The sequence below is a fragment of the Moraxella sp. CTOTU46934 genome, assembly GCF_031979465.1.
GTDB classification, from domain to species: domain Bacteria; phylum Pseudomonadota; class Gammaproteobacteria; order Pseudomonadales; family Moraxellaceae; genus Faucicola; species Faucicola tetraodonis.
Map to the genome: position 1 here is coordinate 1 of NZ_DALZEG010000003.1, position 57,671 is coordinate 57,671.

A 57,671-nucleotide genomic window follows, 5' to 3' on the forward strand; every position below is an offset into this window, starting at 1 on the left:
TGTCCAGTAGTCCGAAAGGTAGAGCAGGTTTGCGAATAAGAGAATGGACTTGTGCAAAGTGTGGCACACGGCATGATAGAGATATTAATGCCAGTCGGAACATTCTTGCGGTCGGGCTTGACCGTCTGGGAGCAGGAATCCCCGAACGATAGGGAGGGGAGGAAGTCAATCAAAATAGTGTAGCCATTTTAGCGCAACCTCATCAACGTTATCGATATTGTCAGACTTTGGCAACCATTCACGGCTAGCGGTAACCCGAATCGCATTGGTTTGATTGATATCATATTGACTACCAATACTGAGTTTGGGCTGCCAATAGCTTTCATTATCGCTATCGCCACTTATCCAAAATGGCAGTGTTAATTCTGATATCGCACGCCAATTTTGACGCAATTCTGCATTGCACCCAATATTGACGCCAAGCCCAGCACGATAACCATGATATAAGCCCTTACCAAACTGCGCTGCAATAGTACCCAAGCCATAGCAAATATTGGCGGGCATATCGCCTGTGTTTGGGGCGGCGCTACCGATCGCCACGCTTTTACCAAATTCACCGCTGATATTTGCGACCAAATGATTGTCTGTAGTGCTGTGGTCATCTCTGTTAATAGCCTTGATACCGTCAAAGACTCGCTGTAAGCCAATATTACCACCCCATGAAATACCTTTTTTTGCGCTATTAATCGGATGCAATGAGCGCACATCAAATAATCCGAGCTGCTCAAGTTGCACGCTATCTTGCTGGTCGACGTTATCATGGATGCTAAGACCCATACTCAATGCCGTCAATTGTGAGCCTATGGGATAGCCATCAATTTTATCCAACGCATCACGATACACCATGCGGTAATTTAAAGTGATAGCCTGGTTGCTGTCTAATTTAGGTCGTCCACTGACCCTGTCAAACGACTGCTGGCTGACCCCGATATCAAATCGACTTAAAGGATTAGCCAGTACAGGATTGTCGCGGCTAGGCAATATTTGAGGACTTGACGCTATGTCTTGATGGGAATTGTTAAAAGCCTTGGGATGATTTGCGGCGTTGCGGGCGTTTAATTGCGCTTGCACAATAGTCGGTGTTGAAGGACTAAAATTGGTAGCGCGAATCAAATTTTCTTTGTTTAACATGCGTACCACTTGGGCGGGGGAAACCATCGGGGAGTTATTCACTAAAAAATTTTTATCGGGAAAAATAGAGTTTAGTAACACCAAAATTTCAGAGGCGCAGTTATCAGATAACAGATAATAGGGCAAATTTTGGTCTTTGATTTCCCAAGTTCGATAGGCAAGTTGTTTAACTTGTTTATCGGTGAGATTGAGCTGATATTGCCATACGTTGCGCCCATTATCTTGCAAATATTCTTTAATACCTTGCTGATAATTGGTCATGGTAAATTCGCCCGCATTGCCACCGATACTGGATTTGTAAGCAAATTTTAAAAAATGCTCACCGTCGGTGACTTTTGGGGTGAAGTTCAAATAGTATTGATTACTAAGGTCGGCATTATCAAATCGCAAAAAACTATGGGCAAACGCAGACGGTGGGCTATCTAAATACTCACTGGCAAAAATTAATGAGACGGATTGGGGATTGATTTTTTGTAGCCATGAATCGAGCGCATCGCAATGTTGCTTGGGTATGCTTGAGGTGTCGATGGCTAAGTTTTCAATGAGCCACTGTGTACGAGCGGGAAAGCGACATTGGACAGAGGCATTATTTTTTTCGCTTGGGTGAAATAACTGTGTGAGCATTTCATCAAGTTCTGCTTGGGGATTTTTGGCGCCTTGTGCGCTGGCAAAAAATTGTCGTTGGCTTGCTTTTGGATTAAAACGATTGTTGACCCGACTTTCAAAGGGCTGTTTTGTGGTGACTGTTTCAGGATAATACAACAACCGCAGCCATGCTTTTTGCGAAGCTAAATTTTGCTCATGGGCTGATGTTAATGCCGTTTGCAGCGTTTGGGTAGCGGTAATAGGCGTCGGCGTAGATAGGGCTGTATCTGACGAAAATTGCTGAGCGGGCGCAGGTGATACATGTGACACAGGCGCTGCGAACGCATAATGTTGAGCGGATATTAGGCTCAATACAAAGACTGCTTTAGCCAACTGCTTTTGATTAAAAGCTGTTTTCTTTTGATTAAAAACACGGGTTACAGCGTGTTGATGATAGCTGTATTTGAGAGAGTTCATAGGGGTACTCTTTTTTTATAAGGTAAATTTTTATAAGGTAAGTTTTCACAACTTTTGATAAGCAAAGCATATAATATCTGTGTGCAAATTAATATTGCCCAATTTGTAATCATATCATTGTAGGCAGCTAGCCGGCTATAAGACGACTTGCCAAATAGATTTTATCCGCTTAATTTGCTATAATTTTTTAATTATTTAGCAAAATTTTTTTAAACTATTCTGATTTATTGAAGGGTATAAGGGCAATTCAGTCATGGATAAACAAGCGATATTATCAGCGTTAACGCCTGAAATTGTTGAAAAATTTCGTCAAGCGATTTCGCTTGGCAAATGGGAAGATGGTCGAAAGTTGACGGAAGAACAGCGTCAAACTTGTATGCAAGCGGTGATGGTGTGGGAGCATGAATTTTTGGGCGTAGAAGAGCGCACTGGCTATATTCATCGTCCAAAAAAAGCGGCAGAAGACTGTGATATCGGTCATGATCATCACTACCCAAATAAACCGCAGGACGAAGACGGTGAAAAACCGATTAAATTTAGTTAGGCGATAAAAAAGGCGAGTTCATTATCTCGCCTTTTTTACACTATTTTTTTAAGTACTTATTTATCAGTTACTTGAATAATAAGTACTTAAGTATAAGTACTTGGTATTAGCTACTTGATTATTTTTCTAAAATGGCGACCACACCTTGTCCGCCCGCAGCACAGATAGAAATCAGCGCACGACCCGATCCTTTTTGATCGAGTAGTTTGGCGGTGCTAGCAAGAATTCGACCACCGGTTGCGGCAAACGGATGGCCTGCAGCAAGTGATGAGCCATTTACGTTGAGTTTACTGCGGTCAATCGCGCCAAGTGGTTTATCAAGACCTAAGCGTTCTTTACAAAAACTTTCGTCTTCCCATGCAGCAAGTGTAGACAATACCTGTGAGGCAAATGCTTCATGAATTTCATAATAATCAAAGTCTTGCAGCGTCAATCCTGCACGTTCCAACATACGTGGGACAGCATAGGCAGGTGCCATCAATAAGCCTTCTTTAACGCCTTTTTTACCTGTAAAATCAACCGCAGCGGTTTCTTGGTAGGTGAGATAAGCAAGCGGTTTTAATCCATTCGCTGCAGCCCACTCATCTGTCCCTAATAACACACAAGATGCGCCATCGGTCAACGGTGTTGAGTTGCCCGCCGTCATGGTTGGGTTGGCATTTTTCTTACCAAATACAGGTTTTAATGACGCCAATTTTTCTAACGAAATATCAGGACGTAGATTATTGTCGCGTGTTAAACCCTTAAATGGCGTGATTAAATCATCAAAAAAACCCTCATCGTACGCACGCGCCAAGTTTTTATGACTATTAAAGGTAAACTCATCTTGCGCTTCACGGGTGATCGCCCATTCAAGTGCGGTGATGGCTTGGTGGTCACCCATCGATAATTTAGTACGCGGTTCACCATTTTGCGGTGCATCAATCAAGTCTTTTGGATTAATGCTTAATAACGCTTGTAAGCGATCTTTATTGGTTTTGGCATTATTAAGTTTTAACAGCGCTTTACGCAGCCCATCACCAATGCCTAAAGGGGCATCAGAAGTGGTGTCAACACCGCCTGCAATCCCTGAATCAATCAGCCCCAAGGCGATTTTATTGCTCACTGCGAAAGCCGCTTGTAGTCCAGTGCCACACGCTTGTGACACATCGTAAGCAGGCGTTTGCGGACTTAACGCCGTACTTAACACGCATTCACGGGTGAGATTGATATCACGGCTTAATTTAATGACCGCGCCCGCCACAACTTCACCCAAGCGTTTATCTTGTAAGTTATAGCGTTCCACCAAGCCGTTAAGCGCAGCTGTCAACATTTCAGAGTTGCTGACATTGGCATATTGACCATTTGAACGGGCAAACGGAATACGGTTGCCACCTAAAATAGCGACCTTTTTGCCAGTAGGCTGGTGAGTGGGATGTTGAAAATTGTCCATAGAAAAGTCCTTTTGAGCAATCAATTAAAAAAATTGGCTAAGCTTAAACCAAATAACTTTTTAAAAATAACTAAATTTTTTAAAAATAACTAAACTTTTTAAGTTGCAGTGATGTTACCATAAAACTTAGACAAAAATATCGCCTAAAGGTATATATATAACGATAATTTATATAAATCAATAAAACCAATAAAATTTTATTTGATATGACTATTCAAGGCTGCTTGATTGGTATAAAATTTACACAGTAAATAGGTTTAGCAGCTGTATTTAATTGAGTGTTTAACTTACTTTTTAATTGAGCCTTATCTAATAGCCTAAGCAAAACTAATTCTTCAAAGGAGTCCTTATGTCAGACCATTATTCAGAATTTGTCCAAAATCCATTGGGACGTAAGATTGCCCAAAATTTGGGGCTACCGATGCCAATCAGCCTTGAGCGTTACAAAGACGGTCAAGCACCTGTGACAGGTAGTGTCATTTTTGGGGTCAGTGAAAACGCTGTCATAGCAAATGACATCGCCAAAGTATTAGCGAATGTGCAAGCCGATGTCTATCTAGACCCCAATGAGTCAGCGCGTTATGCTTTACAAAATGCACAGATTGACGCTGAGCAGTTTGGCGCGAATCAGTATTTTAAAGTGGCTATTTTCGATGCTTCAGGTATCAACACAACCCATGAGCTGAAACAAGTTTATAACTTCTTTCATCCGATTGCGCGTTCGATTGACCGCTCAGGTCGCGTTATCGTCATTGGTTTGCCACCTGAAAAATGTACCAGTATAGCACAGGCAGCAGCCCAGCGTGCTTTAGAAGGATTTGTCAAATCCGTCGGTAAAGAGTTTAAGCGCGGTATCACAAGCCAGCTTATCTATGTAGACCCAAATGCGGCGCAAAACCTTGAATCTACGCTTCGCTTCTTTGCCTCACCGCGGTCTGCTTATGTCTCAGGGCAAGTGGTGAGAGTGGGTGAAGGCAACCCAGTCACGGTTGATTGGCAAAAGCCCTTAAAAGGTAAAACACTGGTAGTGACTGGCGCGAGCCGAGGTATTGGCGAAGCCATCGCGAAAGTATTATCGCGTGATGGTGCACACGTTATCTGTGTGGATGTGGCTGCGCAGCAATCGGACTTGCAAAAAGTAGCAGGTGAGATAGGTGGCTCTACTTTAACATTAGATATCACAGCTGACGATGCCGGTGAAAAAATAGCGGCAGCGGCAGCCAAACGTGGCGGCTTAGATGGTATTGTCCACAATGCAGGCATAACCCGTGACAAGACCTTGGCAAAAATGGATGATAGCATGTGGGATGCCGTCATGAACGTCAATCTCAATGCGGAAGAAAAAATTGATGATTATTTACTCAGTCATGACAGTTTCAATGAAAACGCCAGAATCGTCTGTGTATCATCGATTAGTGGTATTGCCGGCAATTTGGGACAGACCAATTATGCCATGAGCAAAGCTGGCGTGATTGGCGCGGTACAAGCGACTGCACCTACGTTAAAGAACGGTATTACCATCAACGCGGTAGCGCCAGGATTTATCGAAACCCAAATGACCGCTGCGATACCTTTTGCGATTCGAGAAGCAGGTCGCAGGATGAACTCAATGAGCCAAGGCGGTTTGCCGATTGATGTGGCTGAGACCATTGCTTGGCTAGCCTGCCCTGCATCGGGCGGTGTCAATGGCAACATTGTCCGCGTCTGTGGTCAAAGTGTGTTGGGTGCGTAATTATTGACGGGCTGAAAAAATCAGTATCGAGCATGTCGCTACTGATTTTTTTAATCATTTTTTCTAAGTCAAACTTAAACTAAGCTTTATGCAAAAAATCAACAATTAAATTGTGACATTCGATTATAATAAGTTAAGTTCTCAGATTTTGAGATCTGACGGTAATGAAAAGTAATGGAATATACCCGAACACTATCTAATCAAACAGCCCTTTGTTGGCTCAAGCTTAAAAAGTAAAAAAGTAAGGACAGTCTGTATGTCAGACCAAAATTTTAGTCGTTTGCCAAAGCCGCACACCACCTATGCCAATATTATCAAAAGTTTTTTACCCATCGGCGACCAAGACAAATCAGCCAATGCGGTGCTGCCCAATGCTACTTATAGCGTCAATATGCTTGAAATCGACCATGATAACTTAGCCGATTACCGCAGAATTTGTGGTTTTGAAAACAATAGCTACGTGCCGCCGACGTATTTTGCGGTGCTGTCGCAGTCGTTACAGATGAACATGATGGTCAAAGAGCCATTTCCCTTTGCCATGCTCGGCTTGATTCATGTGCAAAACAGTGTTACCCAATATCGGCGCATTAAAGATAGCGCAATTTTTAAAATGGCGGTGAGCTTTGCTAACCTGCGCGACCATGATCGTGGTAAGCAGTTTGATTTTGTGACTAAAGTTTTTGAAAAAGATGAGCTGGTGTGGGAAGGGACTTCGACGTATTTATCACGCCAAAAAAGCAAAAAAACGACTCACAAAGCATCGACGACGCAAGTAGAAGCCAAGCCCACACTTGATAGTAATGATATGCATGAATTTTGGGAAATTCCTGAAGATATCGGGCGTCGCTATGCGTTTATCTCTGGGGATTTTAATCTGATTCACTTGCATCCTTTATCCGCCAAGGCATTTGGTTTTCCAAAAGCCATTGCCCATGGTATGTGGACAAAAGCTAAATGCTTGGGTGCGTTGGGTGATTTGCCAGAGAGCTTTACCTGTGATGTGACGTTTAAATTGCCGATTTTTTTGCCCTCTGAAGTGGAGTTTATCGCAAAATTTGATAATCGTGACGAGCAGGTGGATTTTGGTGTGTATGATCCCGCCACACCAAAAGCCAATTTGATAGGGAAAATCACCCAAGCGCAGGCTAAATAATAGCCATAAAAAAGCGGCAAAAAAATTTAAAAGGTTCAATGTTAAGCGGCTATTTTTTAGCAGGATGTTTTTGTATGGTGTTTTTTAGGATGCTATTGAAGCAATGAAGGATTTAATGGATTATCAAGCGTTCAATCAACACCTAGCCCAACTATTATCACGATTTGATCTTAATCAAAAGGTAGGTGGATGCAGTCTGGTCATTTTTCATCAAGGTAAAGTGGTCACTCAATTGGCTCATGGTATTGCAAATATTGATAAAACTAACCAGCAAATTACCCCTTGGCAGCCCTCCACCCTGTCGCTGAATTTTTCGACAGGCAAGGGCATACTGGTTACGTTGATTCATCTTTTAGTGAGTCAAAATCTTTTAGCGTATGACAAAACCTTGGCGAGTTATTGGCCAGCATTTGCCCAAAATGGCAAAGATAGCGTCACTTTGCGCGATATACTAACGCACGAGTCAGGATTATTTAATATTGTCAGTATTACCGAACATGCCAAAGATATGCTAGATTGGCAACTGATGCTCAGTAATGTTGAGCAAATGGCATTAAATGATCCAACTAATACGCATAGTTCAGCTAATAGTTCAGCTAATAAGAAGCAGCCTGTTAATCAATCAACCGAATTCAGCGCGGCTTCCAATGCGGATTCTAGTGCGGCTTATAGTGCTTTGGTATCAGGCTGGGTATTGGGTGGGCTGATTGAAAAAGTAACCCAATTGCCCCTGCAGCAAGCGCTAGAATATTATTTATTGCAACCGCTTAATTTGGTCGGTCAAGCCTACTTTGGGGTACCCAAAGACAAAGTCGAGCAGGTGGCAGGTCAAATACGTGCCAAAGAGACTCAAATTAAGCCTTTACTCACTCAAGATACTGACTCAACGCTACAATTTTATCAATCCCTGCCTTTTTACCCAGCTTGGTTAACATTGTCTCAATCAGACAGTCCTTTGACGACGCAGGCCATTAACGCGCTGTATTTTCAACCTGCTAATATCAATATTGAAGACTATAAGTCGGCACTGGTACCCATCGGTAGCAGACAATTTAATTATTATCACCCTGTCACGCTACAGGCAAAAATTCCTGCCGCAAATGGTGTGGCTAGTGCGCTAGCGTTGGCTACAGTCTACGCCATGCTTGCAAATCGCGGTGTTTGGCAAGGTAAAACGTTAATCAGTTCTGCTGTTTTTAAGGCGCTTTCAACCATTCATAATCAGCAATTTGACAAAATCATGCCAGCGGTAATGGCGTGGCGACTCGGTTACCATCGTGTGTTTAGTCTGTTCCATGATGTGTCTGATGCATTTGGACATATGGGATATAATGGGTCAATGGCTTGGTGTGATCCCAGTCGCGCATTAGCAGTGAGCTTTGTACATAATTATGATGTCACTATGCTGGGTGATGATCGCCAATTTATCTTGAATGAAACCATATTAGATTTTTTTGCTTAGCCTAATTGCTAAGGCTTTTTTCTTAGTCTCGTTTTTTAGCCTTATTTAAACAGTAAAAGGAATGTAATCAATGCCGTATGACACTCAAAATATTTTTGCCAAAATTCTTCGTGGTGAGATTCCTAGCCATAAAGTTTATGAAGATGACAAAACGCTTGCCTTCATGGATATCATGCCAATGGCAGAAGGGCATGTTTTAGTCATTCCAAAATGTGAAGCCGTTGAATTGTCGGATATGCCAGTAGAGTATATTGTGTCAGTTTTCAGCACCGCGCAAAAAGTCATGGCAGCGCAGCGCAAGATATTTAACCGCCAAGGTATTGTGCAGATGCAGTTAAATAATGCAGAGGCAGGACAATCGGTATTTCATTACCACGTTCATTTGATTCCAAGCAGTATCTATCATCTTGGATTGCATGAAGATCGACAAGGCGATCATGAGCGTCTAGCAGCGCTGGCTAGTCAATTAAAATCAGCAATCACCAATTAATTTGCCACTTGCAAGTAGCGGATGGTTAAAATCTAATCACTTATTTGCAAGCAGGTAAGATGGTTGTCGAAGTGCAAATCGGCAAAAACCCCGCATCGGTTAACACATCTTGTGCTTTTGCTGATTTAAGATAATCCACAAAAATTTGACTGGTTTCAGGGTGATTCAAAATTATCCCATCTTGCAGAATTGGCGGATAACTATTTTTAGGTAGTATTAAATAGTTATTGGTTAGCGTATTCACATTTTGCAGGGCAATGTTATTGGGTTTATTCAATACTTGTGACAGACTCACAAATCCAAAATCTGCTTTCCCACTATCGGTTAATGCAAAAGTTTCATCTAAATTCTTGGTATAAACAATCTTAGGCTTGATATTATTATAAAGATTCTGATTGACCAACCAAGCTTCTGCTGCCACCCCATAAGCTAAATTCTCTGGATTGGCTATCGCTAAACTAAAGGGTTGATTGTCGAGCATCAACTGATCAAGCGTGGTTGTAGGGCTAATGTCCATGGGGTATTTATGACTATAAAGCACTAGCTGACCCCGGGTATAAGTAAAAGGCGATGATTTAACACCCTTAACACTGGCAAGCATTTGCTTTGGATAACTCTGATTACCCGCTAAATAAATATCAAAACTTTGAGGATTGGCATTGACCTTATCATACAGCGCAGCATTGGGCTCAAAGGTAATTTGAATCTTTATATTCGGATAATTGTGGTTAAAATCTGATACCAAGATAGGCAATACCATGCGAAGATTGGAAAAAGCGGCTATATGTAGATTTTCAATCGCTTTAGGTGAAGAGGCAATAGGTGCATTGTTTGAAATAGCTTTGGTAGTTTCTTTGGTAGATTGGTTATTGGCCGCCGTAGAATTCTGATTGTTATTTGAAGAATTACAACCCGCCATTAATGCTGTGATAATACATAGCATCCTATTAAAAAAGATCGAAGCAGGTTGATTAAAAGTCATAAATTAACAAATTTTACCCTAGTTTTAGCGATATTATGATTAAGTGGCGGGCAAGAATACTATATAAAGTAGTAAGTGAGTGTGTAAAAAACGTATCGATTTTATTGAAAAATTATTTTTTACGTGTTTTTTGTTTTGAAACAGAAATAATTAAAATAGTTGTTGCAAAAAAAAATAAAGTTGCTAAAATACCACCCCACATAGCCGATTACAGATAAACTGAAAAGCTATAGCCATCTATGCCAGTGTGGTGAAATTGGTAGACACGACGGATTCAAAATCCGTTGCCTTTAAAAGCGTGTCGGTTCGAGTCCGACCACTGGTACCAAATTAAAGCTCCTAATTACGGGAGCTTTTTTTTTGAGTTAAAATTGCCGTATAAAAGAATGATTAAGGTATTATTTTTAATTGTTTATCAAGCAAATCTATAATGCTATAATGGATTAAACATTATTGAAAATAAGAGTTAACGCTTTTCTCAATAGTTAATATTATAAATTGATAGGTCATAATGGCTATATCACTTACTTAAATTTACAAAATTTACAAGCGGGTAGCATTAAACTTTTATTACAATTACGCACAATATTGATTAGAACTGTTAGATTTTGCCTTTTATTCTACGAGCCTTTTATCTCACGAGATTGTCACATGTTAGCAAAGCTTATAAAATTATCTCCTATCATCTTTGCACTTTCACTTACTGGATGCAGCTCTAAAACAGCAATTATTAGCGGTATGAATGTTGGTAAATTGCCTGAATCGACAGTATCCGACCAACCCGTGTCATTTGTAGCAGATAATGGCATTCGTTTTAATGTGACCGAATTAACCGCAAATAACATTCCAGTACCTAATCTATTAGGGCCGAGAACGATCTCTTTTCCGCCTGTCTCAAAATCCGCTGCAACCTATACTACAATTGCAAAAGGCGATGTGGTTGAAATATTCTTACCAGGATATCCTGAAATCACACCTGTCGTGCAATCCACAGGGAATAATATTTATGCCAATGGCTACCTGGTCGACCAGAGTGGTTTTTTGCAGTTTCCCATGATAGGGCGAGTGAAAGCTGAAGGGTTAACAGTTTCACAACTCACCAACCAAATAGCTAGCCGTTTATCTCGTTATCTTAAACATCCAGATCCACAAGTTCGTGTACTTTCCTACCGCGGTAATAAATTTTATATTGATGGGCAAGTAAAATCGCCTGGGCAATATGACATTGCAGATCAGCCCGTCAATCTTTATACCGCCATCAGTATGGCAGGCGGTACCATTAATACCTCAGATACCAATAATATTCAACTCATACGCGACGGCAGAGTCTATAACTTTGGTTTTAAATCCCTACAAAATGCTGGATACTCTCCAAATTCTCTATATTTGAGAAATGGCGATACTATTAAAGTTGGCGATATAACCAATCATAAAGTCACGGTAATGGGTGAGTTTACTAAACCCAGTACTATCCAAATTCCTGATAATGGGTTAAGTTTGATTAGCGCGATTGGGGAAGCCAACGGTATGGTGCCTACCTCTGCAAATGCCAAAAAGGTATACATATTAAGAGAAAATAATTATCAAAACGAGTCGAATATCTATCATATTGATTTAACCTCCATTACAAATTTTTCGGTCGCAAATCGGTTCAAATTGCAGCCTGGGGATGTCGTGTATGTAGACCCGACAGGGCTAGTACGTTGGAATCGTATAATCAGTCAAATATTACCATCCTATTCAATTACAAATATTGCTAGAAGCTTTTAGCCGGATGGAAATTAACGATGTCATTTAAAAAAATTTTAGTCATATGCGTCGGTAATATCTGCCGCAGCCCCATCGGTGAAGCGCTATTACAGCAACAGCACCCTAATCTAACCGTGAAATCAGCGGGATTAAGTGCATTAGTGGGCGAAGGGGCCGATGAAAAAGCCATTCAAGCCATGGATGAATGGGATGTTGACATTCGTAGTCATCGCGCGCAGCAGCTTACCCAAGAATTGATGCAAACCTTTGATTTAGTACTGTGTATGTCCAAAGATCAAGAGAGTTGGATAAAACAAAATTACTCAAGCCAACGTGGGAAAGTATATCGGATTGGTCACTGGATAAATGAAAATGTAGCCGATCCTTATAAACTACCCATTGAAAAATTTTATGAAAGTCGAGCAGTGCTCAGTAAAGCCGTAGAAAGTTGGAAGGATAAATTAGCTTAACTTCTAAAGCTAGCAAATTTTGCGAAATTATCAGCAAGATTTATTTATTCTGTAACAATTAAAATGTATTTATCGTAGTTTAGCATCAAGTGAGTAAGCATGGATCAGAAAGTAAATGATGATGAAATTGATTTAAGAGCATTAATCGCAACTTTGTTAAATCATTGGAAATTAATTTTATCAATGCTGTTACTTGGTTTATTAGGCGGTCTCTATTATGCGCAATCGGCAACGCCTATCTATAAAACAAACTCATTGATTCAAGTTGACAAAAAATCCTCAGGCGTCTCTGCATTAGGCGCGGATGTTGCCGGTCTTCTAAACGCTCAAGATGGTTCTGCACAAACGGAAGTAGAAATCATCAATTCTCGCATGATTCTGTGGCCTGTCATTAACCAATTGCATTTGGATTTAGCGGTCAATCAACTTAAAGACAGTTTTTTAGACAAATTACTTACCAAGAAAAGTGTTCTAGTTAGTCATACAGACAATGGTGTGGGTAACTTAAAGGTGGGGCTTTGGATAGCTGAATTTAATGTACCATTAGCTTATCAAAACAAGAATTTCGTGTTGACAGCAATTGACAGCCAAAATTTTAAACTGATTTCGCCTGATGGCGCTGAGTTTACCGGTAAAGTTGCAACCGCATCGCGTTTCAAAACGAGTGCGGGTAATATTGATATTCAAGTCACCTCATTAGCCCCGGGTTATTCTTATAACTTGAGTAAACTTACACCGGCTAGGGCGATAGATAATCTGAGAGCAAATCTTGCGGTGGCTGAAAAAGGTAAACAAACAGGCATTTTAGACGCTTCACTTACAGGTGCTAATCAAGATGAAATCACCCATACATTAACGCGCATCGTTAAAATGTATGAAACGCAAAATCTTGATAAAAGTAGCGCGGAAACGACCAAAACCCTGGCATTTATGCAAGAGCAACTGCCTAAACTCAAATCAAAACTTGCCGAAGCGGAAGCACAATTTAATAAATTTCGTGAGCAAAATGCGACAGTTGATATTGATAAAGAAGCGGAATTGGCTGTCACACAAAGAGCGACCATTGAAACCAACCTGCGTGAGCTTGAGCTAAAACGAGCCGAATTATCCGAACGCTATACGGATGAATATCCGGTATTAAAGCAATTAAATATGCAAATACAAGAGCTAAAAGACAAAGAAGAGGCTCTAAAACAAAATATTACACGTATTCCAGAGGTTCAACGTCAGTTTTTAGAGTTATCAAGTGACGTTAAGATTAGCAATGAAATTTATTTAAATATGCTCAAAAATTATGAGCAGCTTCAAATTGTAAAATCAGGTCAATTAGGTAATGTAAGAATTATTGATTTACCCATTAACACTTATGTGCCAATTGCCCCTAAGAAAGCGCAAGTAGTTTTACTGACTACATTCTTAGGTTTGATGTTAGGTATTGGATTAGCATTGTTAAAATCATTGCTATTCGCAGGCGTGAAAAATTTAGAAGAATTAGAGAACAATACGGATATTCCGGTTATTGGTGTCATTCCTCATTCATCGCGTTTAACACGACAATTAAAGAACAAGGCTAGAAAGTTTCCATTAGTTGAGAAAATCGAACCTGAGGGAGTGGTGAGTGAAGGTTTTAAATCACTCAGAACTCATCTGATATTCAATGCTAAAAAAACTGATTGTGATATTTTATTAATTACGGGCGCGGGACCTGATATTGGTAAATCATTTATTTCTGCCAATCTTGCGGTCGCTATGGCTATGGCAAATAAGAAAGTCTTGTTAATAGACGCGGATACTAGGTTAGGCCATCTACAAGATCGATTTAATTTGCCAAATATTAATGGATTGGTCGATTATTTGGTTGATGATACGATTGATGCGGCTAATAGCAGCTATATGATTCAAACCACGCTATATGAAAATCTGCATTTTATACCCAGAGGCAAAGGGCATAGCCACGCTTCAGAATTGTTCTTAAATGGAAAAATGGAAGCATTACTCAATTTTTATCGACAATTCTATGATTATATTATTATTGATACTTCTCCAGTATTGGGCACTTCAGATACGTTATCCATAGGACAGTTAGTTGATTCAGTCTTATTCGTCACTCGTTATGACGTTTCCAGTGTTCGACAAGTTAATTATGCGATTGAAAGATTAAACAAGTCCAACGTGAATGTTGAAGGTATTATCTTTAATGATGCTAAGCAGTCTCTAATCGGGGCGTACAATTATCATTATGGTTATGATTATAAATCAAAAAACTAGACATGAAAAATCTTCCAATTGAATTTAATATACATGACCCTTTGAGATATCAAAATGAAGAATAGAGTAAGTAACTCTAATCAGTCAATAATTTTTAAAATTTTGTCTAATGCGATAGAGCAACCTAGATGGATTAAAATAATTGGCTTAATCTTATTAGATTTAGTTGCATCTATATTTACTTTACTCATAGCAATTGCCCTACGGTATGGAGATTTTGAACCGCATGTCAACCCAATAACTGTCGTATTGTTTGCATCGTTACCTATTGTAATATTAGCTTTAACGCATTTTTACAGTAACGTACTACGTGTTTTCCAAGACCAAAGTATGCGTGTCGTGCTGACTGTTTTGTTGGTTTGTATGTTAGTAGGGCAAATCCTGATATATTCTGATGAATTGCCTGACATACCTAGAGCAGCCCCTGCAATTCATGTATTTTTGCTATATATGTGGCTATGGATTAGTCGAATTATTATACAATTTTTAGTTAATAACATACTCTACGAGACTAAACATCCTAAGGAATCTCAAAATGTTCTAGTCTATGGCGTGGGTAATATCACCAAAGATTTACTTCATGTCCTACAACAATCAAGGAAATATCAGATTGTAGCTATTATTGATGAGCGAAAAACATTAGCGGGTTCCCGAATACTTGGAGTAAAGGTTTATCCCAAAGAGAAACTACGCGAACTCATAAAAAATCTTGAGATTAAGCATTTGTTTTTGGCATTGCCTAATGAGTTAAAACCTCTTAAAGATAATATCATCCATAGTCTTGAGGATGTACCAGTTCAGATTAGCCAAATTCCAAGTCTAGATGACATTACTAGCGGTAAGTTACAATTATCAGATATAAAGCCAGTAGATGTTCTGGATGTATTGCAGCGTGAGACAGTTGCCCCTAATCAACAATTATTACAAAAAGATATTATGGGTAAAGTAGTAATGGTGACGGGTGCAGGTGGGTCGATAGGCAGTGAACTATGTCGTCAAATTATTAAACAGCAGCCCAAAGAGCTGATATTATTTGAATTATCTGAATTTGCCTTGTACTCTATTCAACAAGAATTGGTAAATGTGATTGAAAGTCAATCAGGATTAAACATTGCTTTGCATGCACATTTAGGTAGTGTTACAAACCAAAGGTTACTTGAAAATCTCTGTAAAAAGTATCAAGTGGAGACCATCTATCATGCGGCGGCCTATAAACATGTGCCAATTGTAGAATCAAACCAGTACGAGGGTGCAATTAATAACTTTATCGGTACATATCGAGCACTGCAAGCCGCTATTAATACTCAAGTCCGCACCTTTGTAGCGATTTCCACAGACAAAGCGGTTCGACCTACCAATGTCATGGGCGCTACCAAACGCATGGCAGAATTGGCTTGTCAAGCGTTAGCAGCTAGTCAAACGATTACGACTATCAGTATGGTACGATTTGGCAATGTATTAGGCTCTTCTGGATCGGTCGTGCCTTTATTTAACCGACAGCTAGCGGCAGGCGGTCCTCTTACTGTGACTCACCCTGATGTAACTCGCTATTTTATGACTATTCCTGAAGCTGCTCAGCTTGTAATTCAGGCAGGCGCAATGGCTGAAGGAGGCGAAGTATTTGTCCTGGACATGGGTGAGTCAGTTAAAATCGTAGATTTAGCAAAGCGTATGATACGCCTGAGTGGTCATGTGGTTAAAGGAGAGGATACTGACCCTAATGAAGGCATTGCTATTGAATTTGTTGGGTTACGCCCTGGTGAAAAACTGTATGAAGAACTTATTATCGGTGGGGATAACATAGAGCAAACAGGGCATAGCCGTATTATGAAAGCGCATGAGCGTAGCTTTAATTTAGCTGAACTTGAAATGTTTATCCAGCAATTGCTTGAACAAAATAAACATGAGCGTGATAGTTACTGGTTGCTTGAGAGGTTTGCGTATTTTGTGGAAGGTTATCCTAAACTTACTCCAAAAATTAATGATAGTATAAAAGATGAACTACATTAACATCTAAAATATTAAGGGATCTTATGAAGCTTGAGAATTTAAAAATTGCCATTATTGGTTTAGGTTATGTGGGGTTACCTTTGGCAGTTGAATTTGGAAAAAAAATACCGGTAATAGGTTTTGATATTCATCAAAAGCGCATACAAGAATTACAAAATGGGCAAGATCACACCTTAGAAGTGTCGCCAGAAGAACTCAAACAAGCGACACATTTAAGCTATTCAGCTAATTTAGATGACTTAAGCAACTGCAATTTTTTTATTGTAACGGTGCCAACCCCAATTGATGAGTTTAAACAACCAGATTTGACCCCGCTCATTAAAGCGTCTACCAGTATTGGGAAAGTCTTAAAAAAAGGCGATGTTGTGGTATATGAGTCTACCGTTTACCCAGGTGCGACTGAAGAAAGTTGTATTCCAGTTTTGGAACAAGAGTCAGGCTTAAAGTTTAATCAGGACTTTTTTGCAGGCTATAGCCCCGAACGGATTAACCCAGGCGATAAGCTACACCGTGTAACCAATATTCTAAAAATTACTTCAGGCTCTACCCCGGAAGTGGCAGATTTTGTAGACCAAGTTTATAACTTGGTGATTGAAGCAGGCACACATAAAGCCGCGAGCATAAAAGTGGCTGAAGCTGCCAAGGTCATTGAAAATACCCAGCGTGATGTGAATATTGCTTTAATTAATGAACTGGCTGTTATTTTTAATAAGTTGGGTATTGATACTGAAGCCGTGTTACAGGCTGCGGGAACCAAGTGGAATTTTCTACCTTTCCGCCCTGGCTTGGTCGGGGGACACTGTATTGGGGTAGATCCATATTATTTGACCCATAAAGCACAGTCTATTGGTTATCATCCTGAAATTATTTTAGCGGGTCGTCGTTTAAATGATGGTATGGGGGCTTACGTGGTGACTCAGCTAGTTAAAGGCATGATTAAACAGAAAATTCAGGTGGAAGGCGCTAAAGTTCTAGTTTTGGGCTTAAGTTTTAAAGAAAATTGCCCAGATATTCGTAATACTAAAATTATTGATATTGTGACTGAACTCAAAGAATATCAAATTGATGTTGATGTATATGACCCTTGGGTAGATGTGCAGGAAGCCGAGCAAGAATATGGAATTCGTCCTGTAGAGTCTGTAAGTGAAAATAGCTATGATGCGATTATTTTAGCGGTGGCACATGAGCAGTTTAAACAGATGGGTGCAGCGCAAATTCGTGCTTTGGGTAAACCCACGCATGTACTCTATGATTTAAAATATGTGCTAGATGCTAAAGAAGCCGATATTCGACTTTAAGTAAAGCGTGGTTAAATAAAAAATAAGGAATGACAAGTTTATGAGTCAATATCAAACAGTATGTGAGCAATTACAACACGCACCTAAAACTTGGCTAGTAACAGGCGTGGCGGGTTTTATTGGCTCAAACTTATTAGAAACTTTACTGAAGCTGAATCAGAAGGTTGTGGGTTTAGATAACTTTGCTACAGGTCACCAGCATAATTTGGACGAAGTACAAAATTTAGTGAGTACAGACCAATGGGCAAATTTTAAGTTCTATGAAGGCGACATTCGTAATTTTGAGGATTGTCAAAAAGCATGTGCGGGTGTAGACTACGTCTTGCATCAAGCTGCTTTAGGGTCTGTACCACGCTCTATTGCAGATCCTATTATGACAAATAGTACAAATATTACAGGTTTTTTGAATATGTTGGTGGCAGCCCGTGATGCTGAAGTATCTAATTTTACGTATGCTGCCAGTAGTTCTACCTATGGCGATCACCCTGCATTACCTAAAGTAGAGGAAAACGTTGGCAAACCATTGTCGCCGTATGCGGTCACGAAATATGTAAATGAGCTGTATGCTGAAGTCTTTGCCCGAACTTATGGTTTTAAAACCATAGGTTTGCGTTACTTCAATGTCTTCGGCAAGCGTCAGGACCCGAATGGGGCCTATGCTGCAGTCATTCCAAAATGGACAGCAGCGATGATTGCCGGTGATGATGTATTCATTAATGGTGATGGTGGAACCAGTCGTGATTTCTGTTTTATTGAAAACACGGTTCAGGCCAATATTCTGGCAGCCACTACGCAAAATGATGAAGCTAAAAATCAAGTTTATAATGTGGCAGTGGGGGATCGTACTACTCTTAATGATTTGTTTAATACCATTAAAGCTGCGTTAAATGAAAATGATGTGACTTATACGAAAGAACCTGTATATCGTGATTTTCGTGTAGGGGATGTTCGACATTCTCAGGCTAGTATTGAGAAAATTAAATTGAATCTAGATTATCAACCAAGTCACACAATAAGTATAGGGATAAAGAAAGCAGTAAATTGGTATGTAGCTAAAATAAATGGTAGTGGTTTGAAAAGTATGCTGAAGTGTAAATAAAAAAGACAGCTTGAGAAAAAGATCTTAATTTGAGGTTATGAAGACACAAATTACAATCAGCTTTCCAAGCTGTCTTGTTTTTAGTATAAAGAAAAACGGCTGGAAAATCTATGACAAGCAGAACTACCAAGGCAAAGACTCTCATCGACAATTCATCCATGGAACAGATTTAAGCTACCGAGGCTGTAAAAGCGATATTGCTGACAAGATACGTTTGATGCTAGTACGGGGGATAGTATTGTTGTCGTTAAGAAAGTTAGCAAATACAAGGTATTAAGCGTCTTAGTTAACGCCAATCATGAGATAAAACCTAAACGACGCTATTACCGAAAACTGCAAGTCGATGAGTTTTGGACGTATGTAGGGGATAAGAAGAACAAGGTATGGTTCGTCTATGCCTATGATCCCGATACCAGTGAGATTTTCGCTTTTGTATGGGGCAAACGTAATCTAAAGACAGCTAGAGAATTACGAGAAAATCTTGAAGAAATGGGCGTTGATGTTGGCTATATCTGCTGTGATAACTGCGATAGCTTTTTAACCGCCTTTGATTTTAAGAAGGTGGGTAAACGCCATAAGGTTGATACTGAAGGTAATAACAATCGCTTTAGGCAAACACTTAGGCGAGTATTTTGAAAGACTTGCTGTTTTTCGAAAAAGCTAACAAACCATTTTAAAGCCTTTGATTTACTGTTTCACTATGTCAATTATGGCTGAGCCTAGTGAGCATACTTTTCAAACCACAGCCGAATAAATTAATATGTCAAAGAACACTGTAATTTTAAAAAATACTTCATATCTAATCTTTCGTACACTAATATTAAGTGTAATTGGCTTATTCACAGTCCGAGAAGTGCTTAGATTACTAGGTATTGAAGATTATGGTTTATTTAATTTAGTATTTGGAGTAGCTACTTTATTCACATTTATCAATGGTGCGATGATTTCATCAAGTCAAAGGTATTTAGCTTACTATATTGGCAATAAAGATCAAAAAAAATCAAATGAAGTATGGTCAAACATTTTGGTTTTACATTTATTAATAGGGATAATAGTATGTTTAAGTCTATTTTTTTCTAGAGATTTTATTTTGAATAGATTGCTATCTATTAATCTAGAATATAAAGAAGCCTCCTATTTTGTTTTTAATTTAGCTATAGTTTCTGTATTTATTACTATTTTTCAATCACCATTTAGTGCATTGATATTAGCTAGAGAAAAAATGTCTTTTTATGCTCAAATATCTTTATTAAATGGGATAATTAAACTTTTAATTGTTTATATTTTATATTTGCTATCAGATCCTTTATTGGTTAAATATGCACTATTATATGTTTTTTCTAGTTTGTTAACTTGTATTGTGTATATATTGTATTGTTGGAAGAAACTTAATCAAAATACTGTTTTTAAGATTGAAAATGTTTCACTATTAAAAGAGATATTCTTTTATTCATCTTGGAATATTTTTGGTAATTTTGCATCGGTGGCCAAATTGCAAGGCATCAATATTTTATTAAATTTATTTTTTGGGGTGGCTGTAAATACAGTATATGCTCTTACAAATACAATAAATGGAGTTATTCTAAGTTTAATAAATTCAGTTACAACAGCTATTAATCCACAAATATACAAAAGTTATGCTGAAGAAAATTATGAACGTACTAGGGTATTAATTAATATTGGATCAAAATTTAGTTTCTTTTTTTGCCTAGTTGTTATTTTACCAATCATATTTAATCTTCAGTATTTATTAGAATTATGGCTCCATGAAATACCACAGTACTTAGTAAACTTTATAGAGTTAGCGCTATTTGTCATGCTGATAGATAGTCTTTCAGGAACACTAATGACAGGAATACAAGCAACAGGAAAAATAAAAATATACCAAGTTGTAGTGAGTATTTCAGTCTTTATGAACCTTCCTCTATCTTATTTAGCATTAAAATTTTTATCTGATCCTTGGGTTATATATTGGATAGCATTGTTAATGTCTTTTATAAGCCTAGGATTAAGATTGTATTTTTTAAGCCAACTAACTAATTTCAGTATATTAATATATATAAAATCAGTTTTAGTTAAAGTACTTTCTGTAGTATGTAGTTCTGGAATCTTTTTATGGTTTTTCAATAAAAATTTTGAAATACATTATCAAATGATTGCATTTTTTATATCATCAGTTATTACAGTATTAATTGTAGTGATCAGTATCATTTTATTCGGTCTTTCATCTGCAGAAAGACAATTTATTCAAAATAAGATAAAAGGTTACTTAAAATGAGTATCAATTCTATTGTTGAAAATAATTTGTGTACGGGTTGTGGAGCTTGTATTTCTGAAGATAAAAGTCATCAGGCAAAAATGGTATGGAATAATGAGGGATTTCTTGTACCTTCACTAGGTCAAAATTCAACTCAAGATAAAATGATAAAAGTATGTCCTTTTGCACTACAGCAAAAAAATGAGGATGAATTAGGATTGATGTTTCTAAAACAACCAGAAAATCAATATTACGATAAAATTGGATATTATTATGAACTCTATGCAGGATATAGTAAGGAATTTCGTGAAACATCTTCATCTGGTGGAATGGCAACATATATATTCAAAACATTGTTAGAGAATAAATTAGTAGATAATTTATTCATTGTTAAGGAGGTCGATGGGCAATATGCTTATCAATTCTTTTCTAACCTTAAAGAAATTACTCAAATATCAAAAACAAGATATACCCCTGTAACTCTAGAGAAGCTATTTCAAGAAATTTCAGAAATAGATGGGACAGTTGCAGTTTCTGGGGTTGCCTGTTTTGTTAAAGCAATACGTTTGAAGCAAATATATAATCCAGAATTAAAAGAAAAAATAAAATTTGTGGTAGGAATTATTTGTGGGGGATTAAAGAGTAAGTATTATACAGATTACTTAGCACAAGAAGCGGGTTGTCAAAGTGAATATAGTCATGCTCAATATAGAGTGAAAAACGAGCAGAGTTATGCCTTGGATTATAAGTTTTCCTGTGAAGAAAAATTAACCAAAAGAATTCATATGGTAGAGATGCGTTCTTTAGGAGATATGTGGGGAACGGGTTTATTTAAATCAAATGCATGTGATTTTTGTGATGATGTAGTAACTGAATTGGCAGACATTTCGCTAGGTGATGCCTGGATTGATCCTTATGATAAAAGTGGTTTAGGTAACAGTATTGTAATTACTAGAACTGAAATAGCAGAAAATCTAATAAGAAATGGATTAGATAAAAAGCATCTTAATTTAGATAAGTTAAATAAAGAAAAACTACTATTATCTCAAAATGGCAGTTTTAATCATAGACATAAAGGTTTACTTTATAGGGTAGAGCATGCAATTAAATCTGGAAAAAATTTCCCTATAAAACGGCAAAGATATTTAACTAAACAAAATATTTTCTTTAATTTCATTCAAAAATCAAGATTGAAAACTCGTCAAAACAGTCTAAAAATTTGGTTAGAGACTAGGGATAATTTAGATTTTAAAATGAAAATGAAGCCATATTTTGAAGATTTGAAGTTTTTTACTATATGGAATCATCGTGTAAATAAATTGAAAAAGATTCTTTTAGGTAAGAGTATTTAAAATGACTAAAAAAATTGCTATTCTAACTCAACCACTTATCACTAATTTTGGTGGTACGCTTCAAGCATTTGCTTTACAAAAACTCTTAACCAAAAAAGGTTATGATGTAGAGATAATTAATTATCAATATAATCAAATTTCTGATGTAAAAAAAATTTTATCGATTATAAAAAATAGAATTTTAGGTAAAAATAAGATCTATCCTTTTTTTGAAAAAGAGTTAAATCTAATTAGAATAGAACATAAAAGATTTATAAAAATATACATGAAGTGTTCTAAAATTATCTATTCAGTAAATGATCTAAAAGGCTATTTTAAAGAAAAAAAATTCGATGCTGTAGTAGTAGGAAGTGATCAAGTTTGGCGAGTCGCTTACTCCCCAAGAATTGAAAGCTTTTTCTTGGATTTTCTCGATGATAACGAAAAAATTAAAAAAGTAGCTTATTCTGCTTCTTTTGGTATAGATAATTGGCAGTTTAATAAAGAAAAGACCATAGAGATTCAAAAACTTATACATAAATTTGATGCTATTTCTGTACGAGAAGTATCAGCTGTAGGTATTTGTAATGAATTTTTAAATATAGAAGTACAACATACTTTAGACCCAACACTTTTATTAGAACCTAGAGATTATTTAGAATTGTTGTCAATAAGTGATAAAGTTAGTTGTAATAAAGGGAAAATATTTACATATGTTTTGGATAATGATAATAAAAAGAAAGAAGCAATTGAAAAAATAGCAAAAAAAATGAATAAAGATATTTGCACAAACCAACCTAAAAATAAAGTTAAAAATAATTTATTTATCAAGAATTATGAATCTTATATCTATCCATCCATTGAAAATTGGATAAAATCATTTTATGAGGCGGATTTTATTATTACTGATTCTTTCCATGGAACAGTATTCTCAATTATTTTTAATAAACCATTTATATCAATTGTAAATAATGAGAGAGGAGCCTCAAGATTTGAATCTTTACTTGAACAATTAGGGTTGGCTAGTAGAATGGTATATGAAATTTCTGAAATTTCTAATGATTTGCTTTTTGAAGAAATTGATTATCATTTGGTTAATAAAAAATTGAGCAAGTTGAAAATGAAATCAATTAAGTATTTGGAAAATTCATTAATTTAATATTTAGTGAATAGGATGAGATTGTGTCTAAGATTTTGAGTGTAATTATTCCTGTCTATAATGGTGAAGAATTTATTCAAAGGTGCTTAAATAGTATTATAAGTGCTTTTGAAAAAGTTGATAACTTTTCTATTGAGCTAATATTGGTTGATGATGGCTCAATTGATAACTCTAGAGATATTATTAAAGAATTTAACAAAAAGTATGACTTTATCAAATACTATTATCAACATAATCAGGGACCTTCTGCAGCTAGAAATTTTGGTTTAGATGTAGCAATAGGTGATTATATCGGGTTTGTAGATTGTGATGATACAGTTAAACCATTTTTTTTCCAATCTCTACAAAAGGCAATTTATGGAAAGCCAGATTTAATATTATTTGGATATGAAAAAGTATTAAGGGAAGGAAAATTCAATTTTTTTACTCCCGAAGAAAAAACTTGTATGAATGTAAAAGATAAACTTTCAGATGTATTTAATGAGAAGCTTTTATTTTGGTATTCATGTACTAAAATATATAAAAATAGCTTGATAAAAAATATTCGTTTTGATTCAAGAATACGACTTGGGGAAGATACTATATTTAATTTACAAGTAGTAAAAAATTCTAGTGTAATTAAGCAAATACCAGAGATTTTATACTCTTATTATGAAAATTTAGGCTCACTATCTAGTCCTAGTTATAAAAATGGATTACTCGAAAATATGGAGTATCATTTTGAGAATAGACTTAAGGTACATGAGAGTTTAGATAGTGTTATAAAATTAGACATATCTAAATACTATCTAGGACATATTTTGCCTTGGTTAATTAATAATATTATGTATTTACCTGAGAATGAAAGAAAAAAAGAACTTAAACGAATTGCTGAAAGTAATTTTTTTACGACATGCACTAAGTGGAAGTGGAATGTAGATAGTAAAGGGCAATATTTAATAATATTTTTGCTTAATTCAAGAATGTTTAATTTGCTTAATTTTTTATTAAAGATAAAATACTCTAGTAAAAGTTAATACTTTAAATACTAGGGTTATACTTTTTAGAAAATCTTATTAATTTTATGGATTTATTTGGATGTTTAATCATATTAAAAAGGTATTACCTTTAACGTTTAAACAATATATTCATACTTTTTTAAACACTGAAAAAGTAGATCTATCTGTAAGAAAACGGGCATTTGTTTTCTTGGCAGCAGATTATGGAAATATTGGTGACTTAGCAATTTCAAAAGCACAGGAGAATTTTTTAAAAGATAATTTAAAAGACTATGAAGTTTTTCCAGTTCCTATCAGTAAAACCAGAATTTGGTTAGGTTCAATTAAAAAGCAAGTTACATCTGCCGATATTATTACCATTATTGGTGGTGGTAATATGGGGTCACTTTATCCTGATATAGAGGATTTAAGACAATTAGTAATTCAAACTTTTCCATATAATAAAATTGTTTGCTTTCCACAAACTTTAGATTGGGATGAATCACAATCGTCTCATGAAGCTCTTAAAAAGATTTTAAAAATATATGCTAGCCATTCAGATATTCATGTTTTTGCAAGAGAGTTAATAACTTACAAAAAACTAGAAGAAGTATTTAATGGTCAAAAAAATGTAAAGATTGGTTTTGTGCCTGATATTGTAATGAGTTCATCTGCTAAACAGTTAGGAGTATTACATAGTTCGAAACCTACAGGTATTTTGACTTGTCTAAGAAATGACAAGGAATGTGCTTTAAAAGCAGAACACTATGCCATTTTAGATAGTGCTATTGGTGATACCAATCTTACTATTATTAAGACAGATACACATGCAGGTGGTTCGGGTTTAAGCAAAGCAGAATGTAATACATTGCTTTCTAATAAAATTCAGCAGTTTGCTGAAGCTCAGTTAGTAATTACAGATCGCTTACATGGTATGATTTTATGTATGCTTTCAGGCACACCTTGCTTGGTATTACCCAACTCAAATCATAAAATAAGACAAACCTACTTGGATTGGTTGAAAGATCATCCAAGGTTAATTTTTGTCGAACTTGAAAATTTTAATCAGGTCTCAAAATATATAGATCAGCTCTTATCTCAGCCTCGCGGTAATTTAACCGATTCTCCTGTTGAATTGACTAAATATAAACCATTGATTAAGGCTCTATCTTAAAATGAATCGTCAGAATAATCCTTTAGTTAGTGTAATTGTGCCTGTTTATAATGTTGAGCAATATCTTGATGAATGCTTAAATTCAATACGTCAACAGACATATGAAAATCTAGAGATTATTGTGGTTGAAGACTGTTCTACAGATCAATCCTTGGAAGTTTTGTCAAAGCACCTTAACGATCAACGTATAAAACTTATTCGTCATGAAAAAAATAGTGGCCTTTCGGCAGCACGTAATACAGGTATAGATGGTGCTAGAGGGGATTACATTATGTTTGTAGATTCCGATGATCATATTCATAATAATCTCATTCAATTATGTTTAGATAATACTTCTAAAAAAGGATTAGATTTAATCGTTTTTGATTTTCAATCTTTTTATGATGGAGAGAAAATTGATAATAAGCTGAATAAAAATAAAGATTATGAATCTAAAGTATTTAATCAATCAGAATATTTGAAATATCATCATTTTGCATGGTTAAAATTTTTAAGAGCTGATATTTTGAAAAATAATATTTTAAGATTTCCAGTAGGCTATTATTATGAGGATTGGCCTTTTCATTGGGAGTTAGCTTTTAATAACTGTCGAGTTTTACATTTAAGTGCTCCTCTTTATTATTATAGACTGAGAAGTGGTTCAATTACTTCTTCAGGTGATCAAAAGCTTATTCATATATATTATTCACATAGAATTATTTTGAATAGAATGAAAAATTATAATGTATTATTAGATGTTAAGAAAATTCTAGCTAAAAAAATATATAGTGGTTTATGGTTTGTTTTAACACAGATAGATGCTAAATATTTAAAGCAAGCTGTATTTGAGGCAAAAAAACAGCTCAATATTACAGATAGTATTATCGAATTAGATAATCCTAGCTTAAAAACTCGTTTATTAATTTTAGGGTTGAGAATGCCAAGTGAAATATCAATTAAACTTATTTCAGCTTTAAGGTTTTCTTTAAATATTCTTTCTTCTCAAAGAAGAAAGAAAAAAAATAATTTTACTATTTAATTTTAAAGGAAATTCTAGTGGCTCAATATATTTTTATTAAAACACGTAACAATTCTGATATGTTAGAAAATTTAGATTATGTATGTAAATTACTAACACCAGACGAAATTAGAAAAACTTCTGATAACTTTGTTGGAAGGTGGAGTAAGGATTTTAATTCATATTATGCTATTCAAAATAGTAAAGGTGTGGAGTTTGAAAATAATGGAGCTTTACTTATTGGTTGGGTGGATGAAGTAAATAGTATCTATAAAAATACCACTGATATAAATGGGTCTTACGCAATAATAAAAAGTTTAAAAAATAAATTATCATTTTTTTGTGATCAGTTTGGTTCAAGGACTTTATGGTATTACATTGATAATGAAAATTTTATAATTTCAACTTCACAAAGAGCAATAGTAGCTTTAAAAAATAGTTTTCATCTCAATAAAGAATCTATAGCATGGTACTTATCTGCAGGATGTCAAGGACCATTTATTTCATGGGACAAAAATATAATCCAAGTCTTGCCTGATTTTCAATATTATTTTGATGATGAAACTTGGTCAATTTCATCAACTAAAAAATCGGATTTATTATTACCCAAGCCTAATACTACAAAAAAAGCAGAATTTATTAATTTTTTCGAGAAAAAATTGAAAAAATCACTGTTAGATATTATACGTAAAAATAATAAAGAGAAAAAATTATTACCTATATCGGGTGGTTTAGATAGTCGATTATTACTAGGGTTGAGTGACGACTTGAAAATAATTAATAATTTAGATCTTATAAATTGGGGTGTAAAGAGTAACTTATTTGATGATAAAAAAGCTGCGACTGAGATATCGAAATTTTATGATAAAGAATTAATAGATATATATTTACCCGAAAAAATTGAAGTGTTTGATCCTATGTTAAATAATTTCGTGGCACAAAGTGAAGGAAGAATTGATCATTTTAATGCATTTACAGATTGTTTTAATTTGTGGAAATATTTAAATCAATGCAATTATAAAATTATTATAAGAGGAGATATTCCTTATCCGACTGGGCTTCACCTAAATGATAAACAAGCACGACAAAAAATAGGTTTAGAAAAATTAAGCGATTTTATTAATTTTAATCATCCTGAATTAGATGTTTATAAAAACTTACAGACCGACTGTGATTTTTCTCGTTATACAAACGAGTCACTCATTAGGTGGCGTGATAGGCTGTATGCCAGTTGGCGTGTACCAATAATTTTAGCAGGATTCACTCAATTAATCAGCGCATATTCAGAAAACAGAACACCAATGATGGATTGGGAACTTTTTAGAGAATATATGGGCTTACCTGATAAAAATAAAGGGAATAAATTACATATTCGTGAACTGTGGAGTAAACACGATAAGACTAATATTTCTGATTCCGCAGTTCCCTCTCTTAAGCATATGACTGATTACTTTAATACAAAAGAAGGAAAAGAATATTTAAGAAATAATCTAGAAAACTTAGCTAATACTGATTTATTCGGAAGCAATTTTATTAAGGAAGTATCTATTCAATTAGAAAATCATAATATTATTGGGAATGCTAAAATTTCTCTTATTGCCAAACTTAAATTTTTCCTTTCAAAAAAATTACCTCCTTTCATCAAATATTATTTGAAATCAAAACAATCTATGCAATTATCATACGTTACGGTAGCTTATCGTTTGATTCTAATAGATAAAATTATAAATTTATACATGTCTGATTCTAAATCTTTTAAAAAGGTCAAAAATTAATGTTCTGTATAAGAGTTCTACATATCGTTGGAAAAATGGATCGTGCTGGTGCCGAAACCATGCTTATGAATCTATATCGCCATATTGACCGTACACAAGTGCAATTTGATTTTGTTACTTTCACAACTGAACAGGGCGATTATGATGAGGAAATTTTAGCATTAGGTGGAAGGATTTTTCCAATTATTGCCAATAATTCTATCGAGCGAATGTTCAAGTTAACAAGTTTTTTAAAGCAACATTCTGAATACCAAATTATTCACGCACATCAATTACTGAATAATGCATTTCATTTATTAGCAGCCAAACAAGCGGGTATTCCTCACCGCATAGCTCACTCCCATAATACTAGTAATGGAAAAATGGGAGTTATGAAGAAAATTTATGAAAAGTGGGCATTAAAGATTATTAATAAAACAGTAACTTCTAAAATAGCATGTGGAGAGTTGGCTGCCAAATATCTTTTTGGATCGACAACTGACGTAATGATTCTACCAAATTCCGTAAACTGTCAGCAGATGGTGGAAAAAGCTAAAGAAAATAGGAACTTCATTAGTGAAAATTTTAATGAAGAAGGTTTGAAAATTATACAAGTCGGACGTTTAAATACCGTAAAAAACCATAAATTTAGTTTAAAAATAGCCGAGGAATTAAAGAAGCGTAATATAGATTTTACTTTATATATCATTGGCCAAGGTCCATTAGAATCTAGTCTTAAACAAGAAATCCAAACCAAATTACTTTCTAATAATGTTAAAATGCTAGGTATTCGTAGTGATATTACAGAATTAATGGCAAGTGCTGATTTCATGATCATGCCCTCATTACATGAGGGCTTTCCTGTCGTTTTGGTAGAAAGTCAAGCAGTAGGATTGCATACTTTAGTATCTGATAGAGTTTCTGCAGAAGTTGATTTTGGTTTAGGATTAATACATTTTTTGTCGATTACATCTGAAAAAGAATGGGTGGATTATTTAGAAACACCAATTAAATCGCCTCTTTCTAATGATATTATTTATCAAAAAATTCAAGAAGCTGGTTTTGATGTTATTGAAAATGCTAATAGTTTATTAAGCTTTTATAAAACATGTTCTCAATAAAATATTAATGGAACTTTAATGCTGCCATATATATTAATTTTATTTTTTGTAATGTTTTGGATTTGGCTAGAAAAAGAGTCTCTTAATAGAAAAGCTTTCTGGTTGCCTTTATTTACTTTGGTTCTATTTGCTAGTTTTCGTAATTATCGAGTTGGAACTGATACCGGTACATATATAAGAAATTTCGTTAATCAATTAGATTACAATTATTTTAGTTTTCGCGATGGGGTAGAAATTGGCTACCAGTTAATAGAATATTTTTTATTAAGAATAACCCATAATTACTTTTGGCTTTTTTTTGTTACATCTTTTATAGTTGTATTTTGTTATTTATATATTTTTAGAAAAAATAGTAAGGATTATGCTACTTCAGTATTTATATTTATTACTTTAGGTACTTACACATTTTTCTTTAATGGACTTCGTCAAGGTCTAGCGATGGCAATTTTTGCATTTGCTATTCCATATTTAATAACAAGAAATTTTTATAAATATTTTTTAATATGTATTTTTGCATCTTTATTTCATACTACAGCTTTGTTAATGTTGCCTTTTTATTTGTTAGTAAACTTAAATGTTAAGCTGCTGTATAAATTAGTAGCAACATTTCTTTGCTCACTTATTTTAAGTAAATACTTAATTGCATATATCGCATCTACTAATGAACGGTATGAAAGTTATGCTCAAACTTCAGAGAATTCTGGTGGGCTTCTGACATTAGCGTTTTTCTTTGTTATACTTATAATAATATATATTGGTTCATATATTTATAAAATTAAAGATAAAGAATTTATTCAAATGTTTGCTTTTTATGCTCTGGGAGTAACTTTTATGATTCCTGTTGCTCTACTAGAATCCAATCCCTCAGGTCCACAAAGACTATTACCTTATTTTACGTGGACACTTGCATTAATTTTACCATTTCTATATAAAAAAATTAATAATAATTATATTTACACTGCTTCTTTTGTTTTATGTTTGATTTATTTTTATCTTACTACGTCCCGTTTTAGTAATTTAACACCTTATACTATTAATCCAATTTTTGAGATATTTTAATGCCTAAAGATATTTTTGTTACTATTGCTATCCCTTTCTATAATGCGGAAGAAACAATTTTAGATGCTGTTCGTTCTGTATTTGCTCAAACACATGAAAATTGGGAGCTTTTATTAATTGATGATGGTTCTAAAGATAAATCGTTGGAATTAGTTCAGCAAATTAAGGATCCTCGCGTCTCAGTTTATTCTGACGGTAAAAACTTAAAACTAGCTGCAAGATTGAATCAAATTGTTGATCTAGCCAAATATGATTATATCGCACGTATGGATGCCGATGATCTTATGTCACCTGATCGTATTGAAAAGTTAATTAATATACTTATAAATGAAAATTATGATTTAGTTTCTTGCGGAACATATTCTATCAAAATGAATAATTCTTATAATGGATATAGAGGTAATGATGAGGAAAAATATAGTTTTGAAGGTATTTTAAATAAATCACAAAAATTTCTTCATGCAGGGTTAATTGCTAGAAAAGGCTGGTATCAAAGAAATAGGTACAATGAACAGATACCTGTAGGACAGGATACACATCTTTGGTTGAGTGCATTAAAAGCCTTAGATTTTAATGCAAAATCCATTAGCGATCCTCTTTATATGTATAGAGAGGAAGGTAATGTAACTGCTAAAAAGTTAATTAAAGCATATCAAGTTGAAAGAGATTTTTATGCTCCTATGATTGATAATACACTGTTTAAATATAAGTATATTACTAAATCATGGTTAAAAACTTTAATTGTAAAAACAATGTCTATCTTTGGATGCTTAGATTATTTATTAAACCGCCGTAATAAAAGTAAAATTGATGAGAATTTAATAGAATATTTTAATGCTTCTGTAAAGAAAATTAATTCAGTAAAAATTCCTGGTGTAGATAATGAATAAGAAAAAAATATTATTTGTTACTTCAGTTCCTGTTCATTTTCATGCATTTAATAGGCGTGCTGCTAATTCAATATTTAAATATTTTAAAAACTTCATTTATAAACGTTATAGTAAAATAATTGCTGTGAGTAATGATGTTAAGAATTTTGTGATTCAAAATTTAACCGTTGATCCAGAAGAGATACAAGTAATTCTTAATGGCATTGATATTCAAAAAATAAATCAACAACCTAGAATCTCAAGAGAGAAGCTAGGACTTTTAGAAAGTGACATAATTGTTTTAATGGCCGCTAGATTTGCAAAACAAAAGGATTATCAAACAGTAATTAAGGCGTTCACTCGTTTGCCAGAAAATTTTAAATTATTACTGTGTGGTGATGATCAAGAACGTCAAGAATGCGAATTGCTGGTAAAAGAGTTATAGATTGAAAATCGCGCAATATTTTTAGGAAATCGTCCAGATATTTACAGTATTATAAAAAGTTATGATATTGATGTTTTGAGTGCTTATTTTGAAGGATTGTCTTTATCAGTTTTAGAATATATGGCAGCAAAAAACCCTGTAGCAGCTACAAACGTTGAGGGAACTAAAGTATTAGTAAAGGAGGCATGGTTATTGTTTGAAGTTGGTGACGATAAAAAGTTAGCAGAATATATTCTGAAGCTTGGTTCAGATGAAAAATACTATGAAGAAATTAGTCAAAATTGCTACCAACGAGCACAAAACTATAGCTTAAATGTAATGGTTGATAATTATATTAGCGAATACAAAAAAGTATTAGAGAAGAAGAATGAAGCCTAAAAAATTTTTTTTAATGACAACTGTTCCAATGTCACTCAATTTTTTTAAGGGACAAATAAATGAGCTGTCAAAAGAATTTGACGTAACGCTAATCAGTTCTCCCGATAATGTTCTTAAAAAAATAGCTCAACGTGAAAATGTTAAGTATAAAACTATTGCTATGAAAAGAGATATCTCACTTAAAGATGATATTTCGGGTTTGTTAAAATTTTTATATCTGTTTGCTAAGGAGCGACCACAGATTATTCACTGTAACACACCAAAAGCTTCATTACTGGGTCTAACTAGTGGTTATCTAACTAGAGTGCCAACCCGCATTTATTATATTCATGGCTTGCGCTATGAAGGAGCAGTAGGAAAAAAAAGGCAGTTATTAGTTAACTTTGAAAAACTTAATTGCTTTTGCGCAACTGATATTGTTGCGGTGAGTTATGGAATAAAACAGAAAGTTGAACAACAATTAACTAAAAAGCCAGTAAGAGTAATTCATAATGGTAGTGCTAATGGGCTAGATATCAATGAATTCTCTAACCATAATTATAATTCCAAAATTATTCGTGAAGAATATGGAATCAGTGAGAATGACTTTGTATTCGGTTATGTTGGCAGATTAGTCAAAGACAAGGGTATAGGAGAATTAGTAGGAGCTTTTAATCAACTGGAGCAAAAGGATATAAAATTAATATTGGTTGGTAAATATGAGCCAGATTTAGACCCACTTAGCCAAGAAACGCTTCAAATCATTAAAAGTAATCCAAATATCATTGAAGTGGGCTTTCAAAAAGATGTAAAGAAATTTCTAAGTATTATGGACTTATTTGTTTCGCCTTCTCATAGAGAAGGTTTTGGGGTTGCCGTACTAGAAGCTAACTTGATGAAAGTCCCTGTTCTAGTATCAAATATAACAGGTCATTCAGAGATAGTAACACAGGGTATAAATGGTTTTTTTGTTAACCCAAAGAATGTGCAGGATTTGCAAGAAAAAATGAATCATATGTTAGTTATCAAAGAGCAACTAATTGAAATGCAAAATGCTTGTCGTGAGGAAGTAATAAAGAAATATGACCACAATGACGTGTTAAAACAAGCTATATTATTTTATTCCCAATTTAATTAAATAGTTTGAATATTCATTTTAGGTTTAATTATGCTTAATATCGAGAAAATTATGCTAAAACGTGCGTTCGATGTTGCCGCTTCTGCGTCTGCCCTGGTGGTATTATCGCCCGTGCTTGCGATTACTGCTTATAAAGTCAAAAAAGAACTGGGCTCACCTGTGTTATTTCGTCAAAATCGCCCAGGCTTGCATGGCAAGCCGTTTGAGATGATTAAATTTCGCACCATGAAAGATGCGACTGATAAAGCAGGTAACGCGCTGCCAGATAGCCAGCGCTTGACCGAATTTGGTAAAAAACTGCGTGCCAGTAGCCTTGATGAGTTGCCAGAACTTTGGAATGTATTAAAAGGGGATATGAGTTTGGTTGGTCCTAGACCTTTACTCATGGAATATTTACCTTTATATAACGCCGAACAAGCCAAACGTCACAACGTGCGTCCAGGGGTGACAGGTTATGCCCAAGTCAATGGTCGCAATAGTTTAAGTTGGGAAGATAAGTTCAAGCTTGACACCTGGTATGTTGAGCATCAATCATTTTGGTTAGATATGAAAATCTTGCTAAAAACCGTCAAAAAAGTCATTGTTAAAGACGGTATTAGTGCCGAGGGTGAAGCGACTATGACCAAGTTTACAGGGACAGTGCATGAATAAAATCTATGCCGTGTATGGTGCATCAGGTTGTGGCAGAAGCCTAATGCCAATCGCACGAGAACATATGGCAACAGGTGAAACTATTTATTTTATTGATGATACTTTGACTACAGAGCAGCAAATCAATGGATATAAAGCAGTTAATTACGGCATGTTTAAAGCAATCGAATCCGATGAAAAAAATGTTTTGATTGCTATCGCCAATAGCAATATCCGCCAAAAATTAGCCGAAAAACTCACCAACGATGGCATTAACATTTGGACTGTCAAATCCCAATCAACTGTTATAATGGATAATGTCATAATTGGCAATGGGGCTGCACTAAGTCCATTTGTTACTATTGGGGCAAATGCCATAATAGGGCATTGCTTTCATGCTAACTTATATAGCTATGTTGAGCATGATTGTGTGATTGGTGATTTTGTTACTTTTGCGCCACGGGTTAGTTGCAATGGCAATGTGCACATCGAAGACCATGCTTATATTGGAACAGGCGCGGTGTTACGTCAAGGTACACCAGATAAGCCATTAATAATTGGTAAAGGCGCTATCGTTGGCATGGGCGCCGTCGTCACTAAGGATGTACCCGCTGGCGTAACTGTCGTCGGCAACCCTGCAAGACCTTTGATCAAAAACTAAAAAAAATCGTTAAGTTCATTTTCAAAAATATGAGAATATAAAACATGTTAAACAACCAGTTTTCACCCTGGCCTAGCTTTACCCAAGAAGAAGCCGATGCCGTGTCACAGGTGCTATTGTCCAATAAAGTCAACTACTGGACGGGTACAGAATGTCGAGACTTTGAAAAAGAATTTGCCGCATGGGTAGGGACAGATTACGCAGTCGCGCTGGCAAATGGTACATTAGCACTCGATGTTGCGTTACAAGCCATGGGTATTGGGGAGGGTGACGAAGTGATTGTGACGCCACGTAGTTTTATCGCCAGTGTTTCTACCGTGGTCAATGCTGGAGCGATGCCGGTATTTGCAGATGTTGAAGCCGATACAGGCAATCTCTCAGCGCGTACTATTACCCCACATATTACCGACAAGACCAAAGCCATCATTTGCGTGCATCTAGCTGGCTGGCCTTGCGACATGGATGAGATTATGGCACTTGCCAAGCAGCATAACCTATGGGTCATCGAAGATTGTGCCCAAGCGCATGGCGCCAAGTACAAAGGTAGACCAGTGGGCAGTATTGGTCACATTGGTGCTTGGAGTTTTTGTCAAGATAAAATCATGACCACAGGCGGCGAAGGTGGCATGGTCACGACCAATGACAAAGCCTTATGGCAAAAAATGTGGGAGTATAAAGACCATGGTAAAAACTACGATAGCATTTATCATAAACAACATCCACCGGGGTTTCGCTGGTTACATGACAGCTTTGGCACCAATTGGCGTATGATGGAAATGCAAGCAGTGATTGGTCGTATTCAGCTTAAAAAAATGGCCGAGTGGACCAAGATTCGTACACAAAACGCCAAGATTTTGCGTGATGCTCTAACACAATTTGCAGGTGAGCAACAGTTTTTACGCATACCAGATATAGAATTTCACCAAGTCATGGGTGGCGATTCTGTCCATGCGTATTATAAATATTATGTATATGTCAGACCAGAAAACTTGCCAGAGAATATCAATCGAGATAGTATTTTAAATGCGCTTAATGAGAAAAAAATTCCTTGTTTCTCTGGCTCTTGTTCAGAAATTTATTTAGAAAAAGCATTTGACAATCATCCATCACGTCCTAACGCGCGATTGACAGTTGCTAAAGAATTAGGGGAAACAAGCTTGATGTTTTTAATACACCCGACATTGACAGTAACTGAAATGCAAACGATTGCGACTACCACTGTTGATGTACTAACCACTCTATTCAATGCCAATACATAAACTGCGAGTCTCATATGACAAATAAAACGGTTAAATATCTCTCATTGGGTGTGCTACTTGGACTCTCACAATTTAGTCAGGCAGGTCAATTAGTCCAAATTGATAGTGACCTGCGTCAAACACTTGAGATTTTAAAACTCAACGGCGTTCTAAATGTTGATATATCAACATGGCCGATTAGTTCAGAAGCCATACAGACAGCCTTGAGTCAAGCGCAGCCCAAATCAGACAATGATAGACTATTGCTGAATCAAGTTAAACAAAAGCTTGAAGCCAACGATGTATCCAAGCTACAAATAGTGAGCAACGTCAATGGTGACGAGCGCGCTGTGTTTAGCGGATTTAATACAGAAGGCAATACGGTGACGCCTTTGGGTGTTAGTATTTCTCATAGTCATGCAGGGGAGAACATTGATTACAAAATTCAAGGCACCTTAAATGTCGAAGATGATGAGCCTAGCAAGTCATCGAATCTTGATGGCAGCTACATCGGTACCAAATTAGGCAATCATCGCCTTGCCTTTGGTAGTATTCCGGTATGGTGGGGCAACGGCGTTGATGGCAGTTTAATTCGCAGTGATGCGGCTAGACCTGTCACGGGCTTTTTAATGCAGCGTGCCAATAATAGCCCCATTAATTTTCCTGTATTATCAAAACTGGGTAATTTTAATTACCAAATTACTGCCGGCCAATTACAAGACTATAAGGCAGAGCCTCACACTAAATTGATTGGCATGCGAGCGAGTTTTCAGCCGCATGAAGCCTTTCAAATCGGCGCATCGCGTTCCTTGATGTGGGGTGGCGATAATAAGTCTGAAAGCCTAAAGTCTTTGGGTAAGGCTTTAATCGGCAAATATGATAATGGCGGCGAAGATGAAGATCCTTCAAACCAAATCGCAGGAATTGATGCACAGCTGAATTTAAAACCCTTGATGAATCTGCCGGTGAGTGTCTATGGTGAATTCATTGGGGAAGATGAAGCAGGTGGTTTGCCTAGTAAACACGCTTATTTGGCAGGGTTAAAAGGTGCTATTCCACTGTTTCAACAGCCTTGGCTCTGGCATGCAGAATGGGCGAATACTTATTATGATTTGGATAAAACAAGAGTAATTTATAGACACTCTACTTATAAAGATGGTTATTATCAAAAGGGCTTGCCGCTAGGTCATCCGATTGGTGGGGATGGTGAAATCATTAGTGTGGGACTGTCAGGTCATATTGATGCTAACAACCAGCTCGGGTTAAAATACGCCAACGCCAAAGTGAATCAATCTAATCAAGTGATTAATTCAGCCTTCCCAACCAAGCAAGATTTGGATATTGTCGAAGCGGATTGGAAACATAAATACAATGACAAAACCTCGGTTAAACTGGGTATTTGGGGTAAAAAAGATAGCATCAGCGATGATAAAGATGCGGGTGGTAATTTGGTGTTAGAGTATAGCTATTAATTTTGAGTCATAAAAAAAGAGCCTTATGGCTCTTTTTTTAATTCAAATTATTGCTCAACTTTTACTGTTCGACAAAGGCGCGTTCAACCACATAATCACCTGTGCCACCCATACGAGGTGATGGTTTCAGACCAAATTCATCGAGTAGTGCTGCCACGTCTTTATTCATAGATGGGCTACCGCAAATCATTGCGCGGTCATCGTTTGGATTGATGGGGGGTAAGCCGATATCAGTAAACAGCTTGCCGGACTTCATCAAATCAGTCATACGCCCTTCATTGCGGAACGGCTCACGCGTGACCGTGGGGTAATAGATGAGTTTATCTTTAACGTATTCACCCAGTAGCTCATCTTCAAACAAGGCTTTTTCAAACATCTCACGGTAGCCCAGTTCACTCACATAGCGTACGCCATGCACCACGATAACTTTCTCAAAACGCTCATACACTTCTGGGTCACGGGCGAGTGACAAAAATGGTGCCAAGCCTGTACCTGTTGCCAGCATATACAAATGCTTGCCAGGGTTTAGGTCATCAAGCACCAGGGTGCCAGTGGGTTTTTTACTGACCAATAATTTATCACCCACTTTGATATGCTGTAAAATAGACGTCAAAGGACCATCTTGGACTTTGATAGAATAAAATTCGAGCTCTTCATCATAGTTGGTGCTGGCAATAGAGTAGGCACGCATCAAAGGTTTTCCATTGACTTCCAGACCAATCATGGCAAATTCACCATTCCTAAAACGTAAACCTGCATTACGGGTAGTTTTTAGGCTAAATAATGTGTCATTCCAATGATGCACATAGGTAACGGTTTCTTCATAAAATTTTGACATAGCACCCAACCTTGTATTGGTCATAGATAAAAATAAAAGTGAATAAAGAATAAAAAAAGCGGGTTAATATTGACATTCTGGGGCGATATGATAGCAAATTTTTGATGATTTAGTCGAATTTGGGCGTAAAAAAATGGCATAATCATAGTTTAAAATATCATATTTTAAGACCCATTATGTTACCACAACAAATTACCCTGCCGATTATCGGTATTGTGAACTCTCCACTTAAACAAAAGTTTGGCACGCCTCGCCAGCCCAATCTTGTCGATATCAACGCGACTATCAGCATGTTGCCACCCTACAATGTACTCAGTGCTTTTGAAGGCATTGCCCAATTTAGTCATCTTTGGATTATATGGCAATTTCATCAAAATCGAGTCAATACTAATCAGTCAAATTTTCAACCAACGGTTCGTCCACCTAGACTGGGCGGCAACCAAAAGATAGGGGTTTTTGCCAGTCGAAGTATGTATCGACCGGCAAATATTGGATTATCAGTGGTCAAATTTTCGCATATTGAAAACAGTGAGGCGGGCTTGAGGCTGCATATCATCGGCGCTGATATGGTAGATGGCACGCCAGTTATCGATATCAAACCATATTTGCCTTATAGCGATAGTATCAATGATGCGATTGCTGGGTATGCCGCCCAAAAACCCGTCATCAAGTCTGTGCATTGGCATCCAGATTTATTGCAGGATTTATCCAATATTGCAATAAAAACTCAGCTGAATCAAACAGATTGGCAAACCATCGAGCAACTCATTGCCCAAGACCCCAGACCTGCGTATCGACAGCAAGCGCTTAATACCCCATTTGTCATGCGTTATCAAAATGTCGATGTTCATTTTAGCCAGATAGCAGAGCGTGTTTTGCAAATTCAAGCGATTGAGCTATTAAACTAAGCTGTAAAATGGATGATATGAAAGTTTTTACCTAGCCGTATATTGCTAAACTGTTTCAAAAATTTTTACTTGTTCACAAAATACTGACTATATAGCGTGATTATTCGCTATATTTTTTTTGATTATTTAGTATGATATGGGCTGTATTTTACTTAGATAACGTTAGGACACCGTATGATTAAACTGGGCAAAATCAGTCAAGCTATGATAGGCATGCTGTTAATGGGCGTCACCGTGAGTGGTATCGCTGAAGATAAAAATAACGATACCATCGCAATCGATATGTCAGAATTATCGACCACCAAAGAAGAAGTGGCGGTTTTACAAGTGTTGTCAGAAATCTGCCCACCCATGCTTAATAAATCACAAGAAACAGGGTTTAACACCGCTTATAATGTCGAGCTGAAAAAATTAATGCCGACCATCAGCGATCCTCGTTTAGCGGTGCAGTACTTATCCTCTCAGCAAGATTACAAGCAAATTTTGAATGAAACCCGCCAGTGGACACTCAGTTATCCAAAAGCGGACAATCTTCAATTATGTAAAGAACTTGCCAGCAGTAAATACTAGTTTAACTCAAGCCGTGCTATCCACCCCCTAACTGGTTTAGGGGGTTTTATGTATGATAAATCGTTGATTTTTAGACCGAATACAGTGTTGAATCATGATATTTTTTGCTAATATAGGCAATTTGTTTTACCAAGCGTCCAAGCAAACAGGTCGCATTTGATTTGAGCTAAGAGCAAATAACTAGTAATTGCAAACCCATCTAAAACCATTTAAAATAGATATTTTTTTGACCATCTACAAACCCAAAGAATTTGCCAAAAAAATCGGCGTATCAATATCTACCTTAAGGCGATGGGACAAATAAGGAAGACTTGTACCAACCAGAACCGCAACCAACCACCGTGTTTATACCGATGAAGACATTTTCAAAGTCTTAAACATTGAAAAACCGAACAATCAAGGTAAAATCGTTGTCTATTGCAGAGTATCAAGCTATGCCCAAAAAGACGACCTATACTCATAGATAGATGCCATGCAGACCTTTTGCCTGGCACAAGGCATAGCTGTTGATGAATGGCATAGTGAATTAGGCGGTGGCTTGAACTTTAAACGTAAAATTTTTCTATCACTCATGGGTAGAATAGAAATAGGGGAAATTAAAACCCTGTACGTTGCATACAAAGACCGTCTAACACGTTTTGGCTTTGACTACTCTGAACACATGGCAAATCGCCACAACTGCCAAATCATTGTAGCCAACCAAGAAAAGCTATCACCACAACAATAATTGGTTGAAGACATGCTAGCAATCATTTATAGCTTTAGCAGTCGGCTATACGGACTGAGAAAATATAAAAAACAAGTCAAACAAATGGTAAAAGAAACGCCATGATAAAAGGACACACGATAGAACTAACACCGAACAACAAACAAGCCACCTACTTTGCTAAGGCTTGTGGTGTAGCTCGTTTAGCTTATAACTGGGCGTTGGCAGAATGGCAAAACCAATATCAAGCTGATAAAGTATATCGTGATAACTGTCAAAAAAATGGCATAGCAATTGACAGAACCAAACTTAACAATCCAAGCCAATTTAAACTCCGAAAACAGCTAAATTTTATCAAAAAAACAAAATTTCCATTTATGTTTGACGTTACCAAATGCAGTCCACAAGAAGCCATTATTCAACTTGGCAAAGCATTTGACAACTTTTTTAAAGGACGTGCAAAGTACCCCCAATTTCGCAAGAAAGGTATAAATGACAAATTTAGCTTAACCAACGACCAGTTTAAAATAATTGGCAAAAATATAAAAATTCCCAATTTGGGCTGGGTCAAATTAACAGAAAACTTGCGTTTTAATGGCAAAATCATGAATGCCACTATTTTCAAAAAAGGCATGAAATGGTTTGTCTCTATTGGTGTAGAAATTAACGAAACACCAAAGCCCCTCCCTCGAACAGACAAAGCCATTGGCATAGACCTAGGCATAACCGATTTAGCTGTGTTATCAAACGGCACAAAAGTGCAAGCCCCTAAGCCATTGAAAAGCAAACTTAAACAGCTAAGACGACTAAGCAAACAACTTAGCCGGAAACAAAAAGGTAGTAAAAACCGTGAAAAAGCGAAAACCAAGCTATCACGATTGCATTACAAAATCAGTTGCATCAGAAAAGATTTTATTCATAAACTCACCACAAAGCTTGTCAAAATGTATGATGTGATTTGTATAGAAAACTTAAATGTTAAGGGCATGGTAAAAAATCGCAAATTAAGCCGTGCAATTAGTGATTTAAGCTTTTATGAGTTTAAACGCCAACTGATTTATAAGGCAAATCAATCTCGCAAGACAATCAAAGAAGTGGATAGATTTTATCCAAGCTCTAAAACTTGCTCGCATTGTGGCTTTGTGATGGCTAAAATAGATTTAACGTTAGCCATTCGTAACTGGCAATGTCCTAGCTGTGACACACAGCATGACCGTGATATTAACGCAAGTTTAAATATTTTAAATCAAGCAGATAGGGTTTTAACCTTGTCTTAATTTTAACCATTGGTGGGTAGGTTCTATCCCCAATTAAAAACGCCTATGGAGTTGATGTAAGTCCAAGTTCAAAAGAATAAGGCAAACAACGGTGAAGTAGGAATTAAACGCTAAATTTATCCTTTAGATAGGTTTAGATAGGTTTTAAGGAACAGTGAGTGAGATGAAAGCAATCGTAATACCGCAATACACCCAACGTCTGATGGTCGGCACTTTTGTCGCCGCCAGTTTTTTTGCCACCACTGTACAGGCAAATGCCGCGATACAACAGCCTGAACTAGACAATTCTGCTTTTATCTTAATTGACTATGATACAGGTACGGTATTGGCTCAAAAAAATGCCGCGCAGCCGTTCCCACCTGCGTCATTGACCAAAATGATGACCAGTTATATCATTGAGCAGCGGCTGCTATCAGGGGCATTAAAAGAAAACGAACCCATCCTCATGACTCCAGAAGCTTGGTGTAAAGGCTCAAGTGAAGAGTCTTGTATGTATGTCCCCGTCAATACAACCGCCCCTGTGATTGATATGTTAAAAGGTATTATTATCCAATCGGGTAATGATGCGTCAAAAGCGATGGCACAGCACATTGGCGGTAGCGAAACCACGTTTGCAGATTTGATGAATGAAGAAGCCAAAAAAATTGGCATGACCCATACCCATTTTATGAATGCGACCGGTATGCCACAAGAAGGCCATCAAGCATCTGCCGAAGATTTGGCGAAACTCGCCCAAGCGATTATCAAGAACAGTAAAAAATATTATCCCATCTATAGCCAAAAACAATTTACTTATAACGGCATCACCCAGGGCAACCGCAATGCGCTGTTGTTCACCGATCCAACGGTAGACGGCCTAAAAACAGGACATACCGACGAAGCAGGCTACTGTCTAGTAGCATCGAGTAAACGCGGTGATATGCGTCTGATTTCAGTGATTATGGGTACTAAAAGCGCTCAAGAGCGCGCAGACCAATCGCGCAACTTACTCAACTGGGGATTTAGTAACTTTGCTACTAAAATTGCCGCCCCTGCCCAAAAAAGCTACGGCAGCGTGCCCGTCAATTTCGGTGCTGTCGATAAAGTCAACGTCGTCAGCAAAGGCAATTTACAAGTACTAGTGCCAAAACTGGATCAAGAAAAAATCAGCACTGTGGTCAATTTGCCAGCCGATGTTAAAGCGCCGTTAGCGCAAGGTCAAGAAGTGGGTAAACTGGTGGCTATGCTCAATGGCAAACCTGTGGCGTCTGTCCCATTGGTCGCTGAAACCCAAGTTCAAGAAGCTGGAATTTTTAAACGTATGTGGCAGCACATCGTACTGTTCTTTAAAGGTTTATTCTAAATTACAAAGAAAAATCACAAAAAAACCCTTCACATGAAACGAAGGGTTTTTTTTAACTCAAAATTTAACTCAAAATATGGGACAGCTCTTTGATATATTGATCGAGTCGCTCGTCTATGACTTCTTTTTTCACAAAATAATCCACCCCAGCTATTTTTAGTAATTCAATGGTATGCGGATTTAACGCTTTGGTGTCATAAACGCAGATAATGGTGACCCTGGCTTTATTTTCACGCTCACGAAATTTGCTGACGAAGTCTAACATCGCTTGATAATCAATATTTCGGGAGATAAATAACGCATCCACCGTATGAAATAACAAATAATCTTCAAGAAGTTCGCTACTGGTAAACGTCTCAACTTTAGCACCCGCATTTTCCATGCGTTTGGCCGTTTCGAATAAATCCTCATAGTGATACCAAACGACAATATGTTTATTTAGCAATAAATTGCGTTCATAGTTGTGTTTCCAATCTTTTAGCAATAACGATACCTGAAAATTGCTACCCACATCAGGTTCGCTAGTAACTGTGATGCTGCCTTTCATCAGTTCTAGTAGTTTTTTCACTAGAAATAATCCCGCAGAATTATTTGAGGAGGTATGCTTTATTTCAGGATTAATTTGGAAAAAAGGTTCAAAAATTAGCTCTAAATATTCCTTTGCAATGCCTATACCGGTGTCTTCAATCTGCAACATCCACCGTACTTGCGTTTGTAAATGTTGCAACTGCGAGGTGATTGTTATGCTGCCTTTATCGGTAAATTTAATCGCGTTTTCTACCAATGAACTAATAATTAGGGTGATTTTTTGAACATCGCCTTCTAGGACATAGTCGGCATGATAAGGCTTTGCCTTTAACGTGATATTTTTCTCGGCAGCCAGAGGCTGATAATCATTGACAATTTGGGTGATTAACCCCGTTGGACTAAATTGGTAGGCACTGACGCCTGTTTGACCTTTATCGATACGGTTAATTTGGATGATTTGATCAAGCTTAGCATTTAAATCATCTTTGCCCAAAGTAATAATTTCAACGGCATCTTTTTGCTCAGCGCTGATATATTGATTGTGTAATAGCTGTAGACCCGATTCGATACGACTTACAGAGGATTTGAACTCATGAATCAAAATATTTTCAAATTTTGAATTGTGCTGAAGCTGCTTAATTTGGGTTTCTTCAAGGTCATTTTTTTCTTGGCGCAGGGTGTTGATTTGGGCAATTTGCGCCTTGTGCTTGTTGAGTAAATACACCAAGGCTTTTTCAAATACCCAAGCCTCATTACTTTTTGGCAGCTGATACGCCTCTGCCTGTGAAAATTCATCTTGCAAAATGTGATGGCTTAAATTTTCAAGTTTCGGCAAGCGATGGGTTAAATTTTGTACCTTTTGCACCACAAACCACAAATTTAGCAGCGCAATAAATGATAGCACAAGCATTAACGGTAAATGTTGCCAAAACCATTGCTGGCGAATGGTTTGTAGGTCAAGGGTAAGATTACTATAGCCAATTAGCTGGTCTACTTTAGTATTTTTTTGATTGGGCGTTAATTTCAACAAATTAATTTTAACAGGTTCGCTCAGTCCGTAATAGCGCTCAAAAAGCACTTCAGTGACTTTAATCGGACGGGTGGTCGGATGCTGCTGCTGATCAAATGGAAAAAATACAATGCTTTCGTACTGCGGCATTTCGCTTAACAGTTTGTCAACGCTGGTGGTTGTCACACTGTTAGGATTGCTGGCAGTAGACTGGGCAAGTAGATAATTTATCCTACTCGCCTGTTTGATTTCAGATTGCACCGTTTGGGTCAAGTCGACTAAGGTATAAATCGCAAGGCAAATAAATAAAACCAATAAAAAGGGTAGCGCAATGATACGCTTTACCGCAATTTGATAACCTAAACTCTTCTGTACCATTCACTCATCCCTTAAAACGCCAATCTTAACATCGCCTTAACGTTTTTTGCTGCGTTTTTTGAATTTTTGCACCTCTCGACGTTTACGTTCTTTTTGCGCATCCGTCATGGTATTGGTGCGACCTGCATAAGGATTGGCGTTTTGTTTAAACTCAACCCGAATCGGGGTACCTTCAAGCTTGAATACTTTGCGAAATTCGTTTTCTAGGTAGCGACGATAACTGTTTGGCACTTGGCTGGTCTGATTGCCATGAATCACAATAATCGGTGGATTATGACCGCCTAAATGTGCAAATCGAAGTTTAATGCGTCGCCCGCCTACCATAGGGGGCTGGTGTGCAGTAACCGCATCTTGCAGAATTTGGGTCAAGCGACTGGTGGAAATATCAAACATTGCAGCATCATAGGCACGGTGAATCGATGGGTAAAGATTGCCAACACCCGTCCCATGAAGCGCAGAGATTAAATGCACTTTTACATAAGGGATAAAGTTAAAACGTCGATCCATTTCAATTTTGACAAAATTCTTTTGGTCTTGGTCAAGCCCGTCCCATTTATTGATGGCAAGTACCATCGCGCGACCTGCTTCTAGAGCGTAGCCCAACAAGTTCAAATCCTGATCGGTAATGCCTTCTTGCGCATCAATGACCACGATGACCACATGGGCATCTTTGATGGCTTGCAAGGTTTTTACCACAGAAAATTTTTCAACTTTTTCATCAATACGTCCACGGCGACGCACGCCCGCGGTATCAATCAACACATAATGTCTGTTGTCACGCTCGTAAGGAATATAGATACTATCGCGCGTGGTACCTGGCATATCAAAAACCACCACACGTTCTTCACCAAGCAAGCGATTGACAAGCGTAGATTTGCCGACGTTGGGTCTGCCAATGATGGCGATACGTAAGCCATCAGGTGCTTGTTCTTCTTGGTCATCGGTGGGCATATTAGCAGTGACGGCTTCTAATAAATTGCCCACCCCACGTCCGTGACTGGCTGCCATGGGAAATGGTTCACCAAAACCTAACGCATAAAATTCATGAATCGCCGCTTCATGGACGCCATCCATTTTATTGGCGGCTAAAAACACGGGCTTGCCAAGGGTGTGAAGCTGTTTGGCGATGACTTCATCGGCGCCTGTGATACCTGCGCGCCCATCAACCACAAATACAATGATATCTGCTTCATGGATAGCGGTATGCGATTGGTGCGACATATAATCATCAATGGTGCCGTCACCTTCATCCACTTCGCCAATACCACCGGTATCGATGACGATAAAGGATTTTTCTTCAAAGGTTGCATCGCCATATTGACGGTCGCGGGTCAGACCTGCCAAATCAGCAACCAAGGCTTGACGACTGCGGGTCAACTGATTAAATAGGGTGGACTTGCCAACGTTCGGACGGCCAATCAAGGCAACAACTGGTTTCATAAATTTAATTTCCAAAATTTTAAACAAGCAAGATTTTCAACAAGCAAGATTTTAAACATGCTTGAAAAATTCATTATTTCTATAACTTAACAAACCCAACATCGCGCTGCAATGCTGGGTTGCCATTTAAACTCACACTTTTATCAGTATGGGCTGCTAACCCAATCACCAAAACCGCTAAATGCGTCAACAGTTTAACAATTAACGATTTACTTGCCAAACACTAAATGCGCCATTTGCGCTTTGGGCAATCAGACGGTTATTGATAAACTGTAATACCGCCACGTCGGATTTGGCCTGTTTTCTGTCAACCAGTGCCCCTGAGGTGCGGTCATATACATGCAAATAACCCATGGCATCACCAACCACCACATAGTTACCGATACTCACCGCGTTACTTAAGCCACGATAAGACAAGTTATCGGTTTGCCAATTAACCGTGCCTGTCATTTTATCCATCGCTACCAATTCGCCATCGAGCGAAGTGGCGTAAACTTGGCTAGCATCTGTGCCGACTGATTTTAAGCTCGCCAACTCTTTGACAAAACTAAGCTGCTGGGAAGCCATATCAGCAGCGACTAACTGACCGCTATAAGACACAACGTACAGCATATTGCCATCTAGTACGGGGGTGGCATCTACATCAGAAATTTTTTCGATATCACTACTGCCTTTGCTAATACCAAAACGTTTTGACCAAATGGGTACGCCATTATCGATGTTTAAAGCATGGATACGACCATCGGCTGTCGACACCAGTACCGTATTGCGATTGAACAAAATCGGCGTGGCACTACCGCGAACGCTTAAATTTGGATTTTGGGTGTTAAAAGTCCAAATAGGCGCGCCAGACTCTAGCGACAGCGCACTAATTTTACCATCATTGCCAAGGGTGATGACACGGTTTTGGCTGATTAGGGCAGGGGATAGGGTTGCGGTGTCCAACGGCGTTTTCCAAATAACTTTGCCAGTCATTCTGTCTAACGCAATGATGACCCCTTTGCTGTCACTGACCACGGCTACGCGAGATTGTTCATCTAGCGCCACCCCTGACATTAGGCCTTGCTTGAGCTTGGTACTCCAAAGCACTTTGCCTTGCCCATCAAACGCTTGCACGCTACCGTCTGCTAACGCATTCACATAGCCATTGTTGTCATACGCCACGCGAAAGGCGGTAGGTTGCTGGCTGATGGTGGTTTTATTGCGCAAACTGCCAAAGCGTTTGCTAACTTTTGTATTACTGCCTTGACTAAACAGTGGGGAAATCACATTTTGACTGCTAGCGAGTTTCACAAGTGCGGCAGGTTTATGGACATTGTCAGATTTTTTAAACTTGTCACAACCTGTCAGGGTCATCGCTACCACCAAGGCGGTTGCAAATACGGCAGGTTTCATTAAGTTTGTCGATAAGGGTGTCGATTTTGTTGTTGTTATGGTCGTCATTGTTTATCTCGTAACGTACGGTGAAATTTAAATATTGCCATTTAAGAGTTTTGTCAGGTTAAGATTTTTTGCCTATTTTTTAGCTATGTGTGCCTATTTTGTGCTTGACGCAACTGCGGGCGCAGATGCGATTGCTGCAGCAGGGGCAGTTTTTTCAGCTTGGGTAGGCTTAGCGAGTACGCCCCCAGTTAAATCAGGTTGTTTGACGCTTAAGCCTAGGCTTTCCATTTTGATACGTAGCAATGCACGGTCTTGGGGGTTTGGGTTGTTTTGATTACGTTGTTCAATCAATTGCCAAGCCTTTTGATAATGAGTAGCCGCCGCTTTTTTATCACCTTGTTGGTTGGCAATGTCCCCCAAAATCTCAAGTTTACTGGCTTCAAAGGCAGCAGGTAAGGGGCTTTGTAAGCGTTTTTGTGCCGCATCCGCTTGATTGTCTGACAATAGCACTTGTGCTTGGCGCAAAATGGCAATGGCTTTTAGCCCATCATCCTTGAGCGTTAACTGAGATGCTTTTTGTAGCGTTGCCGCCGCCGCTTTTAAATCATTTTTATCGGTTTGCTGTTTGGCTTGCAGCATCAAGGCTTGCCATGTATAAACCGAATTATCATGGTTAGCCACAAATTCGCCCAAGTCTTTGTCCAAATTGGTTTGCGCCGTAGTCAGTTGCGCTTGTGCTTTGGTATCGCTGGCAGCTTGGGTGGTTAGGGTCTCAATGTTGTTTTGGTCGCTTTGAATTTTGGCAAAATCGTTCGCCGCTGCGGTATCTATATTGCCGCCATGCTTTTGCCAGTAAGTCCAGCCAAAATAACCCGCTAATACCAATATAATAGCGGATAAAATATAGCCACCATATTGTTTAAGCGCGCCTAAGGATTGCTGTTCATCATTTACTAGCTTAGGTTGTACGTCTTTAACCATTACATAAAGCCTTTCAAAAAATTACTGATATAAGTTACCCATCAAATTTGGCTCAATCGGATAGATTAGATAAAATCTGGATTCTCGCTAAAAAGCATGTCACTCGCGACCGTAATTTGGTCACCGGTTGCCATTTTTTTGATGGTAATTTGCTGATTGGCGACTTCATCTTGCGCGATGATCACTGACAATTGCGCACCTGATTTGTCGGCTTTTTTCATTTGCGCTTTTAAACTCGTGGCACTCGCCATTTTCACGCGAAGATTTGAACGTCGTGTACGCAGCTCATGGGCAAATTTGATCGCATCGGTGTAAACATCAGGATGGGCGACCACAAATACATCACAGGCCGGCGTTGCCTCAAACGGCTGTACCTTTTGCATGAGTAACAACAAACGCTCAAGCCCCATGGCAAAACCTACTGCAGGCTCGGAAGCGGCTGGTTTATCACTGCCAATGGATTTGATTTGTCCGATAAGACCGTCATAACGACCCCCAGCACATACTGTCGCTTGGCTACCCAACTGGTCAGTCGTCCATTCAAATACGGTTTTATTGTAATAATCTAAACCGCGTACCAGTTTTGGATTAATCACAAAATTGATGCCGACTGCTTTAAGATAATGTTGCAAGGCTTCAAAATGCTGCTGGCTTGCTGCCCCCAAAAAGTCAGCAAGCTTTGGGGCATTCTCTAAAATTTGTTGGGTGTTTTTATCTTTACTATCCAAAATACGTAGTGGGTTGGTGGTTAAGCGGCGCTGACTATCTTCATCTAATTGAGATTTTTTATCGGTTAAAAAATCCACCAAGGCTTTGCGATACGACAGTCGTTCGTCTATCTCACCCAAGCTATTAATCTCAAGTTGCACCACATCTAAAATACCCAATTTTTGCCACATTTGGTAGGTCATGATAATGAGCTCAGCATCAGCATCCGCCAATTCACTGCCAAAACTCTCAACCCCTAATTGGTGAAACTGACGATAACGGCCTTTTTGCGGTTGTTCATAGCGAAACATAGGACCAATGTACCAAAGTTTTGGATTGTCACCCCGCAATAAGTTATGCTCCACCACGGCACGTACCGCGCCTGCCGTGCCTTCAGGGCGTAGCGTCAATGCCGTGGGTGGGTTGGATTTGTCATAAAAACTATACATTTCCTTATCGACAATGTCAGTGGCATCGCCAATCGCACGGGCAAATAGCTGGGTTTCTTCAACGATTGGGAGGCGTATTTGCTCAAAGCCAAATTGATTGAGCACATCGACAAGGGTGCTTTCAAGTTGGCGCCATTCGCTCGATGGGCGCGTAGATTCTGTCTCAATATGTAAGATATCATTAAAACCTTTAATGGATTTTAACATGGTCAATTTCCCAAGAATGCAAACTAAAAAATAAACGATACAAAAATTATTTAACCCGTAAAATTTCATTGGCGCGCTGGGCTTCACGCTCAGCCACTTTTTGACGGACCATGGCTTCAATCTCGTCAGCAAGCTTGGTGGTATCAATCAAATGTGATTTTTCCCCATTTTTATATACTAGGCTATTTGGACTGGCACCCACCACGCCGATATCCGATTCTTTGGCTTCCCCTGGACCATTGACTTTACAGCCAATCACCGATACATCCATTGGTTCACGGATATCCTCTAGGCGTTTTTCTAAGTCCATCATCACCCGAATCACATCAAACTCTTGGCGTGAGCAGCTGGGGCAGGCGATAAAATTCACCCCATTACTACGGATACCGAGGGATTTTAAGATATCAAAACCGATTTTAATTTCTTCTTCTGGCTCAGCAGCTAGCGAAATACGCATGGTATCGCCAATACCTTCTAGCAGTAGTCCGCCTAAGGCAATGGCAGACTTAACGGTACCGGTGCGGTACACCCCCGCTTCTGTCACACCTAGATGCAAGGGATTGTCAACTTGTGCAGAAATCAACCGATACGCATCCATGGTTAAAAACACATTACTGGCTTTGACTGAGATTTTAAATTGGTCAAAGTTATTACGATCTAAAATATCAATATGGCGCATCGCCGACTCAAGCATGGCCTCACCTGTAGGTTCGCCATATTTTTTTTGGATGTCTTTTTCTAGCGACCCCGCGTTTACGCCAATACGCATACTGATGCCATGATGTTTGGCGGCGGCAATCACTTCACGCACCTTTTGTTCATTGCCGATATTACCTGGGTTGATACGTAAGCAGTCTGCACCCGCATCAGCCACCGCCAGTGCAATTTTATAATCAAAATGAACGTCTGCTACCAGGGGCACAGCGACTTGTCTTTTGATTTCAGCAAAGGCTTTTACACTTTCCATCGTTGGCGTGGAGACGCGCATCAGGTCAGCACCGGCATCGACACAGCGCTGAATCTGTGCCACAGTGGCATCGACATCACAGGTATCAGTATTAGTCATACTTTGCACACTAATGGGGGTGTCACCGCCTACTGCGACATTACCGACGTAGATTTTTTTGGTGAGTTTACGTTTGATGGGGTTATGCGCTGACATAGGCGTTCCTATTATTATAACTATTATAACGAATGATTTAGCGTATTTTTAAAGTGATAAGCCGTTAAGGTTTTAACGTAAAATTGGCTTTATCGTTTTGGGCATAATTGCTTAATTTAATCGGTTGTTTGTTCAAATCCAAGCTCACGTTGCTGGCTTTGTCGATATTGACTTGAAACGGCGCTTGACCTGTCAATTGGTAACTACCGCGTGCTTGCTCGCCATCTAAAATCGTATTGCCTGTCGCATCGACAATGGTGATTTTGGTGGTGTCTTTCACAAAAATGTCAATCGAAGCTTTGGCACCAGCTTGTCCTGTCGCTGCTGTACCACTGGCGTTATCAGCACTCACCGCGACACCAGTAATGGCAGATCCGGTGGCGGGTAACCCACTAGCAGTTACTGTGTTTGTCACAATCGCTGAGCCTGCATTGTTAAGCGACGCACCGCTGACTTGGTCTTGGGTTGGCATACTGACAACAGCGCTAGCAGGCGCTTGGTCAACCGAGTCATTATGTGCTTTGCTAACTTTATTAAAAATAAAAATCGCCAGCCCCAATACCAATAAAATCCCACCAATGACAAAAGGGTTAATACGCACACTGGGACGCGCTTCACGATTAAGCGTACCCATCGGCTGCATCGGGGCATTGATGACCGTGGCATATTTTTGTTTGAGGGTAGCGGGGTACTGGGCATCAAAACTTTGCGCGACCAGATTTTTATCCAAACCCAAAAAACGCCCATAGGTAGTGGCAAAACCGCGCGCAAAGGTAGGCTGTGGCAAGGCGTCAAAATCATTGGCTTCAAGCGCCCGAAGATGACTTTTTAAAATGAAAGTTTTGGCAGCCACATCGTCAATCGATAAGCCTTTTTTCTCACGGGCTTGTTTAAAACGCTGACCCAACAGTTGGGTTGTGTCATGAACAGGGGTAGAGTTTTGTTGATTGTCGGTGTTATTGCTGTTTTCCATCTTATTTCCAAGTTGACGTTGGGGTTAAAAGTCCAGAACGAATCTGCTTTGCTTCATCGCTAAGGGGATAGCGGTCTAAAAGCTGCTGCGCTAATTTTTGCATTTCGATAGGATTGTTCGCAAGTTTGGCAAGCCTAATCCCTTGCGATAAAGTGCGCGGGTCAAGGTTGGCTTGACCAATAATTTTAACCAAATCATTATACAGTGCCTGCGCCTCCAAAAATTTGCCATCGGTCAATAAAATATCAATCAGCTCTGTACGGGCGACGATGCTTTGGCGATTGGCATCGAGTGCTTTGATAAATGACTGTATCGCCAGTGGTTTGTTTTTGACCTTTAATGCTGTACGCCCTAAATTCTCTAACGCACTGGCACGACCGTCATACCCTAACGCAGAACCGGCAATTTGAAACTGGGCAATCGCTTCTTGGTTACGACTAAGTTGGGCGAGATAGACGCCATAGTTGTTGTTTGCTTGACTAAAGTCAGGATTGAGGGCGATAGCATTTTTAAAATAAGCTTCGGCTTTTTGCATATTGCGCGGGCTGCCTTCTTGCTGCAATAACACGCCCATCATATCATTGGCTTCTGCTGACTTTGGATAAGACTTTAATGCACTTTCTAACTGTCGTTTGGCATCGTCTAATTTACCACCACGAATATATTCAGCGGCAATCGCGGTGCGAATTCTGGCGATTTCTTCTGGATTTTTTTCCCAACGACTGGGGTCACTGGCAGTAACTGTCTGCGTGGTGACTTGTCGGGTAGTGGTACAACCGGTTAGACAAATGGTGAGGCTTGAAAGGCCAATCATACCTGCGGCAAAAACCTTCGATAAAAAGTTTGATTTGCCAGGCATTTTATCGTCGTCTATATCGTTGTCGTGTAATTGACACAAAATAGCCGGTTGACTGTGGTATAAATGAGTTTGACGTGAGTGACATGGTGGCATAACAAACTTACTCATAATCAAATGAACTAAATTGAATAATTAAAAATTTTGACAGTCGATAACCAATTTTAATTGTCGATAAAACCCAATGGCAAAAACAAGCCTATAATTAAAAATGGCTATTACTATAGCAAAAAAACCTTGATAACACCAACCGATAAGGCTAACTTGCGCCTTTATCACGCCAAACTATTATAATGATAAAAGATTTAATGAGATGCTTTAGATTGTAACGTTTTGGACACTTTTTCTTGCCACTGTTTTGCTCGGCGGGTCTTATCGGTCACTTGTCCAACCAACTGTCCACATGCCGCATCAATGTCATCGCCGCGGGTTTGGCGAATGGTACAGACAAAGCCTGCTTGGTTCAAGATATTGCTAAACGCATGGATGCGATTGTTACTAGAGCGTCCGTAAGGCGCATGCGGGAACGGATTAAATGGAATTAAATTGATTTTGCAGGGCAAATCTTTGAGCAGATTGACCAGCTGACGGGCGTGCTCATCCGTGTCATTGACGTCTTTTAACATCACATATTCGATGGTGACATGCTTTTTATGACGGGGATTTTCGTCATATACATAAGATTTGGCGGCGGCTATCAGCTCTTTGAGTGGATATTTTTTATTGATGGGTACCAGTTCGTTCCGCAGTTCATCATTGGGTGCATGTAGGCTGATAGCAAGTGCTACATCAATGTCTTTGGCGAGCTCATACATCTTTGGCACGATGCCCGATGTTGATAGAGTAACGCGGCGTTTAGACAAGCCAAAACCAAAATCATCGAGCATCAATGACATACTGGCTACCACAGGCTCATAATTTAACAGGGGTTCACCCATGCCCATCATCACCACATTAGTGACCCGATTTTCACGTTCAGTGACAGGCACATTTTCCATATAAGACTGGTTGGCAACCCACAGCTGTCCGATAATTTCGCTAGGCGATAAGTCCCGCTCGAAGCCTTGTTTACCGGTGCTACAAAACGAGCAGTCAAGCGCACAGCCGACTTGCGAGGAAATACATAAGGTTTTACGTCCAAATTGTTTGTTATCGTCAGCTGGGATAAGTACAGTTTCCACCAGCGAGCCACCTGCTACTTCAAACACCCATTTGCGGGTGCCATCTTCGCTAAATTGTTTAAACTTGACAGTAGGTGGGGTGACAGTTGCCACTTCATCCAATGTTTCTTGTAGTTTTTTGGACAAATTCGTCATTTGATAAAAATCGGTCACGCCCAATTGATAAATCCACTTCATCACTTGGGTAGCGCGAAACGGTTTTTCGCCTAGCTTGGCAAAAAATTGTCCAAGTTCAGCCTTACTCATGCCAAGTAGATTGGTTTTGTTGGTTTGAGGTTGAAAATGTTGAACAACAGGGATTTTTTCGGTCATAGAAATAGGTTTGGTTGTAGATAATCAAACTTGCTATTATAGCAATATTTAATCAAAAAGTCATGATTAACTGGAGATGAAAATGGGTATTTACCAAGTTCGTGTTGAAGAAAATAAAGATTTTGACTTCATTCAAACATTAATTCAATTTGCGTTTGCCGATGCAGAATATAGCGACCATCAAGAGCATTTTTTAGTGCAAAAATTACGAACAGATACTGCCTTTTTGCCAAATTTAGCTTTGGTTGCGTGTGATGAGCAGGGCAATATTGTTGGACATATTATGTTTAGTGAGGCAATAGTGGATAAAACGAAAGTTTTGGCACTCGCCCCATTGTCGATAGCGCCTACCAATCAAAATCAAGGAATCGGTACAACTTTGATAAACGTTGCTCATGAGCAAATCAAAAAATTAGATTATCCGTGTGTCGTTGTGTTGGGACATCCAAATTATTATGCAAAGTTTGGTTATGAATCTGCCGAAAAATTTGGCATACAAGCTCCGTTTGAAGTGCCTGAAGGTGCGCTTCGAGTATTGCTATTAACGAATGATATACCAAAGGGTGTGATAGAATATGCTAGAGCATTTTTTTAAGATTAGTAAGTAATTGGACTATATATTTTGACACACTCACTTTTAACCGAAGCTGCTCGTTATCAAGTTGAAAATTTTGCCCAAATTGGCATGGCGAAATGGGTAAAATATCGACAAATCAAATAGCGACGAATCAAATAGCGATAATAAGAATTATCATGATTAGGCATAAAAATGCCAATAACCACTTCCATTCAAGCGAAACAAAATCAACCGTACGACGAGCCACTCTAGCAGACCAATGGGGCAGCTGATAAACCACTTCGCCATTGACATACCTACCGCCTCGATACCAAAGTTTAAGCTGTTTTAACATATGTTTATGCCCATTTCTATGTCTAAATCTACATCTAAATCTAAATCTATGCCTAATAAATTGATGAGTATGACACTATTAAACTTCTATTGGGTTAAGTCTATATGACAAACAAATAAAAAATCGTAAAAATTGATATAAAAACTCACCCGATTGTTTAAAAGAGGGGGAATTGCGGATTTGCACTAAATACGTGATATTTTTCGCCAAAGCACGAGTGATAAAAGTTATAATATTCCCCCATTTTTGAGCCCATCATGCTTTTTTATTTATGTGCAACCATCCATTGCTCACTCCCCTCAATATCGGCGACCAGACCATCGCCAACCGCATCATCGTTGCGCCGATGGCAGGCGTCACTGACAAGCCTTTTCGCATGCTAGCTAAGTCCTTTGGCGCAGGGCATGCGGTGTCAGAGATGATGACGTCTGATGCCACTTTGTTTGCCCATCACAAAACGCTGTATCGTGCCAATTTTGACGGTGAAATCGCGCCTATTTCTGCGCAAATCGCTGGCTCAGACCCAGAAAAAATCGCCGAAGCCGCTCGCTATCAAGTTGCCAATGGGGCGCAAATTGTCGATATCAATATGGGTTGCCCCGCAAAAAAAGTATGCAAAAAGCTTGCCGGTTCAGCGCTACTCAAAGATGAAGACTTGGTCAAGCGACTATTGGATGCCACGGTCAATGCAGTGGATGTACCAGTCACGCTAAAAACCCGTCTAGGCTATGCCAATGGCGAAGAAAATATTTTGCGTGTGGCAAAAATGGCAGAAGCGGCAGGTATCGCCATGATTGTGATACATGGACGCACCCGCGAAGATAAATATCTAGGCAGCGCTCGCTATGAGTTAATTAAAGAAGTCAAAAATCTTCTCACCATTCCTGTTATTGTCAATGGGGATATCGACAGCCCGCAAAAGGCCAAACAAGTATATGAGCAAACAGGCGCCGATGGCATTATGATTGGGCGAGCAGGGCAAGGGCAGCCTTGGATTTTTCGTGATATTGCGCATTATCTAAAGACTGGTGAAATCCTGCCCAGTCAAACGATGGATGAGTTAAAAGAGATTGTATTGAGCCATTTGCAGGAGATTTATGCGTTTTATGGTGAATACTCGGGGTGTCGTATCGCTCGTAAACATATTGCTTGGTATACCTCAGGCATTGCCAATTCCAATGCGTTTCGCCAAGCCATGTATGAAGAAGATACCACCGCTGGACAGTTTAACGTGGTCGCGCGGTTTTTAAAGACCGCGGAATTTGATTAAAACCTCTACTATAAAACAGTCAATCGTAGCGCGCTTATGACTTTTTAGAAACAAAGATTCGCAAAAAGTCATGATTAATGAATTTAGAATCTGTTAAAATTTTACTGAGTCTCTGTGATAGACCGATATCAAACAATAACCATATACGATTAATCAAATTATAAGGAGTCAGCGATGGCACAATTACGAATTGGCGACACGGCACCAAATTTTGACGCACAAACCACCGAAGGGAATATCAATTTTTACGATTGGCAAGGTGATAATTGGGTGGTTTTATTCTCACATCCGGCAGACTTTACCCCAGTTTGTACCACGGAGTTAGGACGCACGGCATCATTGGGTGATGAATTCAAAAAGCGCCATGTCAAACCGATTGCTTTATCAGTCGATAGCGTCGAAGATCACAAAGCTTGGGCGGGCGATATCTCAGAAACCCAAGGCTGCGAGGTGAATTTCCCCATCATTGCAGACGCCGATAAAAAAGTATCGGAAGCTTACGACATGATTCACCCAAATGCGTCAACCACGCACACGGTTCGTAGCGTATTCATTATCGATCCACAGCATAAACTGCGGTTAACTTTCACTTACCCAGCCGCCGTAGGTCGTAACTTCAATGAAATTTTACGGGTGATTGATGCCTTGCAATTGTCAGATAATTATGGCATTGCAACGCCAGTTGAGTGGCAAGACGGGGACGATGTGATTATCCCGCCAAGCGTCAAAAATGAAGAAATCGCCGCGAAATTCCCAAAAGG

General features: G+C 38.1%; 47 protein-coding genes, 1 tRNA gene and 3 pseudogenes (1 of these 51 running past the window's edge). 38 read left to right on the plus strand and 13 right to left on the minus strand.

Going from position 1 to position 57,671, the window contains the following annotated elements:
• Window positions 1–152, plus strand: a 152-nt coding sequence (locus RTN07_RS03755; protein ID WP_312176201.1) for a zinc ribbon domain-containing protein, incomplete at its 5' end; no start/stop codon positions are given.
• A gap of 13 nt (window positions 153–165) precedes the next feature.
• Here RTN07_RS03755 and RTN07_RS03760 read toward each other — a convergent pair.
• Window positions 166–2,193, minus strand: a complete 2,028-nt coding sequence (locus RTN07_RS03760) for an Lnb N-terminal periplasmic domain-containing protein (protein WP_312175845.1) — start codon at window positions 2,191–2,193, stop codon at window positions 166–168.
• A 253-nt stretch (window positions 2,194–2,446) separates the two neighbouring features.
• Between RTN07_RS03760 and RTN07_RS03765 the strand changes: the two genes are divergently transcribed.
• Window positions 2,447–2,737, plus strand: a complete 291-nt coding sequence (locus RTN07_RS03765; protein WP_036595824.1) for a YeaC family protein — start codon at window positions 2,447–2,449, stop codon at window positions 2,735–2,737.
• A gap of 118 nt (window positions 2,738–2,855) precedes the next feature.
• Here RTN07_RS03765 and RTN07_RS03770 read toward each other — a convergent pair whose 3' ends face one another.
• The gene (locus RTN07_RS03770; protein WP_095355327.1) at window positions 2,856–4,169 is read right to left on the minus strand and encodes an acetyl-CoA C-acetyltransferase; all 1,314 of its coding nucleotides are present in this window, start codon (window positions 4,167–4,169) and stop codon (window positions 2,856–2,858) included.
• 349 nt (window positions 4,170–4,518) lie between these two features.
• On the opposite strand from RTN07_RS03770, the gene RTN07_RS03775 reads away from it, so the two are divergent.
• From RTN07_RS03775 to RTN07_RS03790, 4 genes are all read left to right on the plus strand, one after another.
• Window positions 4,519–5,901 (plus strand): 3-oxoacyl-ACP reductase, encoded by a 1,383-nt coding sequence (locus RTN07_RS03775; RefSeq protein WP_312175849.1) that lies wholly within the window; start codon window positions 4,519–4,521, stop codon window positions 5,899–5,901.
• Window positions 5,902–6,157: 256 nt separating this feature from the next.
• Window positions 6,158–7,054: a MaoC family dehydratase gene (locus RTN07_RS03780; protein ID WP_312175851.1), complete on the plus strand. Its 897-nt coding sequence runs from the start codon at window positions 6,158–6,160 to the stop codon at window positions 7,052–7,054.
• A gap of 103 nt (window positions 7,055–7,157) precedes the next feature.
• The gene (locus tag RTN07_RS03785) at window positions 7,158–8,516 is read left to right on the plus strand and encodes a serine hydrolase domain-containing protein (RefSeq protein ID WP_312175853.1); all 1,359 of its coding nucleotides are present in this window, start codon (window positions 7,158–7,160) and stop codon (window positions 8,514–8,516) included.
• Window positions 8,517–8,586: 70 nt separating this feature from the next.
• Entirely contained in the window at window positions 8,587–9,006 is a 420-nt protein-coding gene (locus RTN07_RS03790) for an HIT family protein (RefSeq protein WP_312175855.1), read from the plus strand.
• 40 nt (window positions 9,007–9,046) lie between these two features.
• Here RTN07_RS03790 and modA read toward each other — a convergent pair whose 3' ends face one another.
• The gene (modA, locus tag RTN07_RS03795) at window positions 9,047–9,988 is read right to left on the minus strand and encodes a molybdate ABC transporter substrate-binding protein (protein WP_312175858.1); all 942 of its coding nucleotides are present in this window, start codon (window positions 9,986–9,988) and stop codon (window positions 9,047–9,049) included.
• A gap of 241 nt (window positions 9,989–10,229) precedes the next feature.
• Between modA and RTN07_RS03800 the strand changes: the two genes are divergently transcribed.
• The 24 genes and pseudogenes from RTN07_RS03800 (at window position 10,230) to RTN07_RS03915 (ending at window position 37,521) form a co-directional block, all read left to right on the plus strand.
• Window positions 10,230–10,316: transfer RNA gene (locus RTN07_RS03800), tRNA-Leu, on the plus strand.
• Between the two features lie 323 nt (window positions 10,317–10,639).
• Complete coding sequence (locus tag RTN07_RS03805) at window positions 10,640–11,758, plus strand: polysaccharide biosynthesis/export family protein (RefSeq protein ID WP_312175860.1); 1,119 nt, start codon at window positions 10,640–10,642, stop codon at window positions 11,756–11,758.
• Window positions 11,759–11,775: 17 nt separating this feature from the next.
• A complete protein-coding gene (locus tag RTN07_RS03810) occupies window positions 11,776–12,207 on the plus strand; it encodes a low molecular weight protein-tyrosine-phosphatase (protein ID WP_312175863.1) in 432 nt (143 codons plus the stop codon).
• 99 nt (window positions 12,208–12,306) lie between these two features.
• Window positions 12,307–14,475, plus strand: a complete 2,169-nt coding sequence (locus tag RTN07_RS03815) for a polysaccharide biosynthesis tyrosine autokinase (protein ID WP_312175864.1) — start codon at window positions 12,307–12,309, stop codon at window positions 14,473–14,475.
• Window positions 14,476–14,529: 54 nt separating this feature from the next.
• On the plus strand, window positions 14,530–16,485 hold the full coding sequence (locus RTN07_RS03820) for a polysaccharide biosynthesis protein (protein ID WP_312175867.1): 1,956 nt from the start codon (window positions 14,530–14,532) through the stop codon (window positions 16,483–16,485).
• A 23-nt stretch (window positions 16,486–16,508) separates the two neighbouring features.
• Window positions 16,509–17,783: a Vi polysaccharide biosynthesis UDP-N-acetylglucosamine C-6 dehydrogenase TviB gene (tviB, locus tag RTN07_RS03825; protein WP_312175869.1), complete on the plus strand. Its 1,275-nt coding sequence runs from the start codon at window positions 16,509–16,511 to the stop codon at window positions 17,781–17,783.
• A gap of 40 nt (window positions 17,784–17,823) precedes the next feature.
• On the plus strand, window positions 17,824–18,882 hold the full coding sequence (locus RTN07_RS03830; protein WP_312175871.1) for an NAD-dependent epimerase/dehydratase family protein: 1,059 nt from the start codon (window positions 17,824–17,826) through the stop codon (window positions 18,880–18,882).
• Between the two features lie 37 nt (window positions 18,883–18,919).
• Window positions 18,920–19,599, plus strand: a pseudogene (locus RTN07_RS03835) (IS1 family transposase).
• A gap of 43 nt (window positions 19,600–19,642) precedes the next feature.
• Window positions 19,643–21,160 carry an oligosaccharide flippase family protein gene (locus tag RTN07_RS03840; RefSeq protein WP_312175874.1) on the plus strand — a complete coding sequence of 506 codons (1,518 nt, stop codon included), beginning with the start codon at window positions 19,643–19,645 and terminating at the stop codon, window positions 21,158–21,160.
• A complete protein-coding gene (locus RTN07_RS03845) occupies window positions 21,157–22,491 on the plus strand; it encodes a Coenzyme F420 hydrogenase/dehydrogenase, beta subunit C-terminal domain (protein WP_312175875.1) in 1,335 nt (444 codons plus the stop codon). The genes RTN07_RS03840 and RTN07_RS03845 overlap by 4 nt, the downstream gene beginning before the upstream one ends.
• Before the next feature lies 1 nt (window position 22,492).
• Window positions 22,493–23,629, plus strand: coding sequence for a polysaccharide pyruvyl transferase family protein (locus RTN07_RS03850; RefSeq protein ID WP_312175877.1), 1,137 nt, complete (start codon window positions 22,493–22,495; stop codon window positions 23,627–23,629).
• A 23-nt stretch (window positions 23,630–23,652) separates the two neighbouring features.
• Window positions 23,653–24,645 carry a glycosyltransferase family 2 protein gene (locus tag RTN07_RS03855; protein WP_312175878.1) on the plus strand — a complete coding sequence of 331 codons (993 nt, stop codon included), beginning with the start codon at window positions 23,653–23,655 and terminating at the stop codon, window positions 24,643–24,645.
• 61 nt (window positions 24,646–24,706) lie between these two features.
• Complete coding sequence (locus RTN07_RS03860; RefSeq protein ID WP_312175880.1) at window positions 24,707–25,780, plus strand: polysaccharide pyruvyl transferase family protein; 1,074 nt, start codon at window positions 24,707–24,709, stop codon at window positions 25,778–25,780.
• A gap of 1 nt (window position 25,781) precedes the next feature.
• Window positions 25,782–26,798, plus strand: coding sequence for a glycosyltransferase family 2 protein (locus RTN07_RS03865; protein WP_312175883.1), 1,017 nt, complete (start codon window positions 25,782–25,784; stop codon window positions 26,796–26,798).
• 17 nt (window positions 26,799–26,815) lie between these two features.
• Window positions 26,816–28,552 carry an adenine nucleotide alpha hydrolase family protein gene (locus tag RTN07_RS03870; protein WP_312175886.1) on the plus strand — a complete coding sequence of 579 codons (1,737 nt, stop codon included), beginning with the start codon at window positions 26,816–26,818 and terminating at the stop codon, window positions 28,550–28,552.
• 35 nt (window positions 28,553–28,587) lie between these two features.
• Window positions 28,588–29,652 carry a glycosyltransferase gene (locus RTN07_RS03875; protein ID WP_312175889.1) on the plus strand — a complete coding sequence of 355 codons (1,065 nt, stop codon included), beginning with the start codon at window positions 28,588–28,590 and terminating at the stop codon, window positions 29,650–29,652.
• A gap of 18 nt (window positions 29,653–29,670) precedes the next feature.
• Window positions 29,671–30,711, plus strand: coding sequence for an EpsG family protein (locus RTN07_RS03880; RefSeq protein ID WP_312175890.1), 1,041 nt, complete (start codon window positions 29,671–29,673; stop codon window positions 30,709–30,711).
• Window positions 30,711–31,601 carry a glycosyltransferase family 2 protein gene (locus tag RTN07_RS03885; RefSeq protein WP_312175892.1) on the plus strand — a complete coding sequence of 297 codons (891 nt, stop codon included), beginning with the start codon at window positions 30,711–30,713 and terminating at the stop codon, window positions 31,599–31,601. Before RTN07_RS03880 ends, RTN07_RS03885 begins: the two co-directional genes overlap by 1 nt.
• Window positions 31,594–32,403, plus strand: a pseudogene (locus RTN07_RS03890) (glycosyltransferase family 4 protein). Before RTN07_RS03885 ends, RTN07_RS03890 begins: the two are co-directional and overlap by 8 nt.
• On the plus strand, window positions 32,393–33,520 hold the full coding sequence (locus RTN07_RS03895; protein WP_312175895.1) for a glycosyltransferase family 4 protein: 1,128 nt from the start codon (window positions 32,393–32,395) through the stop codon (window positions 33,518–33,520). Before RTN07_RS03890 ends, RTN07_RS03895 begins: the two are co-directional and overlap by 11 nt.
• Before the next feature lie 51 nt (window positions 33,521–33,571).
• Window positions 33,572–34,171 carry a sugar transferase gene (locus RTN07_RS03900; RefSeq protein ID WP_312176204.1) on the plus strand — a complete coding sequence of 200 codons (600 nt, stop codon included), beginning with the start codon at window positions 33,572–33,574 and terminating at the stop codon, window positions 34,169–34,171.
• Window positions 34,164–34,811 carry an acetyltransferase gene (locus tag RTN07_RS03905; protein WP_312175897.1) on the plus strand — a complete coding sequence of 216 codons (648 nt, stop codon included), beginning with the start codon at window positions 34,164–34,166 and terminating at the stop codon, window positions 34,809–34,811. Before RTN07_RS03900 ends, RTN07_RS03905 begins: the two co-directional genes overlap by 8 nt.
• 44 nt (window positions 34,812–34,855) lie before the next feature.
• A complete protein-coding gene (locus RTN07_RS03910; RefSeq protein WP_312175899.1) occupies window positions 34,856–36,070 on the plus strand; it encodes a DegT/DnrJ/EryC1/StrS family aminotransferase in 1,215 nt (404 codons plus the stop codon).
• A gap of 14 nt (window positions 36,071–36,084) precedes the next feature.
• On the plus strand, window positions 36,085–37,521 hold the full coding sequence (locus RTN07_RS03915) for a capsule assembly Wzi family protein (RefSeq protein ID WP_312175901.1): 1,437 nt from the start codon (window positions 36,085–36,087) through the stop codon (window positions 37,519–37,521).
• Window positions 37,522–37,582: 61 nt separating this feature from the next.
• On the opposite strand, the gene RTN07_RS03920 is transcribed toward RTN07_RS03915, so the two are convergent.
• On the minus strand, window positions 37,583–38,359 hold the full coding sequence (locus RTN07_RS03920) for a ferredoxin--NADP reductase (protein WP_312175903.1): 777 nt from the start codon (window positions 38,357–38,359) through the stop codon (window positions 37,583–37,585).
• A gap of 176 nt (window positions 38,360–38,535) precedes the next feature.
• Here RTN07_RS03920 and tsaA point away from each other — a divergent pair, with 176 nt between their 5' ends.
• From tsaA to RTN07_RS03945, 5 genes and pseudogenes are all read left to right on the plus strand, one after another.
• Window positions 38,536–39,267 carry a tRNA (N6-threonylcarbamoyladenosine(37)-N6)-methyltransferase TrmO gene (gene tsaA / locus RTN07_RS03925; protein ID WP_282849591.1) on the plus strand — a complete coding sequence of 244 codons (732 nt, stop codon included), beginning with the start codon at window positions 38,536–38,538 and terminating at the stop codon, window positions 39,265–39,267.
• Window positions 39,268–39,441: 174 nt separating this feature from the next.
• Window positions 39,442–39,837, plus strand: a complete 396-nt coding sequence (locus RTN07_RS03930; protein ID WP_099808117.1) for an MCR_0457 family protein — start codon at window positions 39,442–39,444, stop codon at window positions 39,835–39,837.
• Between the two features lie 232 nt (window positions 39,838–40,069).
• Window positions 40,070–40,669, plus strand: a pseudogene (locus RTN07_RS03935) (IS607 family transposase).
• Complete coding sequence (locus RTN07_RS03940; RefSeq protein ID WP_036605163.1) at window positions 40,666–41,820, plus strand: RNA-guided endonuclease InsQ/TnpB family protein; 1,155 nt, start codon at window positions 40,666–40,668, stop codon at window positions 41,818–41,820. The pseudogene RTN07_RS03935 and the gene RTN07_RS03940 overlap by 4 nt, the downstream one beginning before the upstream one ends.
• Window positions 41,821–42,022: 202 nt before the next feature.
• Window positions 42,023–43,162, plus strand: a complete 1,140-nt coding sequence (locus RTN07_RS03945) for a D-alanyl-D-alanine carboxypeptidase family protein (RefSeq protein ID WP_040403236.1) — start codon at window positions 42,023–42,025, stop codon at window positions 43,160–43,162.
• A gap of 64 nt (window positions 43,163–43,226) precedes the next feature.
• Here the strand turns inward: RTN07_RS03945 and RTN07_RS03950 are convergent, their stop codons facing one another.
• The 9 genes from RTN07_RS03950 to rlmN all read right to left on the minus strand — a co-directional run bounded on the left by RTN07_RS03950 (window position 43,227) and on the right by rlmN (window position 54,729).
• Complete coding sequence (locus RTN07_RS03950; RefSeq protein WP_312175907.1) at window positions 43,227–45,077, minus strand: sensor histidine kinase; 1,851 nt, start codon at window positions 45,075–45,077, stop codon at window positions 43,227–43,229.
• Between the two features lie 36 nt (window positions 45,078–45,113).
• On the minus strand, window positions 45,114–46,517 hold the full coding sequence (gene der / locus RTN07_RS03955) for a ribosome biogenesis GTPase Der (RefSeq protein WP_312175909.1): 1,404 nt from the start codon (window positions 46,515–46,517) through the stop codon (window positions 45,114–45,116).
• A gap of 201 nt (window positions 46,518–46,718) precedes the next feature.
• On the minus strand, window positions 46,719–47,960 hold the full coding sequence (gene bamB, locus RTN07_RS03960) for an outer membrane protein assembly factor BamB (RefSeq protein WP_312175912.1): 1,242 nt from the start codon (window positions 47,958–47,960) through the stop codon (window positions 46,719–46,721).
• A 93-nt stretch (window positions 47,961–48,053) separates the two neighbouring features.
• Window positions 48,054–48,881 (minus strand): YfgM family protein, encoded by an 828-nt coding sequence (locus RTN07_RS03965; RefSeq protein ID WP_138018122.1) that lies wholly within the window; start codon window positions 48,879–48,881, stop codon window positions 48,054–48,056.
• Window positions 48,882–48,946: 65 nt separating this feature from the next.
• Window positions 48,947–50,245: a histidine--tRNA ligase gene (hisS, locus tag RTN07_RS03970; protein ID WP_007115374.1), complete on the minus strand. Its 1,299-nt coding sequence runs from the start codon at window positions 50,243–50,245 to the stop codon at window positions 48,947–48,949.
• Between the two features lie 46 nt (window positions 50,246–50,291).
• Entirely contained in the window at window positions 50,292–51,407 is a 1,116-nt protein-coding gene (gene ispG / locus RTN07_RS03975; RefSeq protein ID WP_050325766.1) for a flavodoxin-dependent (E)-4-hydroxy-3-methylbut-2-enyl-diphosphate synthase, read from the minus strand.
• A 64-nt stretch (window positions 51,408–51,471) separates the two neighbouring features.
• Window positions 51,472–52,380, minus strand: coding sequence for a RodZ domain-containing protein (locus RTN07_RS03980; protein WP_050325767.1), 909 nt, complete (start codon window positions 52,378–52,380; stop codon window positions 51,472–51,474).
• Between the two features lies 1 nt (window position 52,381).
• Window positions 52,382–53,239, minus strand: coding sequence for a type IV pilus biogenesis/stability protein PilW (pilW, locus tag RTN07_RS03985; RefSeq protein ID WP_312175916.1), 858 nt, complete (start codon window positions 53,237–53,239; stop codon window positions 52,382–52,384).
• A gap of 302 nt (window positions 53,240–53,541) precedes the next feature.
• Window positions 53,542–54,729, minus strand: coding sequence for a dual-specificity RNA methyltransferase RlmN (gene rlmN / locus RTN07_RS03990; protein WP_312175918.1), 1,188 nt, complete (start codon window positions 54,727–54,729; stop codon window positions 53,542–53,544).
• A gap of 82 nt (window positions 54,730–54,811) precedes the next feature.
• Here rlmN and RTN07_RS03995 point away from each other — a divergent pair, with 82 nt between their 5' ends.
• From RTN07_RS03995 to RTN07_RS04005, 3 genes are all read left to right on the plus strand, one after another.
• Entirely contained in the window at window positions 54,812–55,324 is a 513-nt protein-coding gene (locus tag RTN07_RS03995) for a GNAT family N-acetyltransferase (RefSeq protein ID WP_312175919.1), read from the plus strand.
• A gap of 587 nt (window positions 55,325–55,911) precedes the next feature.
• Entirely contained in the window at window positions 55,912–56,910 is a 999-nt protein-coding gene (gene dusB / locus RTN07_RS04000; protein ID WP_312175922.1) for a tRNA dihydrouridine synthase DusB, read from the plus strand.
• A 174-nt stretch (window positions 56,911–57,084) separates the two neighbouring features.
• On the plus strand, window positions 57,085–57,671 hold the 5' portion of the coding sequence (locus tag RTN07_RS04005) for a peroxiredoxin (RefSeq protein WP_007115366.1). The gene runs 52 nt beyond the window's last position; the window shows 587 of its 639 coding nt (coding positions 1–587); the start codon lies at window positions 57,085–57,087; its stop codon lies off the right edge, out of view.

Bases quoted from the DNA above. Each gene is read 5' to 3' on its own strand.
- RTN07_RS03775 (WP_312175849.1), top strand. From the start codon at position 4,519: ATGTCAGACCATTATTCAGAATTTGTCCAAAATCCATTGGGACGTAAG.
- RTN07_RS03945 (WP_040403236.1), top strand. From the start codon at position 42,023: ATGGTCGGCACTTTTGTCGCCGCCAGTTTTTTTGCCACCACTGTACAG.
- RTN07_RS03810 (WP_312175863.1), top strand. From the start codon at position 11,776: ATGTCATTTAAAAAAATTTTAGTCATATGCGTCGGTAATATCTGCCGC.
- tsaA (WP_282849591.1), top strand. From the start codon at position 38,536: ATGTTACCACAACAAATTACCCTGCCGATTATCGGTATTGTGAACTCT.
- RTN07_RS03820 (WP_312175867.1), top strand. From the start codon at position 14,530: ATGAAGAATAGAGTAAGTAACTCTAATCAGTCAATAATTTTTAAAATT.
- RTN07_RS03915 (WP_312175901.1), top strand. From the start codon at position 36,085: ATGACAAATAAAACGGTTAAATATCTCTCATTGGGTGTGCTACTTGGA.
- RTN07_RS03785 (WP_312175853.1), top strand. From the start codon at position 7,158: ATGAAGGATTTAATGGATTATCAAGCGTTCAATCAACACCTAGCCCAA.
- RTN07_RS03805 (WP_312175860.1), top strand. From the start codon at position 10,640: ATGTTAGCAAAGCTTATAAAATTATCTCCTATCATCTTTGCACTTTCA.
- RTN07_RS03910 (WP_312175899.1), top strand. From the start codon at position 34,856: ATGTTAAACAACCAGTTTTCACCCTGGCCTAGCTTTACCCAAGAAGAA.
- RTN07_RS03830 (WP_312175871.1), top strand. From the start codon at position 17,824: ATGAGTCAATATCAAACAGTATGTGAGCAATTACAACACGCACCTAAA.
- RTN07_RS03895 (WP_312175895.1), top strand. From the start codon at position 32,393: ATGAAGCCTAAAAAATTTTTTTTAATGACAACTGTTCCAATGTCACTC.
- rlmN (WP_312175918.1), bottom strand. From the start codon at position 54,729: ATGACCGAAAAAATCCCTGTTGTTCAACATTTTCAACCTCAAACCAAC.
- RTN07_RS03995 (WP_312175919.1), top strand. From the start codon at position 54,812: ATGGGTATTTACCAAGTTCGTGTTGAAGAAAATAAAGATTTTGACTTC.
- pilW (WP_312175916.1), bottom strand. From the start codon at position 53,239: ATGCCTGGCAAATCAAACTTTTTATCGAAGGTTTTTGCCGCAGGTATG.
- RTN07_RS03770 (WP_095355327.1), bottom strand. From the start codon at position 4,169: ATGGACAATTTTCAACATCCCACTCACCAGCCTACTGGCAAAAAGGTC.
- RTN07_RS03980 (WP_050325767.1), bottom strand. From the start codon at position 52,380: ATGGAAAACAGCAATAACACCGACAATCAACAAAACTCTACCCCTGTT.
- RTN07_RS03900 (WP_312176204.1), top strand. From the start codon at position 33,572: ATGCTAAAACGTGCGTTCGATGTTGCCGCTTCTGCGTCTGCCCTGGTG.
- tviB (WP_312175869.1), top strand. From the start codon at position 16,509: ATGAAGCTTGAGAATTTAAAAATTGCCATTATTGGTTTAGGTTATGTG.
- RTN07_RS03780 (WP_312175851.1), top strand. From the start codon at position 6,158: ATGTCAGACCAAAATTTTAGTCGTTTGCCAAAGCCGCACACCACCTAT.
- RTN07_RS03815 (WP_312175864.1), top strand. From the start codon at position 12,307: ATGGATCAGAAAGTAAATGATGATGAAATTGATTTAAGAGCATTAATC.
- RTN07_RS03940 (WP_036605163.1), top strand. From the start codon at position 40,666: ATGATAAAAGGACACACGATAGAACTAACACCGAACAACAAACAAGCC.
- modA (WP_312175858.1), bottom strand. From the start codon at position 9,988: ATGACTTTTAATCAACCTGCTTCGATCTTTTTTAATAGGATGCTATGT.
- ispG (WP_050325766.1), bottom strand. From the start codon at position 51,407: ATGTCAGCGCATAACCCCATCAAACGTAAACTCACCAAAAAAATCTAC.
- RTN07_RS03880 (WP_312175890.1), top strand. From the start codon at position 29,671: ATGCTGCCATATATATTAATTTTATTTTTTGTAATGTTTTGGATTTGG.
- RTN07_RS03905 (WP_312175897.1), top strand. From the start codon at position 34,164: ATGAATAAAATCTATGCCGTGTATGGTGCATCAGGTTGTGGCAGAAGC.
- RTN07_RS03845 (WP_312175875.1), top strand. From the start codon at position 21,157: ATGAGTATCAATTCTATTGTTGAAAATAATTTGTGTACGGGTTGTGGA.
- RTN07_RS03950 (WP_312175907.1), bottom strand. From the start codon at position 45,077: ATGGTACAGAAGAGTTTAGGTTATCAAATTGCGGTAAAGCGTATCATT.
- der (WP_312175909.1), bottom strand. From the start codon at position 46,517: ATGAAACCAGTTGTTGCCTTGATTGGCCGTCCGAACGTTGGCAAGTCC.
- RTN07_RS03860 (WP_312175880.1), top strand. From the start codon at position 24,707: ATGTTTAATCATATTAAAAAGGTATTACCTTTAACGTTTAAACAATAT.
- RTN07_RS03850 (WP_312175877.1), top strand. From the start codon at position 22,493: ATGACTAAAAAAATTGCTATTCTAACTCAACCACTTATCACTAATTTT.
- RTN07_RS03965 (WP_138018122.1), bottom strand. From the start codon at position 48,881: ATGGTTAAAGACGTACAACCTAAGCTAGTAAATGATGAACAGCAATCC.
- RTN07_RS03760 (WP_312175845.1), bottom strand. From the start codon at position 2,193: ATGAACTCTCTCAAATACAGCTATCATCAACACGCTGTAACCCGTGTT.
- RTN07_RS03885 (WP_312175892.1), top strand. From the start codon at position 30,711: ATGCCTAAAGATATTTTTGTTACTATTGCTATCCCTTTCTATAATGCG.
- RTN07_RS03790 (WP_312175855.1), top strand. From the start codon at position 8,587: ATGCCGTATGACACTCAAAATATTTTTGCCAAAATTCTTCGTGGTGAG.
- RTN07_RS03865 (WP_312175883.1), top strand. From the start codon at position 25,782: ATGAATCGTCAGAATAATCCTTTAGTTAGTGTAATTGTGCCTGTTTAT.
- RTN07_RS03875 (WP_312175889.1), top strand. From the start codon at position 28,588: ATGGATCGTGCTGGTGCCGAAACCATGCTTATGAATCTATATCGCCAT.
- RTN07_RS03840 (WP_312175874.1), top strand. From the start codon at position 19,643: ATGTCAAAGAACACTGTAATTTTAAAAAATACTTCATATCTAATCTTT.
- RTN07_RS03930 (WP_099808117.1), top strand. From the start codon at position 39,442: ATGATTAAACTGGGCAAAATCAGTCAAGCTATGATAGGCATGCTGTTA.
- RTN07_RS03765 (WP_036595824.1), top strand. From the start codon at position 2,447: ATGGATAAACAAGCGATATTATCAGCGTTAACGCCTGAAATTGTTGAA.
- hisS (WP_007115374.1), bottom strand. From the start codon at position 50,245: ATGTTAAAATCCATTAAAGGTTTTAATGATATCTTACATATTGAGACA.
- RTN07_RS03920 (WP_312175903.1), bottom strand. From the start codon at position 38,359: ATGTCAAAATTTTATGAAGAAACCGTTACCTATGTGCATCATTGGAAT.
- dusB (WP_312175922.1), top strand. From the start codon at position 55,912: ATGTGCAACCATCCATTGCTCACTCCCCTCAATATCGGCGACCAGACC.
- bamB (WP_312175912.1), bottom strand. From the start codon at position 47,960: ATGACGACCATAACAACAACAAAATCGACACCCTTATCGACAAACTTA.